The organism is Bacillus sp. FSL K6-0042 (assembly GCF_038006685.1).
GTDB lineage: Bacteria > Bacillota > Bacilli > Bacillales > Bacillaceae_G > Bacillus_A > Bacillus_A pseudomycoides.
Genome location: NZ_JBBOVS010000001.1, coordinates 2,987,672 through 3,045,342 on the forward strand (window position 1 = coordinate 2,987,672; position 57,671 = coordinate 3,045,342).

Consider the following 57,671-nt stretch of genomic DNA (forward strand, 5'->3'; position numbering starts at 1 on the left):
ACATTGTGCTTCCCAAGAACTGGAAGATAGAACGCAACATTCTCATCCTGATTCATCTTAAAGTACGTTCCTGTCGCCTGCAACGTTACAGATGTTGGATAATAATTATTCGCCCTTGCATCACCAAATGTAATTGTCTCCGCAGCTAGGTTCATGCTCGGAACACGATTTGTTAAAAGCGGTTCATCACCATTGTATACAAATACTCCACCATCCTGTAATCCTGTAACAATTTCAAGTTTCGCCTCAGCAATCGCATCGCGAGATCCTAAATCCAGCAAATGTGCTTCCCCAATATTTGTAATGATTGCAGCATTCGGGCGAGCTAACTTAGATAAAAATTCAATTTCACCTCGGCCCGACATTCCCATCTCTAATACCGCCATTTCTGTATTTTCTTCTAGGCTTAAAATAGTAAGCGGCAAACCGATATGGTTATTAAAGTTCCCCTCTGTTTTTTGAACCTTAAATTTGGTTGCAAGGAGGCTTGTCACAATATCTTTCGTAGACGTTTTACCGTTACTTCCTGTTACACCTATAACTTTTACATCTAACTGATCACGATAGCTCTTTGCTAATGTTTGCAGCGCTTCTAGTGTATCTTCTACAAAAATCACTGGTATATTCACAGGAGGATTTTTCACATTTTTTTTCCAAAGCGTAGCTACAGCTCCATTTTCAATTGCTTTTTCTACAAAAGAATGACCATCAAAGCGATCACCCTGAATCGGAATGTATAAGTTTCCTGTTGTAATTTTTCTTGTATCAATAGATACACCTTGTACAGTTTCATTAACGTATTTTTCCGCTAAACCTGCACCCATTACCATTTGCTCTACTTGTTTTAACGTTCGTTTCATCATACATACCACTCCTTACATAGAAGAAACACTATTCTCTTGAATAGTGCTTCCCCCTTTTTTGTTAGATTGTATATTTAATTTTTTGCTTTTCTTCGTGACGCTCAATTGCCAAACGAATCAATTCTTCAATTAACTTCGGATATGGCAAATCCGTGTGTTGCCATAGCAGCGGGAACATACTAAATGGCGTAAATCCTGGCATTGTATTTACTTCATTAATATATACTTCCCCATCTTTCGTTAAGAAGAAATCCGCTCTTGTTAATCCAGCACCATCTAAAGATTGGAATGCACGAATTGCATCTCTTTGAATCACCTTTGACTCTTCTTCTGTAATTTCAGCTGGAATAATTAATGCCGTATCGCCATCAATGTATTTTGATTTATAATCATAAAACTCTTTCTTCGGTACAATCTCACCGACAACAGAACATTTTGGCTCATCATTACCTAAAACGCCAACTTCCACTTCACGACCTACAATATTTTCTTCTACGATAATTTTGCGGTCAAATTGGAACGCTTCTTCAAATGCTTTTTCTAATTCTTCACGATCTTTACATTTATTGATACCAACACTTGACCCAAGGTTTGCTGGTTTGACAAAGCATGGGTAGCCTAATACTTCTTCTACCTTTTCATAAGCTGCTTGGCAATTTTTCTCCCATACACTGCGAATGAAAGATGCATACTTCGCTTGTTTCAATCCAGCTTCAGCAAAGATATTTTTCATAACAACTTTATCCATACCAGCAGCTGATGCTAATACACCGTTACCAACGTATGGAATATTCATTAACTCTAATAATCCTTGTACTGTTCCATCTTCACCATTCGGTCCATGTAACAGCGGGAAAATAACATCAATTGCCTCTTCTTGCTTAGAAGAAGAAGGTATAATTTCTGTACTTAATGATACTGGAGAAATTGCATTTTCCTCTCCATTCATTTGCAATGCTTGCACGCTCGTTACTTCACCTTCAATGCGTTCACCACGCATCCATTGGCCTTGCTCTGTAATATAAATTGGATGAATCTCGAATTTTTCTTGATTTAATGCTTTAATAGCAGCAAGAGCTGTTTGTAATGAAACTTGATGCTCTGCTGATTTCCCACCATATAATAAACCTAATTTAATTTTCGTCAATGAAATCACCCTAACCAATTGTTTTCATTTTTCTATTTTAGCACTTTTTATAAAAATAGGCAGTTCCTATTTGAAATAAAGTAAAACTTTTCTCAATAAGGGTCTTACCGCCTTCGAATAGCGCGATAAAATGAAACTTCCATAAAGTGAAACTTTAATCAGTGGGGATTTTCTTCATCCCCCACTGATTATTAGTTGAACGAATCGGGTTTTTACGGGCTATTACACACCCCACCTAACTTCTTTACTTTTGCTGAATTTTGAGGCGGGGGTCTTACTGCCCGCAAATAGTGGGATAAATGGCAGGACGGTTTCACCAATTACATTTTTACGAACAGCTATTGTAAATTCATATCCTTTTCTTGCACCAAATCTGTGTCATCCCCTGATCTAGTTATGTATCTAATATATATGAAGAAATGCTGTTTTTTGTGTATGTCACCTATTGATTAAGAAGATTGTTTCACCACATTTTCCCTTTGTCTTTGTTCTACAAGGTGATCTAAAGAAATATATACAAGACCGGCTATTACACACCCCACTCCTAAAATCGTAAACAATACATGCCCAAGCGATCGATCAAGTAGTAGTCCGCCAAGAAGCGGGCCGAACGCATTCCCTGTAATCCACTGCAAACTTGCCGCCCCCATATATGTTCCACGTAAATGCTCTGGTGCCAAATTTGCAACAAATGTCATTTGTACAGGAGACATAATCATTTCACCTAGCGTATATACCGCATAGACAACAAGTAATGTTATTAAAATAACCGTAGCCCCTGTTCCAAATTCACCAAACCACCTTGGAAGCCAACCGATGAATAACAGCCCGATTCCAAATAACCATGCCCCATATAACATCGTCTTTCCAACCGGTTTATCTGTTGCCCATTTTGAAATTTGGAATTGGAATAAGACAACTAACAAGCCGTTTAAAGCCATTAAATATGGATATGGGTTATTTTTCCCAAAGATTTCTTTCATTTCATTATCAAAATGAAGGGGGAGCATGCCTTCTGTTTGCGAGAAACCCATGGAAATAATAATACCAGTCAATAAATAAATCATAAGTACCTTATCTCTCAAAACAACTTTCCAAACAGATTCTGCTTCCTTTTTCGTATTCCCGTTCTCTTTCAATGCAGTTTTTGGCATCGTTTCTTGAATAAGCATTAACACAAGAAGTGCATAAAGCAGCATTGTAGAGGAAGCAATAATAAATACAAGGTTTTTCGAAAGTACAACTACAGAAGCACCCATAATCGGTCCGATTGCCGCGCCAATATTATGTCCCATTCGCAATAAACCGTATGCCTCCGTCCTCTTTTCAGGTGCTGTGACATCCGCTACCATCGCCGATGCTGCTGGATGAAATAATGAATTACTTAACCCTAAAAAAATAGACAAAATAGCATAAGGAATAAATCCTTCTATAAATAAAAAACCGAGCATCAACAATGCATTACTTGCCATCGAAAATATCATAATAGGTTTTCTACCATATATATCAGCAATTCGGCCACCTATAAGCGAACCAAAGCTTGCCGCAATAGGAGAAAGCGCCATAATAATCCCTACTTGTAATAAAGAATCTACTTTATCTTTTAAATACAATGCAAAAAATGGCATTAACATCATCATTGCAATTCCATTCAGTGTTTCTCCTATAAAACGAATCCACACATTACGGTCCATTGCTTGTAACTCACGCCACGTCTTTTTCATTTACAACACCCCTTTAATCAACCACTCCTTATCTTATATTAATTTTAGAAAAATGTAAATTTTCAAAATAAAAGATCCGTTCTATTCTATTTAGAACGGATCTTTTTCCTATAAATTCGCTACATTCTCCTCATCCTTTTTATTACTTAAAACACTATGCTTTCGACTATATAAGAAGTAAAACGCTATACCAATCACCATCCAAATGCCGAAACTCATCCATGCGGTTCCTGATAATTGAAGCATTAAATATACACAAAAGATAACCGTTAATGCAGGTAAAACTGGTACAAGTGGCACTTTAAAAACACGTGGTAAATCTGGGTGTGTTTTTCTCATTACGATAACCGCAACTGCTACAAGAGCAAATGCCGATAATGTTCCCATATTTACAAGGTGTGCTAATACATTTAAGTCGATAAGCCCCGAAATAAGTGCTGCGATAATTCCTGTCGTCCATGTATTTAAAAACGGTGTTTTAAATTTCGGATGAACTTTCGCAAGACGCTTCGGTAATAACCCATCGCGACTCATTGCATATGAAACACGAACCTGCCCATACATCATAACTAACATTACAGTTGTAATCCCTGTAATTGCTCCTACCGAAATAACACCTGCTAAACCATCTTGTCCAATAAACTGAAGTGCAAAAGCTACTGGATCAGAAATATTCAGCTGACCATAAGGTACAATTCCTGTCAAAATAAGTGAAACAACGATATAAAGAATCGTACAAATAAGTAATGATGCTATAATACCAATTGGTAAATCGCGTTGCGGACGTTTTACCTCCTCCGCTGCCGTTGATACAGCATCAAATCCAATGAATGCAAAGAATACCGTTGCAGCCCCAGCCATTACACCATCAAGACCAAATGGCATGAACGGCGTCCAATTTTCCGGCTTTACATAATTAAAACCAGCAAAGATAAAGAGTAATACAACTGCTAACTTAATAAAAACCATAATATTGTTTACGCGAGCACTTTCACGTACACCTCTAGATAAAAGGGCAGTCATAATTAAAATGATAATAACAGCTGGTAAATCGATAAGGCCACCCTTTCCTGTTCCAGGAGCAGAAGATAAAATGGTCGGAATATGAATCCCAAAACCTTTTAACAAGGATTGGAAATAAGCAGACCATCCATTGGCTACCGCAGATGTTGCTAATAAATATTCCAACATTAAATCCCATCCAATTAAAAATGCAAATACCTCTCCCATCGTTGCGTACGTATACGTGTAAACACTTCCCGAAACCGGAACAGAAGATGCAAATTCTGCATAACAGAATGCAGCAAAGGCACAAGCTAACGCAGCTATAGCAAATGATAAAATGATAGCTGGTCCAGAATGTTTCGCTGCCACAACACCCGTAAGAACAAAAATACCTGTCCCGACAATAGCTCCAATTCCAAGCATTGTTAAATCCAATGCTCCCAATGTTCTCGCTAATGTTTTCTGTTTACTTTCTTGCATTAGTTTTGCAATCGGCTTTTTTTGAAAAATTCGCTTCATAGCATGCACCTCTAAGTTTTAATTTTCTGAAAATTTTAATTATTTTTTATTTTACTCATAACGTGTTTTTTAGTCAACACTTTTGTCGAAATAAGCAGAAAAATATCTCATCAGCTAGCAGAATAAAATGCAATCCACACACAGTCATTTCCATTATTTAGCTTTAAAACTATATTAAATCGTAATTCCACATAAAAAGATAAATAATATACAAACAATACGTATAACTATATCCCTATATCTTTTTATAATTATTTTTGATATTCTATAAATTGTCGATTCCAACCAAAGAAAGAGGCATAATCATTTTATGAGCATGCCTCTTTCTTTTATCTCGCTATTTACGGGCAGTGAGCCTCCCTTGATGGAATTTTCACTTTATTTAGTATATGAACCTTCTTCAATCCAGCTATACATATACTTCTCATCTTCCGTTTCATGCGCTTGTTTCACAATACGGAGCGGACGGAACGTATCGATCATAACCGCTAATTCAATTGTTTCTTTTTTCCCTAAGCTTGCTTCTGTTTTCCCGGGATGCGGCCCATGTGGAATACCACTCGGATGGAGTGTAATTGAACCTTCTTCTACACCTTTTCTGCTCATAAAGTTCCCTTCTACATAATAAAGAACTTCATCACTATTTACGTTACTATGATAATACGGTGCTGGAATTGCTTCCGGATGATAATCATATAAACGCGGCACAAAAGAACAAATAACAAAGTTATGACCTTCAAAAGTTTGATGAACTGGCGGTGGCTGATGAATACGGCCTGTAATCGGTTCAAAATCTTCTACATTAAAGACCCAAGGATATAAATATCCATCCCATCCGACAACATCTAAAGGATGATGTCCCATAACATGTTTATGCATATAACCTCTCGACTTTGTCATGACAACAAACTCGCCTTTTTCATCATATGTCTCTAATTTTTCCGGCCCTCGAATGTCTCTTTCACAGAAAGGGCTATGTTCTAATAATTGACCATACTCATTACGATAACGACGCGGTGTTGTAATTTGGCTATTCGCTTCTACAACAAGAAACTTAGATTGTCCTTCATCTGGAATAACTCGGTAAATTGTTCCGATTGGAATCATTACATAATCACCTTTCCGGTAATGAATCGTTCCAAACATTGTCTCAATTTTCCCAGTTCCATAATGAACGAATAACATTTCATCTCCATCACCATTGCGATAAAAATAATCCATTTTTTCTGTCGGATTAACAACACCAATTAATAAATCTTCATTTCCTAATATAAAATTCCTCCCACTTACCGCATCTCCAGTTTTTCTATTCTCTTTCGTGCGAAAATGACGATGAGCAAGCGCCACATCTTCTTCATACTGTAACTGACAAGAATGCGCTAACGCAGCATGTCCTACTTCAGTTGGCATATAATGATGATACAAAATAGATTGTGTACCAGAGAAACCTTTCGTTCCCATCACCTGTTCACGATAAAGTGATCCATCTTCTTTACGAAATTGTACATGCCGTTTATGAGGAAGCTCCCCCATGTGACGATAATACATGCCCATCACCCGCTTTCGTTTCTTTTTTCACTGTGTTACGCAATGTACCTAGTCCAGTGATCGTAAGTTCTACAACGTCACCATCTTGTAACCACTTTTCTGTACCAAGTTCTAAAATACAACCAGTGCCAACCGTGCCAGAACCAATTACATCTCCTGGATATAACGTAACATCTTGCGAAGCACGTTCTATCATTTCTGCAAACGTATAGTAAATATCTCGGAAATTCCCTTTAGACAATAGCTCTCCGTTCACATGGGCAGTCATTTCTAAGTTATAACGTTCACCTGTGCGATAAACATCTAACTCCTCTTTTGTAACAAGATAAGCTCCTAATGAAGTAGCAAAGTCCTTTCCTTTTGCCGGACCAAGCCCTACTTTCATTTCCTCAGCTTGCAAATCTCTTGCGCTCCAGTCATTCATAATACAATAACCGAAAATATATTCTTCTGCTTGTTCACGCGAAATATTTCTTCCCTCTTTCCCAATAACACAAGCGATTTCTAACTCATAGTCAAGCTTTTGAGTTTGTTTCGGACAAGAAACTGTAACTTCTGGCCCGATGACAGCACGATGATTTGTAAAATAAAAAACCGGAATATCATACCACTCTGGAACAACATCTAATCCACGACGACCACGAGCCGTTTTAACATGTTGCTCAAATGCATAAAAGTCACGAACACTACCTGGGTTTGGGATGGCTGCACAAAGCTGCACATCTTCCAAAGCGTACATGCCACTTGTTGGTTTTCGAATACCATGGGCTATTTCTACATATTCATCTGCTTTCTCTAAAAAAGCAAGCATAGATGAAGGAAGAGTGCCATTACTTGCTATATTCATATCAATTACTTTGTCACCTTCCAGCCAACCAGCTCGCATCTCTCCTGAAGGAAGACGAAATGTAATCAATTTCATCAATTTTCCTCCTCACTATTTATACAAAATGAAACTTTAATCAGTGGGAGACACAGCCCCCACTGATAAGTAAATTTTTATAGATTTCCGCGTCGTTCTTGCTCTCTTTCAATTGATTCGAATAGAGCTTTAAAGTTTCCCTCTCCGAATCCTCGAGAACCTTTACGCTGAATAATTTCGATAAATAATGTTGGGCGATCTACAATTGGCTTTGTGAAAATTTGTAGCAAGTACCCTTCATCATCACGATCCACAAGAATCTTAAGCTCTTTTAGCTTATCAATTTCTTCATCGATTTTCCCAACGCGTGCTGTTAACTCTTCATAATACGTATCTGGTGTATCTAAAAATTCAACTCCGTTTGAACGAAGCGCTTCAACCGTTTTCACAATATCATTTGTCAACAATGCAAGATGCTGTACACCTGCACCGTTATAAAACTCTAAGTACTCTTGAATTTGTGATTTTCGCTTTCCATCTGCCGGTTCATTAATTGGAAACTTAATACGGCTTCCATTTGTCATAACTTTTGACATTAACGCGGAATACTCCGTGCTAATATCATCATCATCAAAATGAATCATTTGTTTAAAGCCCATAACGTTTTCGTAATAGCTAACCCACTCTTCCATTTTTTCAACGTTACCAACAACATGGTCTACAGCAACTAAGCCTGATTCGTCACTCGGAATATCAAAATCAATCTTCTCATAACCAGGCATAAATGTTCCTTTATAATTTTTACGCTCTACTAGCGTATGGATTGTGTCGCCATACGTACCGATTACTGCTTTTTTTAATGTTCCTTGTTCATCTGTTAACTCTTCAGGTGGAGCAATCGCAACCGCACCTCGTTTTACAGCCTCTGAGTATGCTTTCTCAACATCATCAACAAGTAAAGCTACGTCTTTCACTCCGTCACCATGGATCTTTACAAATTCTGCAATACGGCTATCACTATTTAAAGTCCCAGACACAACAAAACGCATGTTTTTTTGCACGAGAACATAAGATACTTTTTCACGATTCCCTGTTTCTAATCCCGAATAGGCAACAATTTTAAATCCAAACGCTCTTGCAAGGTAATAACTTGATTGCTTTGCATTTCCTACATAAAATTCTAAATGATCGACATCACGTACCGGAAAGAAATCCTCCATTTGTGCAGCTAACGTATCCATAGATTTTTGTTTCATAAATTCCTCATCCCCCTGTAAATAAATTGAATGTTACATACTTAGAACCATCCGAAAACGCTTCCATCTACCAATAAAAAAATTAGTTAGCAAGCTAACAAATTTCTGACTTTTAAAGTTTTCTATCTTTTCTGTCAAATACCTCTTTTTTTCTCCCATATAAAATTCGACTTTTTTCTATTTAAAACAACATAATCAAAGCTGGTAGTATGTCTCTTTGTTACCTCAAAAATAAAAAGACCCTAACATATTAAATATCTATAATACGTTAGGGCCTTTATTTTTTTAGGATAATTGTCTTAATAAGATATAGGTAATTCTGTTTCTCTATATTCATTATACTAATACATTTGTAAGGAATACAATGAGCGCTGTTAATACTGCTGCTCCACTCGCCGATACTAATAAATCCATTTTTGTTACTTGTAATACTTCTTTGTTTTCCATATTCCCCATTCTCCTTTCAGCTTTATTTTGCAATCTTCATTCTGCTCTATTACTTGTACAAAACTTCTATTATACTAAAACACTTGAAAGAAATACGATTAATGCTGTTAATACTGTTGCTGCTCCTGCTGATCCTAATAAGTCCATTTTTGTTAGTTGTAATACTTCTTTGTTTTCCATGTTTCCCATTCTCCCTTCAATTCATAACTTTATTTTTATTTGGTACTGTCCGTTCTACTGCTTGTACAAAGTTTCTATTATACTAAAACGTTAGAAAAAAGTACGATTAATGCTGTTAATATTGCTGCTCCGCTCGCTGATCCTAATAAATCCATCTTTGTTACTTGTAACACTTCTTTGTTTTCCATATTCTCCATTCTCCCTTCAGTTCATAACTTTTTTTATTTGATACGATCCGTTCTACTGCTTGTACAAAGTTTCTATTATACTAAAACGTTAGAAAGAAGTACGATTAATGCTGTTAATACTGCTGCTCCACCTGCTGATCCTAATAAATCCATTTTTGTTAGTTGTAATACTTGTTCTTTTTTCATATTTACGCTCTCCTTATCAATAGATATTTATATGTAACTTCTAAGAAATGATTAATTCATAGTTTTTATCTTATCGTTACATTAAGTTAACTCGTGTAACGTTTGTAACATTAATGTAACATAAGTTTTTTCATACTGCAATATGAATACGTAAAATTTATTACATTTTTTTTACGATATTATTAATATTTTTTATAAACCCCTTTATACAGCGGTTTCCAACACATACATACTTGTAACATTAATGTAATATTAGGTTACAAATCGAAATAAAACGTAGTAGAACGAGTACCTTTTCAATTTTGCTCCCTCATCATACTCTTTCGGAATCATTTTAAAGGTTTGTCTCATTAACATTTCCATAAAGCCCAAGATAAGTTTATATGTTTCCTCAAGATAACTATGTATAATAAAAAACAAAGAGGTGGTCAGTTTGAAATTAATCGCACTAGATATGGATGGTACACTACTATCATCTAAACTTGAAATCTCCAAGGAAAATTTACAAGCTATTCATGATGCTAAAGCAGCCGGTCATGTTGTAATGATTTGCTCTGGTCGTGCAAAAGAAGATGCTTTAAAACTATTGGAAGAGTATCAATTATCACTTCCAGTTGGAGCAAGTAATGGGGCAATTGTTTATGTTGACGGAAAAGTAATTAACGCACGTTGTTTACAAAATGATAAAGTATACAAGCTTGCTAAATTACTAGAATCTGAAGGATTTCCATATAAGTTGTACACAAATAAAGGAGTTTATTCTCCTTATAATTGGAATGAAAAAGTAATGCATGCATTCGAAGAAAATAAGCATGCACTTGATGTCACAATTGAAGAACTGGAACGAATTACAGAGAAGCAAAAAAAATCGAACTTAATTACTGATTTCCAAAAAATCGAAGATGTCGTAAATAATCCAGAGCTAGAAATCTCGAAATTCTTTATTTTGACGTTTGACGCAGAGCATCGCTCACAACTATCACAGTCTTTACAAGGAGATAAAGAAATTATGGTTACAGCATCAGCTCCGACAAATTTAGAAATTATGGACAAGCATGGTCATAAAGGAAATGGATTACAAGAAATGGCGTCTTATTTCAATATTCCAATTCAAGATACGATTGCCATTGGAGACAACTTTAACGATGTACCAATGCTAGAGGTAGCTGGCCTATCTGTTGCTATGGGGAATGCTGAAGAAGATGTAAAGAAATTATGTGATGTTGTTACATTAACAAATGACGAGCATGGTGTTGCTCGTGCAATTGAACAGTATGTACTAAAACAACCATCATCAAGCAAATAAAAAAGGACTCTTTCATATTTGAAAGAGTCCTTTTTCTTTTATACATGATGACAAGCAACGAGATGCCCTTCCCCAATATCACGAAATTCTGGTACAGCTTGCTTACAAATATCCGTCGCAAACGGGCAACGTGTATGAAAACGGCAGCCTGAAGGCGGATTCGCTGGACTTGGAATATCACCTTGCAAAATAATTCGTTCTCGCTTAACAGCGGGATCAGGAATTGGTACAGCTGATAACAGCGCCTTCGTATATGGATGAAGCGGATTTGCAAACAACTCGTCACGGGGAGCTGTTTCCACGATTGTCCCTAAATACATAATTCCAATTTTTGTACATAAGTGTTCGACAACACTTAAATCATGTGAAATAAATAAATAGGATAAACCTTTTTTCTCTTGTAATTCCCTAAACAAGTTTATAATTTGTGCTTGAATAGATACATCTAATGCTGCAACAGGTTCATCAGCAACAATAAATTCTGGATTTAATACCATCGCCCTTGCAATAACAATACGCTGGCGTTGTCCTCCCGAAAACTCATGCGGATAACGATCAATATGATATGGTGCTAAACCACATAGTTCTAATACTTCTAACACTTTTTCACGAACATTCTCTTTCGTAGCTAAGCCATGTGCTAGCATTGGTTCACCAAGCGCTTCTCCAATTCTCATCCTTGGATTCAATGAACTAAACGGGTCTTGGAATACAAGTTGCATATTAGGACGATACTTTCGTAATTCCTCTTTCGATAACGTATGAACATCTTGCCCTTTAAATTTCACTTCACCTTCTGTTTTTTGAACGAGACGAAGAATGGTTTTACCAATTGTCGTTTTTCCACTTCCAGATTCACCTACTAGACCAAACACTTCACCTTTATTAATCGTAAAGCTTACTCCGTCTACTGCTTTTACATGCCCAATCGTTCTACCAAATACGCCGCCCTTAATCGGAAAATGCGTTTTTAAATTCTTCACTTCTAATAAAGGTTCACTCATTGCTCAGCACGCTCCTCATATAACCAGCAAGCTACTTTATGATGATCTTCATGCACTCCAAGGCCTGGCGCCTCATTCTTACATATATCCATGCAATGTTCACAGCGACCGCTAAAGTAGCAAAATTCATCTAAACCAACTAAGTTTGGAACTTGCCCCGGAATCGAATAAAGTTTATCTGTTCGTTTCCCCATTACCGGCTTTGATTTTAATAATCCTTTTGTATATGGGTGTTTAGGATTTTGGAATAGCTCCAGTACAGGTGCTTCTTCAATGACTTTGCCACCATACATCACAACAACATAATCTGCCATTTCTGCTACAACACCTAAATCATGTGTAATTAATAAAATAGATGTTTTAAATTCTTCTTTTACCTGTCTTAATAAATCTAGTATTTGCGCCTGAATTGTAACATCTAGTGCTGTTGTGGGCTCATCAGCAATTAGTAATTTAGGGTTACAACTCAGTGCAATCGCAATCATGATCCGTTGCAGCATCCCACCGCTTAGCTCATGGGGATACGAATGAACAATTTCATCAGCACGTGCAATACCAACCTTACGAATTAATTCAATAGCTTTTTTATATGCTTCATTTTTACTAAGGAGCTCATGCTCTCTTAACGTCTCAACAATTTGTTCTCCAACAGTAAAAACTGGGTTAAGAGATGTCATTGGTTCTTGAAAAATCATCGCGATATCATTTCCTCTTAAACTTCGAAGTTCTTTCTCTTTCATCCCCAAAAGACTTTGGCCTTCATAAAGAATATCACCGCCAACAATGCCGCCAGATTCCGCAATAAGTCCCATAATAGATAAAGCCGTTACACTTTTCCCACAACCTGATTCTCCCACTACACAAACTGTTTCACCTTCTCGTACAGAAAAGCTAACATGATTCACAGCTTTCACTGTACCTTCTTCCGTATGAAAGTGTGTTTGTAAATCTTGTAGTTCTATTACTGCTTTACTCATGATTCCTCACCTACCGCTTCATTTTTGGATCTAATGCATCACGAAGTGCATCACCAAGTAAGTTAATTGATACAACTGTTATAAAAATCGCAAAACCAGGCGGTATCCATAACCATGGACGTTTTTGGAAATCAATTAATGAGTTTGCTGCACTAATCATATTCCCCCATGATGGCGTAGGTGGAACAACCCCAAGACCTAAATAACTTAATGCTGATTCACTTAAAATAGCTCCCGCTACACCTAACGTTGCCACAACAATTAATAAAGGGAATACATTCGGAATTAAATGATGTACAATCTTCCGGTAATCCTTTAATCCTAATACATCAGCAGCTTGCATAAATGATTGTTCTCGAAGTGTTAAAATTTGTCCTCGTACCAGACGTGCAAGCCCCGGCCATCCAATCAAACTTAACATGATCATAACAACATAAAGTCGATATTCAGATGGAAGTTTCCATTCTGATAAGATGGCACCCATAATGATAAGTAATGGTAATCCTGGAATAGACATTAACACGTCTGCAATACGCATAATAATATGATCTACAATACCACGATAAAAACCAGAGATAGCTCCTAATAATGCACCGAGTATGACGGATAGTACCATCGAAGCTAAACCAATTGTTAATGAAATTCGTCCCGCTTGCATTAATCGTGTTAAAATATCTCTTCCAAGCTGATCTGTACCAAGCCAATGAGAAAAATTGGGTGGCTTATTAATTTGTGTGACTTGAATCGTTCCAGAAACGTATGGTGAAAAAAATGGCCCAATAAAACAAAATACAAACATAAAAATTAGGATATAAAAACCAAACAACGCTAATTTATTTTTCTTAATTCTGGTAAATGCTTGATGCCAAGGTGAAGTCACATTTCCTTTTTTCTTTTTTTTCTTCTTTACTGTTACAACAGTCTCCATCTTTCTCCCTCCCTACTTTAATCGAATACGAGGATCGACAATCGCATAAACGATATCTGCCAAAAAGTTTGCGATAATTGTTAGGCAAGAGAGAAACATTGTAAATGCCATTAACACTGTGTAATCACGAAAACTCAACGCTTCTAATTGAATGCTTCCGATTCCTGGCCAATTAAAAATTTGTTCAATAATGATTGCACCAGAGAACAACCCTGGTAATTCAAATGCAAGTAATGTGATCGCTGGTAAAATCGCGTTTTTTAATGCATGTTTATAAATAACCACTCTTTCTTTCAACCCTTTTGCACGAGCAGTACGAATATAGTCTTGTCTTACAACTTCAAGCATTCCCGTTCTAAAATAACGAGTTAATGAGCCAACACCAAGGAGCGTTAAAATAAATACCGGTAAAATCATATGTCTTAGTACTTCTGATATGTAAGCAAAACCAGTCGAGTTACTTCCTATATCAATCATGCCACCAATAGGCAATATATTTAGATCAACAGCAAATACTTTAATTAAAAATAGACCGATAAAGAATGATGGGAACGACATCGCTGCAAAGACACCAATTGTTACAAGTCCATCAAACCATGAATGTTGCTTTGTCGCTGAAACAACACCAACAATAAGTGCAATTATCCAAGTGAAAAATAAAGCTGCAACAGCAACAATAAAGGTATTCCAAATAAATTTATTAAGTAATGATGTTACAGGCTCTTGATATTGCAACGAGAAACCAAAATCACCGTGTAACGCATTACCTAACCAATGAAAATACCGCTCAATAATCGGTTTATTTAATCCATACAATTCTCTTAATTCCTGTGCGCGTTCTGGTGTTAACTTTGGATTAGAATCAACATAATCCCCCGGCAAGAGAGCAAATAAGAAAAAAATAATGATAGATGTACCAAGCAATGTAGGAATCATTTGTAGAAACCTACGAATGATATATGTTTTCACTTTTTGTCTCCCCAATCATAGTTACTTAAAAATAGAAGAACATTTTTTCAAAACAGCACGACCTTACAGCTGTATGAAAAAATGTCTTCTACTTCTCCTTACTTATCCCTATTGTTCAATAGATAAAACAGGCAGGTTTGAACTAATACTATCGTATTTCTCTGGGTCAATTCCTTTCACACGTGCATTGTGTGCTGAAATACTTTTGCGATAATTTAATAGAATTACAGGTGGATCATCGCTTAATTCTTTATATAACTCTTTATAAATAGGTTTTCTTTTTTCAATGTCAACTGTTTCAATACCTTTTTTAATTAATTCATCCACTTTTGGGTTACTATAACCCGCTGAGTTATCTGGATGCGTAGATTCAAACTCACCTACAGTTTCACTCGGATCAGAAATAATTGGTGTCGCAACAGCTGCTAAATCATAATCAAACTTTCCAACCTTCGACACAAGAGTATTAAAGTCCATAATTTCCGGATTGAACTCCACACCTAATGCTTTATAGTTCTCTTTTGCAATTGGTATAAATACCTCTTCTTGCTTTCTTCCACTTGCTGCATAATAGCTTAACTTTAATTTCTGACCATCCTTTTCGCGAATACCATCAGATCCAACTTTCCAACCAGCTTCATCTAACAATTTTTTTGCTTTCTCTAAATTATATTCGTATTGATTTATACCCTTATCATCATATGCCCATGAAGTTGGTGAAATTGGTATATTTGCAACAGAAGCATTTCCTTGGAAGTTTGTATCTACATATTTTTTACGATCTAATCCGTAAATAAGTGCTTGACGTACTTTTTTATCTTTTAAATATGGCTTCTTATTATTAAAGTAAACGAATGAGTATGAGCTTACTGTTTCAATATTGAAGTTAGCAAAACCTAAACTCTTTAATTGTTCAATATTGTCATTATTAGCAGCAAATCCTTCATAATCCGTTTCTCCTGTTTGGAATAATTGGAAACTTGTATCTGGTGATGTAATTTTGTAAATAAAGTTTTTAACTTTTGGCTTTCCCGCATAATACTGCTCATTTGCTACAAATCGTACTTCTTGACCTGGAATATATTTTTCTAATTTATAAGGACCAGCAGCAACCGGGTTACCATATAACTCTTTTAAATAATTTAAGCTTGTGTTTTGCTTATAGTCTTTTCCATAATATGCTTTAGATAAGACAGGTCCTCCGAAGTTTACTAACGCTTGTGAGTTTACTTTTTCTGTCGTAATTTCAATTGTTTGTGGATCAACTACTTTAATCCCTTCAATAGATGTAGCTTTTCCTTCTTTATAATCTTTGCCACCCTTAATTGCATACTGTGAAATATCTGTTCCACCCTCATAAGCCTTATCATGTAGCAATGTTAATGTAAATGCTACATCATCTGCTGTTAACGGTGAACCATCACTAAATTTCAAATTTTTTCGTAAGTGGAACGTGTACTTTAATTGATCAGAAGATACATCCCATTTCTCTGCAAGCTCTGGAACTGGTTTCCCTTGCTTATCTGTTGATACAAGAGATGCAAATATAACTGATGTTACGTTACCGTCCCAACCATTCTCTTGGAAATAAGGTAAGAACACACCACCAGGCTTTGAAATTCCTACAATAAGTGTATCTTTTCTCTGTTTCGCTTTCTCAGGATTTTTTGATTTATCTGTCGCTGCAACCTTCTCTATTTTTAAATCTTTCACATCCTGCTGTTTTGCCGGCTCTGTCGAAGCCTTATCCTCTTGTCCCCCACAAGCCGATAACACAAGCGAACTACTCAGTAAAATAGAAAATACACCAGCCCATTTTTTTGTCTTTTTCTTCATTGTCCCCACCCTAACTTTTTTTAATAATTACACCTTATGAACTGCTTGCCTTATATATGCCTCCCACAGCAACATTTTTATAACCCATCGGAAAAGTCGGTTTTAAATACAAAAAAATAGATGTTTACGAGGGGTAACATTCTTATTCCGACTTTTCCGCTAGACTTTATGGTTATTAGCTTATATCGTCCGTTATATTTTGTCAATTCTTTCTATTTAAATATTTTAAGATTTTTATAAAAGCTATTGCTGGATCTTTAATTTAGGTAGACTTAACAATATACCATTATAATTATCTTCCTGTAATCCTTGTATTCTCGCATTATATGCAGAAACAACTTTACTATTATTTAAGAAAATAACTGGTGGATCTTCACTTAGTTCTTGATACAGTTTTTTATAAATTTCTTTTCATTTTTCAATGTCTAATACTTGTAATGCTTGAGCTGCCAATTCATCCACTTTTGGATTATGATATCCATCATAATTTCGCTTACTAGTTGAAACGAACTCTTCAATCGTTCCACTTGGGTCATCAATCATTGGCGTAGATACCATTGCTAAATCGTAATCTCCTTTCTGCAACAATATTCACTTTACCCATAAAAATAGTAAGAATTAGTTTTAAGATTATTCCTTCCTCCCAATTGTGTCCATCATCCCTTATTTTTCACTATGAAGAAACGATTAAAAAAATAATTCTATTATTCAGTGGACGAGCATAGAATACTAACAAACTACCAAAAAGGGGGGCGAAAATATGGACAAACTATTCCAATATGTCTTGCACTATGTTGCTTTAACACTCATGATAGTCGGGGCATTGCTACTATTTCCGTTCTTCCCAAGGTTCGTCCTCTTTTTAGCATTTCTCTTTATGCTCGGAATTGCGATTGCTATTTCTATAGGGGAAGACGATACACAAAGAGAAAGCAGAGTTCAGCGGGCGAAGCTGTAGACTCTGCTTTCTTTTTTCAATCATAACGTATTCTTGTTAAACCAATTATAAAGAATACACCAGTAAATAACATAAGTATACCAATATATCCTGCTATATCTGCCAATGTCCCGCCCCTTGCAATTAATTCGGTAAACCCGCGCATTGCCCAAGTTTGAGGAATAAAGTTTGCTACAGTTTGCATCCATTCTGGTTCTATTTCAATTGGCCAATACAGCCCACTAATCATGCAAGTTGAAATAACAACGATATTACCTAAAGCTGACTGCTGCTCCGTTGTTTTCACAATACTTGCTAATAATAGTGCTAAACCAATGACCGCTAGCAATAACACTGAGACAAGTATGATTATCCCTAGTAGATTTCCCCACTGTACATCGAACAAAACATTCGTTAATACCATTAAAGTTCCAAATTGAATCCATCCAATTAAAAAGAAGGAAAGTATATATCCCCCAAGTATTTGAGCCTTTGAAACAGGCGTTCCTAATAAACGATACCAAACGCCAAGTTGTCTTGCTTTTAAAATTGTTCCTGTCGCACTTAGCATCACAATCATTACAAAAAGAATGGAAAACCCTGCAGCTCGCCCTGTTACGTTATTCAGTTTTTTCTCCCCAGGTACAATGGATTCCTTTTGAAGTGAAACTGGTTCTACCTTTGTATGAATCATTTCATACATCTTCTCCCAAGCCATTCCCCCATTTTTCTCTGAATCCCTTGCTGCTGCTACTTCTATTTCCATCTTTTTCATTGTACTTTGTAATATCTGTTCTACAGAAGCTCCTCCGGTAAAATCAGCGCTTGATTGAAATTTAACCTTCTCTATCTTCCCGTCTACCATACTCTTTTGAAAGTTTTTTGGAATTGTCACAATACCCGAGGACTTCTTATTTTCGATTTTCTGTTTCGCTTCTTCATCTGTTACTTTCTCTATAGAAATTAAATCGCTTTTCTTTATTTCTTTATAATAGGAATTGGATAATGTAGACCCATCTTGGTCTATTAAACTAATATTTACTTTCTCGTTTCCACTTCCACCTAAAAGTCCGCCAAAAATAAGTGTAAAAATAATCGGCATTCCGAACATGAGTATATAGCTTTGTGGCTTAATTAAGATTTGTTTTAATTCTAACCAGCAAAGTGCCCAAACTTTCTTCATTATTTCTCCTCCTATCTCGTACGCAAACGGAAGGTTCCTATGATGACGGAAACAATACCCGCACTAGATAAACTTAAGATAACTGGAAGTAACGCATACCATGATGTACCCGACATAATGTTTAAAAAACTTGTAAGTGCCCATTTATTTGGGGCAATGTTAGCAATTGTTTGAAGAGTATCCGGAAATGCATAGATTGGTAACATAGATCCACCTAATATAGCTAACAACTGAATTCCAATGCCACCCATTAAATCCGCTGTTTTTTCTTCACGAATAAATGCCGCGATGAGCATAGATAAGCCAGAAACACAAATTGCATAAGCAATTCCTACTGCTACAATTTGTGAAACATCTTCACCCCAATTCACATGAAATGCGTAATAAGTAGCAACTACAAATACTCCAAATTGAATACAAGCAAATAGTAATGTACCTAAAAATTTACCTAATAATATGGCAAAAGAGCTTGTCGGTGTACTTGATAATCTTGCTAATGTTTCAGTTCGTTGCTCTGTCACAATAGATTTCGCGCCTACTGTTATGTTAAATAATAAAAACATGACTAACATTGCCGCAGCGTAATATTGCATCGCAGCAACTGTTTTTTTGCCGACTATTCCTTTTTCAATTCCATCCGTATTTGAAGTCGCCACTGTTTGTAAATCAGCCGTTACCTCTTTTGCAACCTGTTCAATATTTCCTAGCTGTGATTTTGCTAAGTCTGTTAGGACACTTTTAGTAGAGACAGCAACTGTTTGAGCACGTTCTGAAAAGGAACGAATAATTGATTCAGCGATTTTTGCTTGTATATCTTTTGATGGATCTGTAATCAGTTTTGGTTCTTTTAATTTTCCATCTTGTATATGTTCACTCCACCTATTTGGAATGATAATTCCAACATCAACTTTCTGTTTTTGTACCATATCCTCTAGCTCTTTTTGCGAGGTTACTACTTCTACTTTTACATCATCTTTTAGTTCCTTTGATTGCAATACATCTTTTTGAAATATATTTGCAAACTCATCTGTTCCTTCTTGATAATAACCAATTACCGTTTTAGGTAATCCTCCATTATCGAATATGTTACTTAGTGCTGATCCTAAAATAGCTGTTAATAGAAGTGGCATAAGTAACATCATCATAAATCCGCGCCGATCTATTAAACGAATTTTCAAATCTTTCCATGCAATAATAAAACTTTTCATGAGTTCCTAACCTCCTTAATCGCGAAGTGAACGCCCTGTTAACTGTAAAAAGAGAGCTTCTAGATTTGGCTCTTGTACTTCAAGCTTTAAAATTCGCACATGCTTTTCTACAACTTCCGAAACAACCGTACCAACAGCTTCTCCATTCTTCAATCCAATATCAAGTGTATTTGTATCCTCATCGATGATAATCCGTTCTACAGTGGGTATGTCTTTTATTTTCTGCAATAGCTCTTGGTTATAACGATTCAGTTGTAACTTCACCATAAAGCCATCAGCAAGACGATTACACAACTCAGTTTTCGTTCCTAATGCAATTACCTTTCCATGATCAACAATGGCAATTCGTTCACATAAATACTCCACTTCTTCCATGTAATGGCTCGTATAAATGACCGTCATGCCTTTCTCATTTAATCCTTTTACCGTCTCTAAAATGTGATTCCGTGATTGTGGATCAATTCCAACTGTCGGCTCATCCATAATTAATAACTCCGGTTCATGCATAAGTGCTGCACCAATGTTAATTCGGCGTTTCATTCCACCTGAAAATGTTTCAATTTTGTCCTTTGCGCGATCCTGTAAACCAACATATGCTAATACCTCATCTGCTCGTTTCTTTGCAATAGCTCCACTTAAACCATACATTTTCCCCCAAAAGATTAAATTTTCTTTCGCTGAAAGCGTAGGATATAAAGCAATATCTTGCGGGACAATACCGATCTTCCTTTTCGCATCTAATGGATATTCTTTTACAGATTTTCCCCCAACTTTTATATCACCGCCATCATATGGAATAAGCCCACAAATCATTGATATCGTCGTCGACTTTCCTGCACCGTTTGGACCAAGCAAACCAAATGTTTCTCCTTTCTTAACTTCAAAAGATACATTCTTTACAACTTCCTTCTTTCCAAACGACTTTGTAATATGATCTACGACTAACATGTCGATTCAGCCCCTTTGCATTAATCTACAATTTCATTGTAAAAAAACATCCTCTTTCTTCCATCACCCTTAAGATAGAAATGCAAAATAAAAAAGCAGCATAATTTGCTGCTTTTTTATTTTTCTCTATGCCAAAAGTCATGTGTATGTTGTAATACCGTATCTTACTGCATATATAGCTGCCTGTGTCCGATCCCTCAGCTCCAGCTTACTAATTAAATTAGAAACATGATTTTTTACAGTTCCCTCTGTAATAAACAATTTCTTAGCAATTTCTTTATTATTTAATCCAAGGCCTATTTCCCTTAATACATCTATTTCACGCTCTGTTAGTTGCTCCATTTGCTTTGGCTGACTTTTTTCTGATATTTCCACCGCTTTTGTTCTTTTTAGTTCCTTCACAATTTGAGCTGTTATATCCTGCGGAAGAACGGCTCCTCCTCCATGGACTGTCAATATTGCCTGCACAATTGCGTCCGTCTCCATATCTTTTAATAAATAACCGCTCGCTCCTTGTTCCAATGCTTCAAAAATAAGTTCACTATCATTAAATGTCGTCAGCATAAGAACCTTCATATCAGGAAACTTTTCCCTTATTAAACGAGTTCCTTCAACGCCATTTATACGAGGCATTCGAATATCCATCAAAATAATTTCAGGTTGTAATTGTTCTGCTATTCGAACTACTTCATCCCCATCATTTGCTGTGCCCACCACTTCAAGTTCTGAACGTAAATTTAATAGCATTGCTAAACCATCACGAATAAGTGATTGATCATCAACAATCATAATACGAATCATATCTTTCCCCCTATTACCCACGTCTTTTCCTTAAGTGGGAACTCAATCTGTAATCGAAATCCCTTCTCTTTTTCACTCTCAAATTGGATCATTCCACCATGTTCCCCTACACGTTCTTTCATATTCATTAACCCAAAACCAGGACTCAGTTCATTTACGCCAACACCATTATCCGTAATCGATAGCATAACTTTTTCATCTAAACACAATAAGCTAACTTTACATAAACTAGCTTTTCCATGGCGTTTTGCATTTGTTAATGACTCTTGCATAATACGCAACAAGGTAGGTTGTAATGACAACGGGATTATGATTGGATCCCCTTGTAAATGAAAGGTTACTTGTACTTTCGTTACCTTTGAAAATTCATTTAACATTCCTTTCATATTTTCTATTATGTTTCCTAGATCTTTTTCTTCCTTCAACGCACGGACTGAAGCCCTTACCTCTTGAAGAGATTTTCTAGCTAATTCATGACATGTATGTAAAACTTCTTCTGTTGCATCTGACTTTTGCTTCCATAAAGCCTCTGCAAGCTGCAATTGAACAAGTAAAGCCGTCATATTATGACCAACTGTATCATGAATTTCTCGGGCAATATCGTTCCTCTCTCGAACTGTAGTTAGTTCTTCTACTTCTTTCGCATAAAGCTGTAATTGTTCATGCGCTTCTTTTAGAGCTATATGTGATAACGTCAATTTTTCATATTGATCGTCGACGGTTTGGCGGGCCACTGTCAGCTTTTTAATTAAGTTCCCGGCTAAAGCACTGAAGACAACGAACATAAAGTTAATAGCATTGTTATCAAATTCTATCTTTCCAGTATATTGATACGTATATAGTAAAATAGCAAACCAGCATAAAAAGAAAAAACTCACGAAAAAATATACGACTATTTTCCGCCACGTATGAATAAATACCCCCACGGCATCAATCCCAAATATAATTAAATACAAACATGTCTCGGGAAATAAAAAGCCTAATAACGCTGTAACTATCCCATTTGAAAGGAATGCATAAAATTCACGCCTTCTTCCTTGATGTGGTTGGATAAGTAAAACATGATTTACAACATAAATGAAACATGCAATACCAACAAAGATTTGTAAATTTTCTGTTTCACGTGAAACATGATTTATATATACCATGCAAATCATAACAATCGTAATGAGACGTGCATACCCTAACATCAAATTCTCCTCGCATTTTTGAAATGTTGTTTTAAATCATACCAACATGTAAAAAAAATCGTTTTCACAATATAACATAAAGAAAATTATACCATTTTCATCTCGAATTAACGGATATTAATAGAAAAACAAGTCACCTCCACATCTCCTGAGAGGGCGACTTGTTTTTCTTTCATCTATTCCATCATACTATCTAATCGATTATATAATTCCGCCCGTAATCGTTCTTTTTCCGTTTTTCCTTTATATAACTGTTCCAGTATTTCAATGTTGCTTGTTTCTTCCATTGTACACTCCAACGCATATATATCTTCTTCTATATGCATAAGCTTATCTTCAATTTCTTCTACATCATTAGATTCCTTCTTCTTTACATTCATCACTTTTATTTTTGGAACTTCTTTTTGTTTCACTTCTTCCTTCTCTATTCTCTCTGTCCATTTCTGACGTGCCCAAGCATAATTCCCGGCAAATTCAAACAATGTGTGTTCATCAATCCAATATGTTTTTTCAAACAATTTATTTAAAAAATAACGATCATGTGAAACAGCAAGAATGGTTCCATTATATTGTTCAAGTGCTTCTTCCAGCACTTCCCTTGATTCGATATCAAGATGATTTGTAGGCTCATCTAACACAAGGAGGTTTACATCTTGATACATAAGCTGTGCCAAACGTAATCTCATTCGTTCACCACCGCTAAGCTGATTGACCTTTTTAAAAACGGCTGGACCATAAAATAAAAAGCGAGCTAATATATGGCGAGCTTCTCCTTCAGTTACAGCTACATGCTCCCGAAATGCTTCTAATACATCATATTTTACATTCTCATATGCATGCTGCGATAAATAACCGATTTTCACACTACTACCGATTCTGACCTCCCCAGCATCCGGTCTCATTTCCTCTAACAATAGCTTTAATAATGTTGTTTTTCCTGTACCGTTACGTCCAACAATAGCTGCTCGCTCTTGAAAACGAACATGTAAATTTACTCCTCGGAATAAAGTACGATCCGCAAAACCTTTGCCCACTTCCTTCATTACAACAACATCTTTGCCACTTCTCTCTTGTCCTTCAAACTGAAGTCCCATCTGCTTTCTTTCTAAAATTGGCTTCTTCAACTTTTCCATCCGTTCTAACGCGCGTTCCATATTTCTAGCACGTTTATGCAATCCTTCATTCGGGGGGTTCGCTTGATTTGCCCATTCCCTTAAACGTTTAATTGCTTCTTTCATTTTCTTTATTTTCTTTTGCTGTTCTTGATAAGATTGGAACTCTTGGAGTAATCTTTCTTCCTTTTCCTTCACAAACTGTGAGTAGTTCGTATGATATACATGCAGTTCTCCGTCTTCTAAATCAAAAATTTTCGTAACAACTTCATCAAGAAAATAACGATCATGTGAGATCACAACAACTGTTCCTGTATACTCTTTCAAAAATTGTTCGAGCCATTCTACTGCAAATAAATCTAAATGATTTGTCGGTTCATCTAATAGCAGTAAATCTGGTTTCTTGAGCAGCATATAAGCAAGACTTACTTTCGTCTGCTCCCCGCCGCTCAGCTCAGTGAAAACTCGAGAAAATAGCTCCGTTATTTGTAAACCATTTGCTACTTTCATGATGTTCGCTTCTATTTCATAACCACCTAAAAACGAAAATTGTTCTTGTACTGCGCCATACTTCTCCATTAACCTCTCTAAACTAGTTGGATCTTGTTCCTCCGCCATACTTTTCTCTAAATTTCGCATGTTTCTTTCTAATTCTTTCTCTTTTACAAAGGCAGAGCTCAATACATCATATACATTCGTTTCACCAGCAAACTTCGGAATTTGTGCTACATGACCAACACGTGTCCCTTTTTTCATATGAATTGCTCCAGCATCTACATTCTCTATTCCTGTTAATAACTGAAAAATTGTGGTTTTCCCGCTACCGTTTCTGCCAACTAATCCAATGCGTTCACCATTTTGGATTTCAAGCGATATATTTTCAAATATGATGTTTCCACCAAAAGATTTCGTTACATTGTTTACACTACAAATTGTCATTTTCCGTACTCCTTTCAACGTAAAAAACCATGGGGAAAGAAACTTTCCCCATGGTTTTTGGCATAGAAAAAGGAAGCAAAATAGCTCCCTTTTCACACGTCCTATAAAATGGGTGAAGAGATTTCTATCGTTCAATAGCTACTATGCAATTGCTAAAAAAGGGCATACGTATCCCGTTAGCAATCACATCATGAAAAATCGCACGACAAAAATAGATAAAATCTAAAAATTTTGCGCGTGCAGCTAAAGAACGTTTCATCTCATTCACTCCTTTCGTACGGAATTTAATACTTACTCCTTTATTATACTTCCCCACTTGATGTTTGAATAGTCATTTTTTGAAAATAATGAATATAGACTAAACATTTCAACAAATTACATCCAATCTTACAAAACTGTTATGTTCACGTAATGGAAAGCGATAGTACGAAATCGTGCCTCCTTATACAATAAAAATGTAAGCAAGAGGTAAACAAAAGGAGGAAACAGTCATGATGAAAGAAATCGTAAAAGCAGTCTTCGAGGTGTTAGTAAACGGACAAGCAGTTGTAAAAGAACTAAACCGACTATAAAAGGAGGAATAAAAATGATGAACATGGTAAAAATGATTCTCCACGCTTTAATTGATGCAAAAGCAGTTAGCCAAGAATTAAATGAACAATAAAAAGGGGAAAATGAATATGAAGAAAGCCATCTTTACAATTGTAGGTACATTCTTTGCCTTACATGCACTGAAAAATAGAAAAAAGAAACAAAATGAAAATACTCTATATTATCCATACACATTATTACAAAAAAAATAAAAGACAAGATACCCAAGTACAATTAGGATATCTTGTCTTTTGTTTTTTCTATTAAAAATTGTTGTTCTACAATCTTTTTATAATATGTATGATGCTTCATTAATTCATCGTGTATACCAATTCCTGTAATACTGCCATTCTCTATTACAAAAATGGTATCTGCTTGTACTACCGTTGATAAACGATGTGCAATAACAAATGTCGTTCTACTCGCAAATACATTTTCAATTGCTTTTTGTATTTTCGCTTCTGACTCCGAATCTAGACTTGCTGTTGCTTCATCTAATAATAAAAATTCTGTGTCACGTAACAAAGCACGCGCAATGGCAATTCGCTGCTTTTGACCACCCGATAATTGATTTCCACGCTCTCCAACTTCTGTTTCATATCCATCTGGAAACGCCATAATAAATTCATGTGCATTCGCAAGCTTCGCTGCACGAACGACTTCTTCTGGTGAAACATTACGATCCATACCATATGTAATATTGTCTGTAATTGTTCCAGACAATAAAGAAGCTGCCTGGGCAACATAACTAAAATGCTTTCGCCATGCTTCTATATTCATCTCACGATATGACTTTCCGTTTAAGAATATGTCCCCATCTGTTGGCTCATAAAATCGTTCCATCAATGAAAAGATTGTACTTTTCCCCGCACCACTTGGCCCTACAAGCGCTGTCGTTGTACCTTTTCTCACTGTAAATGAAATATCTTTTAAAATAGGATCCCTTTCATTATAATGAAATCTCACATTTTGAAACTCCAATTTTTCTGGTATATCAACTTTTTGCGGTAAAAAGGCGTGTTCTTCTTTTTCATGTAATATTTGAAAGAGACGACGTGTAGAGCCTTTTGCCTCTTGAAAACTTGTTACAAACTGGTTCATTTGTACAAACGGCATTAAAATTTGAAACAGGTATAAAATAAATGCTACTAATTCACCAGAAGAAATATACCCCCGATCAACTCGCCATACACCAAATCCAACAACACTCATTAACACCACTATTGTACACATTCCTAAAGCTGGCCCTAATATAGATTTGATTTTCGCTTGCTTCATCCCATATTGGAATAGACTTTGAAATTTATTTTTCCCCCTTTTATATTCAATCCTTTCAGCATTATACGACTTAATTAATTTGATTTCACCTAATGTTTGTGATAAAAATGCCGTTAACTCTGACATTTGTTCCTGCTCTCGATCAGATAAGTCCGCAAGTTTTTTTCCAAGTGGAAAAACAATCAATAAAGTAATAGGTACAGCTAGCAATAAAACAAGCGTCATCGGAACATCTAAAATAAATAAAATAATAATTGATACAACAATAGATAATGCGTTGGTAATAAGTTGTACAATTTCATCAGAAATTAGCGTCATAAGTACTGTTGTATCATTTGTTACCCGGCTTATCATCTCACCAGATTTATTTTTATCATAATAATTTACAGGAAGGTTTAATAATTTTCTCCATGCTTTCTCTCTTATTATCTGTACTATGCCTTCTCCAACTCGAGACAACATATACATAGAAGTCGCTTCACATAGAAACTCGAACAGTAATAATCCAGCTATTACTCCTAACGTTGAAAAGGAGAAGCCATTTGAAAATCCTTCCATTAAATCTTTAATCAATAGCGGGATACCTAACCCAGCTATTGTTGATAGCATCGAAAAAAACAAGCCTATCGCAAATGTTTTTTTTGGTGGATTAGCAGTCCGCCATATATCCAAAAATGATACACCCTTTTGCTCTTCCATCTTCTATCTCCTTCTTTTATCATTTCCTCCTTTTCCACTATACAGGATTTCCCTTTCCCTTTCACGAATATAGTAGACGGGAATTTCACATATATTTTTAAAGGGGCATATACGAATGGATACACAACAACTTTATTTTTTAAATGACATTGGAAAACAAAAACCAGAAAGTATTCGCAATAAAAGCACTGCTTGTCCTTTTTGCGATAGAGAAAATCTCACTGATATTTTAGAAACTGAAGACTCCATTATTTGGTTGAAAAATAAATTTCCAACATTAAAAGATACCTTTCAAACTGTTCTAATAGAAACCGGGAATTGTCATGATCATATTGCAACCTACACACCTGAACATATGCAAAAACTACTGCGTTTTTCTATAAAGTATTGGTTAGCTTTAGAAAAGAGCAACGAATTTACTTCTGTTATTTTATATAAAAATCACGGTCCATTTTCAGGCGGAAGTTTGCATCATGCACATATGCAAATTATCGGAATGAAATATGTAAACTACCTAGAAAACATAGCACCTGAAAACTTTCAAGGCGTAACCGTAAAAAAAGATGAACAAATTGAACTTAATATTTCTACACGGCCAATTATCGGTTTTACCGAATTTAACATTGTCATTGAAGACATAAAAACCATCGACACCATGGCACATTATATTCAGAAAACTGTGCGTTACATACTAACGGACTTTCATAAAGGTTGTAGCAGCTATAATTTATTCTTCTATCACCTTGATGAAAAAATTATTTGTAAAGTTGTTCCTCGTTTTGTTGTTTCACCATTATATGTCGGGTATAAAATCCCTCAAGTTTCTACAAAGTTGGAAGATGTGAAACAGCAGCTGGCAAATTATTTTACAGTTTCATTATAAGAGGTGAAACCAAATGAATTATATCGTTAGAAAAGCAGCTTTACATGACATACAACCATTAATTAATTTACGCGTTACCTTACTCAAAGAGGTTGATGAATTACATTCACAAGAAGAAGAAAACGGCCTAAAACGAATATGGCTTCATCCTTCCAAAGATGGTGAGTTACTATATAAAAAGATGGGATTTACTTATAAAGAAAATAAAATGGAACTTTTTTATAAAAAAATAGAGTAGGTGCTTAGCATCTACTCTTTCATTGTTCCTTTATTTCGATAGTACACGTTCTCTAGCCCAACGTTATACTTCATATTTTGATCTGTCCACTCAGGTCCTAAATTACCTGGCCATCCAGACGTATTTGCTATATATTTTAGTAACGCTAAATCTGTTAAACCTTTTTGCACACCTCTTTTATACCCTTTCATTAAATGAGGCATCGCAATTTGGGCATTTGTCCGCGGGTCCTTCAATTGCTCGTCCGTTAAGTGATCAGGAGCAAGTCCCCCACCTCGGTGTAACTGAAACAATCCAAAAGAAGTGCCATTGTCTCCAACACTTCGTGGGTTCAAACGACTTTCATGCTCGGCAATTGTAAGAGGTATCCATTCTGGAAGATTTACTTTCTTTGCTTCTTCAGTAATAATTTGTTTCATCTGTTTTGCTTCCTCTGAGTCAACATAACTTGTTTGATTCGTCAATCTTTCCATTCCTTCAGACTCTCCTTGGAAATACAAATACATTCCAAGAACAACTAAAAATCCTACAAAGAATTTTTTCACTACCTCTACCTCTTTCTCTGCTGAAATTTGTCCCCTTTCAGCCCTTCCTTACAATTACCTGCAATCTATCACTCTGTTACTCTTAAATGATATCAAACGAAGCTCTATCTTAACATCGTGCTTTAGACTGATTTTCTGAAAATCAATAGTAAAATATTATAAAAAATGTAACATAATCCGCTTCAGATTAAGGGTAATAAAAAACAAGAAGGAATCTCCTTCTTGTTTTTTCATCTATATTATTTAACAATTAAATTTGTAATTATGTCAAAAAGTCCAACACATACGACAGCAACAGTAAAGTAGCTACAGAAATCTTTTATTGGAAACTTAACTACTTCTTTTTTTTGCATCCCATTCTTCTCCCTTCTGATTACCTTCCCTAACTTTTTATCTTTTTTTATTATGCAGAAAATATGACAAATAAGCTATCGAATTAACTTACGAAAACCTTACAATATTGTAAGGTTTAAAAAAATAGCCTCATCTCATAAAGAGATAATGGCTACGCAATAGTTGGTTTTAAAACATTCATCACTATTTCAGACAGAAAGTTGTATGTTCAAACTTCCTACTTGTATTGTAATAGAATTCGCAAATGACAACTATCGAATTACCTTACATGTACCTTACAATGTTGTCATGAACAATATCACTTTTAACAAATTAGATGCAATCGAACTTGCTAGCAGTGCGGCTATTCTTACGGATTTCAATTCTGCTGCTACAGTTATCCTCGTATAAACTTATGTCCGCTTTCTTGTTATACAGTTAAAATCCCCTAAATTCCATACTCTCTGCATTGTTAAAACTTATTTTATATAGTAAACGTATATTTAAATACTAACACCGAAAAATTTCTTCTTTAAATGATTTATATGTAATAAAAAACACTGTAACATACTCAGTATGTTACAGTGTTTTACAATATTTTATCTTGTCACCAATAGCTTACTTCTCGCCTGCACAGGAATATTTTGAGCCTCAATCTCTACCAATGATTCACCGTAACGTCCTTTTGCGGTAATTTTCAATGACTCATTTCGTTTTAACATGTGCTTCACTGTTTTCTTTATCGTCTGTGCCCTACCTTTTTCATCATATGCAACAAACTCATATTCATACCATTCATCACCAATATGTTGACCGACATCATTCACAATCGTGTAATATTCTTTCGTTTTATAAAATGGATTATATTTATCAATTACTGGCCCAAACTTTGTTGGTAGCAATAATATAATGGCAGCTACCATCGTAATTCCAGTAATAATTACTCTCTTTTTTACTCTTCCCCACTCCAAGATAGACTCCTCCTCCACACAATATGTGTAGTTTTCTATACACTTATTTTAAAGAGAAGGACTCAATTCCGCCATTGAATCCCATTACATTTCCCTTACATTTTTGTAAGAATTTGAATGAGATTTTATATCATTTTTAACAATTTGTGAATTCTCCAAAACTGTGATAAACATCACACCCTCCACTTTCCAAAGATTCTATAATACGAGTATACAAGTTTGTTAAACATTTCACATTTAAGAGGGGAAATAAATATGAAAAAGCGTTTAGTTATGATCGGGAATGGTATGGCTGGTATACGCTGCATTGAAGAAATTTTAAAACTAGATCCAGCACTTTATGATATTACTATTTTTGGTGATGAACCTCATCCAAACTATAACCGCATTATGCTATCTCACGTCTTACAAGGAAAAACAAATATCCAGAATATCATTATGAATGAATACAGTTGGTACGAGGAAAATGATATTACGCTTTATACAAATGAAAAGGTAATAAATATTGATCGGGAAGAACAAGTCATCGTTACAGAAAAGAACCGTATTGTCATATATGACAAGCTCATTATCGCAACAGGGTCCAGCGCTTTTATCTTACCTGTTGAAGGCTCACAACTTCCAGGTGTAACAGGCTTTCGTACAATTGAAGATACACAATTTATGCTGGATGTTGCTAAGCAATATAAAAAGGCTGTCGTCATTGGCGGGGGATTACTCGGTTTAGAAGCCGCACGGGGGCTTATTGACTTAGGAATGGATGTTCACGTTGTTCATTTAATCCCTTACTTAATGGAGCAACAACTCGATGCCAAAGCCGCTTCATTACTGCGTGAAGACTTAGAATCACAAGGTATGAAGTTTCTTATGGAAAAGAAAACAGTGAAAATTCTTGGTACTGACCGTGTTGAAGGTATCCAATTTGAAGATGGGGATGTTGTACCATGCGATTTAATTGTAATGGCTGTTGGGATACGTCCAAATACACATTTAGCAAAAGATGCTGGTTTAATTGTAAACCGTGGCATAGTTACAAATGACTATATGCAAACAGATGATGAATCAGTCTATGCGGTTGGTGAATGTGCAGAGCATGACGGTATTGCCTATGGTCTTGTTGCTCCATTATATGAACAAGGGACCGTACTGGCAAAGCATATAACGAATTCACAAACAGATGGATATGCAGGTAGCATCGTCGGTACACAACTTAAAGTGGCAGGATGCGATTTATTCTCTGCTGGACAAATTTATGAAGATGATGGAACAAAAGCAATCTCAATCTTTAATGAATGTACGCGTTCCTATAAAAAAGTATTAATTCGTGACAATAAAGTCGTTGGCGTTGTTTTATATGGAGATACGGCTGACGGTACACGTCTCTTTAGTATGTTAAAAAAGGAAGAAGATATACAAGAATACACACCAGCTTCTCTTCTTCATAGAGCTGGTGAAGAAAGTGGCCTTGACGTTGCCAGTATGAGTGCTGACGACACTGTTTGTGGATGTAATGGTGTTACAAAAGGAGCAATTGTTCATGCCATTTTAGAACAAGATTTAACAACTTTTGAAGAAGTAAAAGGATGTACAAAAGCTGCTGGTTCATGCGGAAAATGTCGTCCTATTGTCGAACAAATTTTATCCCATACACTTGGTGATAGCTTTGATGCATCTGCTCAAAATGTAGGTATGTGCGGATGTACAACTTTATCCCGTGACGAAGTTGTCACAGCAATTCATGAGAAAGGTTTAAAATCGCCAAAAGAAGTACGAAACGTCCTTGGTTTCGCACATGAAGACGGCTGCTCCAAATGCCGCCCTGCATTAAATTACTATTTACGTATGGCACGTCCAGAAGAATATGCAGATGATAAATCATCCCGCTTCGTTAATGAAAGAATGAACGGTAATATTCAGCATGATGGCACATTTTCCGTTATTCCTCGCATGTACGGCGGTGTTACTACTGCAGATGATTTAATGAAAATTGCTGAAGTTGCGAAAAAATACGATGTGCCGCTCGTTAAAATAACAGGTGCAAGTCGAATCGGCTTATATGGTGTTAAGAAAGAGGATTTACCAAAGGTTTGGGCTGACCTCGATATGACTTCTGGTTATGCCTATTCGAAATCCCTTCGCAATGTAAAATCATGCGTCGGCTCTCGTTTCTGCCGCTTCGGTACAAAAGATTCATTAGGCCTTGGTATGTTACTTGAACAATCGTTAGAAATGGTAGATACACCGCACAAAATGAAAATGGGTGTAACCGGTTGCCCACGTAACTGTGCGGAAGCATTAACGAAAGACTTCGGTGTCGTTTGTGTTGAAAATGGATTCCAACTTTATATTGGTGGTAACGGTGGTACAGAAGTTCGTGAAGCTGATCTTGTAATGATTGTCCCTACAGAAGAAGATGTACTTCGCATCGCTACAGCTTATGTACAATATTACCGCGAAACCGGTATTTACGGTGAACGAACAGCCCCTTGGGTAGAACGAATGGGATTAGATCATATAAAAGAAATGCTGCAAGATGAAAACATGGTCACTACGCTAAATGAACGTTTCCAGAAAGCCCGTAACACATATGAAGAAGCTTGGGGACAAGCGCTAGAAACTAAATCATTAAAAGCCATGTATGAAGTAGAAACTGTAAAATAAGGAGTGATCTACATGTTGCAAACAAAAGAAAAAATAAAAATAATGCATGCAGAAGACCTTCCTGTGCAAATCGGTAAGGAAGTGCGAATTAAGGATATATCCATCGCCTTATTTCGTCTTTCAAATGGTGATATTCACGCTGTAGAAAATCGGTGTCCTCATAAAAATGGACCTTTAGCTGAAGGGATTGTTTCTGGAGAATTCGTCTTCTGTCCATTGCATGACTGGAAAATTTCATTAATAACAGGTGAAGTTCAAAAGCCTGATGATGGTTGTATTCAAACATATGAAGTAGAAGTTATTGATGGTGATATTTATATATACATGTAGCTTGTACAAGGAAGCCCCTTTTGGGTTTCCTTTCAAGTAAAAATAGATGAGGTGTAGGGATGAACGGATACGTATATTTAGTTGGCGCTGGGCCTGGTGATGAAGGACTGATTACAAAAAAAGCAATAGATTGCTTAAAGAAAGCTGATGTTGTTTTATATGATCGCTTATTGAATCAAAATTTACTTCGCTATACGAAGCCAACATGTGAACTCGTTTACTGCGGGAAAATGCCAACGAATCATATTATGCGACAAGAAATGATTAACGCTCATTTAGTTCAGTTTGCAAAAGAAGGTAAAACAGTCGTCCGCTTAAAAGGCGGAGATCCATCTATTTTCGGCCGCGTTGGTGAAGAAGCAGCCGCTTTAGCAACAGAAAACATTTTATACGAGATTGTTCCAGGGATTACATCTAGTATTGCCGCTAGTGCGTATGCCGGCATCCCTCTTACCCATCGTAATTACAGTAATAGTGTAACTTTGTTAACCGGTCATACAAAAGGCGCAATTAGCGACCAAGTAAATTACAGCGCCCTCTTAAACAGCGATACAATTGCTTTTTACATGGGCGTTAAAAACTTGCCGGTAATTTGCGAAAATTTATTACAAACAGGAAGAAAAAAAGATACACCAGTAGCAGTTATTGAATGGGGTACAACTGGAAAACAACGAGTTGTTACAGGTACACTCTCCACAATCGTGGATGATGTAAAAAAAGAACAAATTTCAAATCCATCGATGACAATTGTTGGTGAAGTGGTGTCCTTACGAAAACAAATTGCTTGGAAAGAACACAAGCCACTACATGGAAAAAAAGTTTTATTTGCCTCTGCAACAAACAAAACAAGTATACTAGCGCAAAAGTTACAAGCAGCTGGCGCAGAAATACATCAAATACCAACTTTCAAAAAGCAAGAATATATGCTAACAGCTGAACAACTCTCTGAAGTATTTGAAGCTAATCGCCTTGTTTTCTGCTCAGCTGAAAGTGTAGCACTCTTATTCCAATCCTGTGCGCAGCATCAAAAAGATATTCGCTCCTTAAAAGCAACATTGCAGTATATGAATGCCGCTACACAGAAGGCACTTATGCAGTATGGGCTTTTAAGCTTACCTGCAACACTTTCCAACGAAACAACCGTTTATTTAGGTCGAAATATTAACCGCATTGCCATCATTCAGGAAAAAATAGGTGCTGGCTCTTATATCATGACACACGAATATAAAATTGATCATCGTTTTGATGAAGTTCATTCACGTACACTGACTGAATTCGCATGGGATAGCATTGTATTTGAAGGACGTGCTGCAATCGATACGTTTATCACAGAAGTAAACCGCCTTGGTTTCACAGATATTCTGAATTTACCATTCTCCTATATCGATGAACCAACTTTACAATATGCCAATAAAGTTGGACTTCATCACATTGATTATCAATTACAAACTATCATCAATGAGAAAAGGGTGATTACACAATGAAAGGCATCGTTTATATTGGACACGGTAGCAGATTACAAGAAGGCAATAAACAGTTCATTCACTTTGTTCAGTCTGTTATAAACGAGCGAAGTGAAAATATCCAAAAAATTGGATTTCTCGAACTAACAACACCGACTGTTCAAGATGCGATTGTAGAAGCAATCACTGAAGGTGCAACTGAGATTTTAATTGTCCCTGTTTTATTATTTGCAGCGGCCCATTATAAACGTGATGTTCCTTTTGAAATTGAGAAAATAAAAAAGCACTATCCACACATTACATTTTCAGTTATACCACCTTTTAGTACACATCCGCTTATGATCGAACTTGTCATAAAACGAATACGTGAAGCTATGCCAATGCCAAATAGTGAAATCTTACTTGTTGGCCGTGGTAGCAGTGATTCTCAGCCTATACATGAATTAAGACAAATTGGGGCAGCTGCCCAGCAAAGACTCTGCTTGCCGGTTTCCTGCTCCTTTTTAACAAAAGGAACACCTTCTTTTACTGATGAACTCAATGAAAAGTCATCACACGCAAGGCATGTATATGTCATGCCTTATCTTCTCTTCACTGGGTTATTACTTCAGAAAATAAATCGGCATACAAAAAAATATGCTAACGTTACAACTTGTAATTGTCTTCAATTTGATTCCTACATGAAATCTGCTTTATTAGAGCGAATGGAGGAATATGTACATGTATAACATTTATCCAATTATGTGTAATCTCCAGGGCAAAACGGTTGTGATCATCGGTGGTGGAAAAATTGCATATCGAAAGGCAGCTGGTTTAAAGAATACAGGAGCTCGTGTCACGATTGTGAGCCCGTATATTTGTGAAGAAATGGAGAATCTCACCTATATTACATGGAAGGAAAAAATGTTTACAGAAGAAGATATTAAAGATGCTCATCTCATCTATGCTGCTACAAATCATCATGATGTAAATATGATGGTCAAACAAGCTGTACATGATTTTCAATGGGTTAATATCGTAAGTGATGGCACAGAGTCATCCTTTCATACACCTGCAATCATTCGAAATGACGAATATGTTATAAGCATATCAACTTCTGGTAAAAATCCATCCTTTGCAAAACGAATAAAAGAAAAACTAATGAAGATCCTTCCCAAAATTATAAAATAAAAAAAGATGAACGAATCCCCTCGTTCATCTTTTTAGCTTGCTTTAAAACCACCGCCAAGTACATCTCGTACATCGTGAATAACAACAAATGCATCTTCATCTACATTACTGATTACTTGTTTTAATTTTACAAGCTCTTGCTTATTAATTACGACATATAGTACTTCTTTATTTTTTCCAGTATAACCACCGCGGCCTTCTAAAACAGTAACACCCCGTGTCATATGTTTCGTAATCGTTTCACGAATTAAATCTGGTTGACTAGATATAATCGTAACTGCTGTTTTCGTATTAATTCCTTCTACAATGAAGTCGATTACTTTTGCTCCAATAAATACTGCAACGAGCGTATACATTGCTTTTTCTTGCCCAATAATGAATACCGACCCTACAATTACAACAATATCAATAATAAGAACACCTTTTCCAACGCTCCATCCTAAATATTGATTCGCTAACTGAGCTAAAATTGCTGATCCTCCAGACGTACCTCCCGCTCGGAACATACAGCCTAATCCAATACCGACAAACACTCCAGCAAATAAAGCTGCTAATAACGTATCCGCCTATTAGTAGCAACAAATATCCCCTGTTGATATGAGAAGAAAAAGTTATCCTTCTCATATACCCCTATCACAAGAGACAAGATTTGTTCATCAGGCTCTACATACTTTTTCACATTCAATAATAGTTCATTCATTAATACTCCTCCAAATTCTATTCACTGTCGTAACACTTGAAAAGAATCCATAGATTACTACATAACCGGTATAATTCAGTTATAAAGTATGAAACGCGTTTCCAGTCAAAAAAATCCGCTATGTAATGACACATAACGGACACACCTGCTAGCTTTGCAATATCTCTAATATTTGTCATGCGCTCACCTCTTTCTGTAACGGACGAATTTCATAATCCCTTATCAAATTTTTATATCCTTACATAGATGTTCAGTTTCCTTACAAAAGTGTAATCCTCCTGTAAGCTAATTCGATAGTGACTTCTCTCCATATTTCGTACAATTAGGTCAGAAAGTAACAACAACCATTCGAAAAGGAGCGGATACGCATGATGAACAATATAGAAATAAATAAACTCGTAAATACAATGAGCATGGTGTTATCCGCTCTTGTCGATGCAAAATCAGTTGCTCATTCATTAAATAAGTAAGGAGAGAGTATGATGAACAATATTACTTTTAACAAATTAGATTTTATCGGATTAGCTAGCGGCTCAGCTCTTCTTACAGCTTTCATTTATGCTGCTACGCTTCTATAAATTTGTGTCCCCTTCCCCTTTATATAAACAGTAATAGAAAAGACGACCGTCTATGCCCGGTCGTCTTTTCCTATTTTTTATTTTGTTGTAATGTCTCTGTTAATTCTTCAAACATTGTATTTAATTGATCCGTCATCATTTTCATAGCTGTTTTTCGATCCACTGTCTCTCCCGCTTCAACTTGAATCGGATTACCAAAAATTAATTTTGCTCTTTTTCCCTTAATTAATTCTTTTACACTTGATGGCCCAACATAAGCTGCCGGTACTAAAGGAACATTAGAACGCATTGCAATCGTAACAGCTCCTGCTTTTAAAGAAACATCCTCTGTCGATCTCGTTCCACTTGGAAAAATCCCTACTACTTTCCCATCTTTTAATAAACGGGATGGAATTTTCAATGTACTTGGCCCTGGATTTGCGCGATCTACCGGAAAAGCATTTACATTCTTAAAGAACCAATTTGTAAATTTACTTTCAAACAGTTCCTTTTTGGCCATATAATGGATTTCCGTTGGGTACATCCCAGCTGCCAGCATTAAAACATCCATAAAACTCGTATGCGTACAAGCAATAACATACGGCCCACCTTCCGGTAATTTTTCTTTTCCTTGAACCTCCACTTTTCCAAGCGTTTTAAATATATATTTCAACAAAAATGTAATTAGCTTATACATTCGTTTCGTTCCTTTCTCAATATCCAAAGTTTTATTATATCCTTACAACAATTATAACACTAAGTTTTAGTAGTTGGTAATAAAATTAAGTGACAATTTTCAAAAATTAATTCTTACAAAGGTGTAATCTTGCTGTAAGCTAATTCGATAGTTACTCCTGGCCGTATTTCATATAATTAAGACAGAAACAAGGGCAACAACAATTCGGAAAGGGGCGGATACGCATGATGAACAAAATGAAAACAAATAAATTTGTAAATACAATGAGTATGGTGTTATCCGCTCTTGTCGATGCAAAAGCAGTTGCTACTACATTAAACAAATAAGGAGAGATAACTATGAACAACATTACTTTTAACAAATTAGACTTTATCGGACTTGCAAGCGGTGCAGCTCTTCTTACAGCATTTATTTACGCACTTGCTCAAGGTCTTGTCCTATAAACTTGTTTCCCCTAACCCCTTTATATAGAGAAAAAGCTGCTCGTCCATAGACAAGCAGCTTTTTCAATTTGTTTCATATATAATTTGACCTGTTTTACTTATATCGTACCCACCAATTGCTCGTAGCTCATTTTGAAATTCTGTCGATTGCAGTATTTCTTTTACTGCTTCAATAAGTTGTTCATTTTCTTTATTTTTTAAGATTACTAAGTCATATTGTTCTTTCATAAGTGGAATAAAATCTACATTCACAATTTGTGCTACCTTTTCTGTTCCTATGCCGACATCAGCTTTCCTATTAGCAATTTGAGAGGCAACACCAAGATGATTAGACTCTTCCCAATTATATCCTCGAATATTTGCTTTATCTACATTTTGAATTCTCACCTGTTCATCTACTAGTACACGAATTCCCGATCCTTTTTCACGATTCACAAATTGAATCGATGAACGACTCAAGTCAGCCCACTTTTGTATTCCTTTTGGATTTCCTTCTTGGACATAAAACCCAACATTTCTCGCTAATAAGTTCATCACAATACATGGCTGTCCAACTAAAATTCGTTTTACATATGGAATGTTATATTCTCCTGTATCTCCATCAAACAAATGTAAACTAACGATACTTCCTTCTCCTTGAGACATTTTAATTAAACTCATTAAACTCCCCTGATAAGCCCGGAGCATACTAGAGCCTGTTAAAAATCTTTCAAGATGTTTCGCTAGCATATCTAATGTTAACTCTTGTCCACTAATTACACAGGAAGATTCTCTATTCTTCTCCTCTAGTTTCATAGACGCAGTTTGTACTTTCCCTGTTTTCATTTGCTGAATATATTGTTCTAAGTCCACTGCATCGATACGCATTTGTCTACCAACTCTGTAGGAAGGTAGTTCACCCTTTTTAATTAAATCATACACTGTTAACTTTGAGACTTTTAATCGATTTGCTACTTCTTCCGTTGTGTAGGAATGATGATCCATAGACGATTCCTCACTTTCTCTTTTCATTGTAACAAAGAAAGAAAATTTCTCCTATTTTTTCAAAAAGTGATTTATTTCACACTATATTTAGTTATATCTATTTATAATTAAATATAATTAGTTATAATTAATATAGTGAAAAGAAAGGGGATTATATTTATGAACAGATTTACATTACGGTACATTGGGGTATTCATGCTTTCTTTCCTTCTTATATTTAGCTCGGCTTGCACAAGTGGAGAAAAAAAAGAAAAAACGACTGCTAAAGAAGAAAAGACAGTTGAACTTACGATATCTGCAGCTGCAAGTTTACAAGATGCTTTCAAAGAAATTGAAAAACAATATAAACAGAAAGAACCAAACATAAAGCTTTCCTTTAACTTTGGTGGTTCTGGTGCACTTCAGCAGCAAATTGAACAAGGGGCTCCTGCTGATATATTCTTCTCTGCAGCAGAAGATAAATTTCAAACACTTGTAAAAAAAGGATTTATTAATGAAAAAGAGGGGAAAAATCTTCTTGGAAATGAACTTGTTTTAGTCGTTCCAAAGGAAAGTCCCATTAAAACATTTCAAGAGTTAAAAGAAGAAAAAGTGAAGAAACTAGCAATTGGTACACCTGAATCTGTACCAGCCGGAAAATATGCAAAGGCTTCACTTACGCATGAAAATCTATGGAATGACCTCCAAAATAAAATTGTATTTACAAAAGACGTCCGTCAAGTGTTAACATATGTAGAAACAGGAAATGTAGATGCTGGAATTGTATACAAAACAGATGCTCTCATTTCAGACAAAGTAAAAATTGCAAATGCAGCACCAACTAATTCTCATGAACCTATCCACTATCCAGCAGGGGTTATAAAAGAATCCAAGCATAAGAAAGAGGCGACTTCATTCTATGAATATTTACAGTCAAAAGAGGCACAATCTATCTTTAAAAAATATGGATTTACAATTCTATCTTAACTACCATGGCATTTGATACACTTTGGCCGCCTATTTTTCTTTCCTTACGAGTAGCTGCACTCGCCACCATTATTGTTATGATTTTCGGCACAATTATTGGACGAGTATTAGCTCGCTCCTCGTGGCGCTATAAAGTGTTATTAGAAACCATTTTTCTATTACCGATGGTGCTCCCGCCAACTGTTATTGGGTTCTTTCTCATTATTATTTTTGGGAATAACAGCCCAGTTGGTAAGTGGATTGAATCATTATTTCAACACTCTATTATGTTTACATCATGGGCGGCTGTCATCGCTTCAACAATCGTTTCATTCCCACTTATGTATCAATCGGCCAAGACAGGTTTTTCTATTGCAAACGAGCAAATTGAAGACGGTGCCCGTGATCTTGGGGCCAGTGAATACCAAGTCTTCTTACATGTCACATTGCCGCTTGCATTCCCCGCACTACTTAGCGGAATGATCTTAAGCTTTGTACGTGCACTTGGTGAATTTGGAGCAACTCTTATGTTTGCCGGAAACATTCCAGGAAAAACACAAACGATTCCTACAGCCATTTATATGGCAATTGATGCAAGTAACATGCAGCTTGCTTGGACACTAGTTATCATAACTGTTGGTATGTCCCTCATTTTCTTACTATGCATTCAACTAATTAATAAAAAAATTACTTCTTTAAAGTAGCTTTCGACAAAAAGCTGCTTTTTTATTTCCCGAAAAATAAATTATTTTGTAGAATGAAATACTTTATTTTCACCTTACAAATTTGTAATCTTACTGTAAGCTAATTCGATAGTTACTATTACCTGTATTTCATATAATTAAGTCATAAAGTAAAGCAGATGGGAATTAGATTGTCCCCCCCTCTTCCCATTAGTTAAAAAAGCTAAGTAACTTTATTTCCCCCCCTTAAAAAAGACCTCTAATTGAGGTCTTTTTTTATTTTGATAAAATAAAAATTCGACCAAATTTTACTGATTTTTGAGATAAGGTCTTACTGTTCTTAAATAGCGAGTCAAATAACAGAATTTTAATTTTTATAGAAATATACATTCTGTTTGAATTTACTTTCTAAAATAGGTACTTTCCTGTTATTATATTTAGGTATTTGAAAAAAATGAAGAAATGAAACCGCATTTATATCGTAAATTCTTCATCATGTTTTAATGATCGGTAATCTTCCACTTTCTAAGTGGGAAATTACCGATCGTTAAAACGAAATTATATTGATATAGAAAAGTGAAGGGAGTCTTGTAATGGACATTTTATTAGCGCTTCTTCCTGCAATTGCATGGGGAAATGTCTTATTAGTAAGCGTAAAAATGGGCGGCGGTGCATATAGTCAAACGTTAGGTATGACAATCGGTGCTTTATTCTTCGCAACAATTATGTATGTATTTACTCAACCGGCTTTAACTATGACAATCTTAATCGTCGGTTTTATTTCAGGTTTATTCTGGGCTTTAGGACAGGCAAACCAATTAAAAACTGTTGAAAAACTAGGTGTTTCAACAACTGTAACAATTTCAACTGGGATGCAACTTGTTACGACTTCTATCTTTGGCGTTATCGCTTTCCATGAGTGGACTACTACTACGACGATTATTATGGGAACGATTGCAATCCTTTTAATTGTAGTCGGTGTTGTCTTCACTTCACTAGATGATAAAGAAAATACTCAGCCTCCAGGACAATTGAAGAAAGGGCTTTTCACTTTAATTGTTTCTACTTTCGGCTACCTTGTATATGTAATTATTATTCGTTGGTACAATATCGATGGTTGGTCTGCTATTTTACCACAAGCAGTCGGTATGTTCGTTGGTGCTGTTGTACTGACATCTAAACATAAACCATTTAACAAATATGCAATTCGTAATGCTTTATCTGGTCTACTTTGGGGAACAGGTAACTTATTCTTACTTCTTTCTTTACCAAAGGTTGGAGTGGCAACAAGTTTCCCACTATCCCAAACTGGAATCGTTATCTCAACATTTGGTGCGATCGTCTTTTTAGGTGAAAAGAAAACGAAACGTCAAATGGTATTTATTGCACTAGGTAGTATATTAATTATCGGTGGTGCTGTTTTACTTGGTATGACAAAATCGTAATCACACACCCCCTGAAGCATGTATGCTTCAGGGGGTTTTCTATTCACTAATCCTATTTCCCTCTACACTATCTATTCTTTAAACTTTAATGCCATTCTTACCAAACTCATCAATAACTATACTACTATAAAAGTTAATATGGCGTATATTAACCTCTATAACATATTTGTATAAGTCTTTTCTTTTTACAAAGATCTCTTAAAGATGTTATCGTTTTTTATACCATATTCTAGGCAGAAAGGAATAAAGGATATATGCCCAAGAAACATAGAATTTTATTTATTGGTGCTGGCCGTATGGCAGAAGCAATCTTTGCCGGACTTCTCAAAACAAGTAACGAACATATAGAAGAAATTATTGTATCCAATCGAAGTAACATAGAGAAGCTTGAGCAACTAGAGAAAAAATATGACATCTCAATTACAAATGATTGGAAGCAATACATTAAAAATGTGGATACCATTGTTTTAGCAATGCCACCAGCTGCACATGAACAATTATTGGCGGAGTTATCGCCTTTTCTAACTCATCAATTTATCGTGACAGTTGCTGCCGGAATTGGTCCATCTTATTTAGAAGAAAAACTTCCCCAAGGTACACCCGTTGCCTGGATTATGCCAAATACAGCTGCAACAATTGGAAAGTCTATTTCTCTATATACAATGGGGCATTTTGTAAATGAAGAGCAGCAAGAAACTTTACAACTACTCTTAAAGGGAATTGGCACAGCGCAGTTTTGCACAGAAGAAGAAGTTCATCAGCTTACCGCTGTAACTGGAAGTGCACCTGCCTTTCTTTATCACTTTGCTGAAGGCTTAATTGAAGCAACGAAAAGCTATGGAATCGATGAAGCAACAGCAAAACATCTTGTCATTCAAATGATTGCTGGCTCTGCTGCTATGCTCGAGCAAGAACAAAATCCCGCTATACTTCGAGAACAAGTGACAACACCAGGTGGTTCAACTGCCGAAGGTTTAAAAGTTCTATATGAGAATAATTTTTCGAAGGTTATTTATCAAGCAATTGAAGCAACAAATAAAAAAGCTAGGGGGAATTAAGATGACATTAACATGCTTACAAGATTGCACAACATTACATAACGGTGTAAAAATGCCTTGGTTTGGCTTAGGTGTTTTTAAAGTTGAAGATGGTACAGAAGTAATAGATTCTGTAAAAGCAGCCATTAAAAACGGATACCGTAGCATCGATACAGCTGCAGTATACAAAAATGAAGAAGGTGTTGGAGAAGCAATTCGTGAATGCGGAGTTCCTCGTGAAGAATTATTTATCACATCAAAAGTATGGAATAGCGATCAAGGTTATGAGTCAACATTACAAGCGTTCGAAACAACATTACAAAAATTAGGATTGAAATACTTAGATTTATACTTAGTGCATTGGCCTGTAAAAGGAAAATATACTGAAACATGGAAAGCATTAGAGCAACTCTATAAAGATGGACGCGTTCGTGCGATTGGTGTGAGTAATTTCCATATCCATCATCTACAAGATGTATTAGAAATTGCCGAAATTAAGCCTATGATTAACCAAGTTGAGTACCATCCACGCTTAACACAAGAAGAACTTCATACTTTTTGTAAAGAACATAGCATTCAACTTGAAGCTTGGTCACCATTAATGCAAGGTCAACTACTTGAACACCCAGCATTACAGGAAATTGCTACAAAATATAACAAATCCACAGCACAAATCATTTTGCGCTGGGATCTGCAAAACGAAGTTGTAACTATTCCTAAGTCAATTAAAGAACACCGTATTATTGAAAATGCAAACATCTTTGATTTTAACTTAAGTGCTGAAGACATGAAAGCAATTCAAGCATTAAATGAAGATCACCGCGTTGGTCCAGACCCTGATAATTTTGATTTTTAAAAAGAAAGAACACTGTGTAATTGCACAGTGTTCTTTCTACGTCAACAAAAAAACTGAATGTTACAACTATATTGCGTTTGATTGACAGTTCTTTTATCAAGGTGTAAGATTTTGAATAATCAAAGAAACAAAAAAATTAATATAAATTACTATGTTTACTCATTGTATCAAGAGAGGTGGAGGGACTGGCCCTTTGAAACCTCGGCAACAGGTTCACTTTGAATACTGTGCCACTTCCTGCAAGCATTATGCTTGAAAGATAGAATGAGGGACTTCGTTTATATACAGGTACATGCCTTGTAAACAAAAATCCCTCTTTCTCGATAAGAAAAGAGGGATTTTTTCTTTCCCTCAAAGTTGTTCATTAACTATTTTTTTAATACCCAAACAATTTAGGGAGGAATTTCACATGAAAAAGAAATTTGTACCTGCTGTCGCATCTGTTTTAGGAGCAAGTATTTTATTAACAGGATGCGGTAGCTATAAAGACGATGTAAGCGGAGCAAAAGCAAAAGATAAAGCACCTGATAAACAAGTATTGAACTTAGCTGCTGGTACAGAAATCCGCACAATGGATACTGCACGCGCTACAGATACTGACTCTGGCCAAGTAATGAGAAACGTATTTGAAGGTCTATATAACCTTGGTGAAGGAAACAAACCTGTGCCTGGTGTTGCAAAGTCTCATGAAGTGAGTCCCGATAAAACAAAATATACATTCCATTTACGTGATTCCAAATGGAAAAGATTTTCGTGAGGAGAATGGCAATTTAACGAAAGAAAATACAAAAGATGCTCAAAAATTCTGGAAGCAAGCAAAACAAGAATTAGGTTCTGATAAAATTTCAATTGAATTATTAACAAGCGATAATGACCTTCCGAAAAAAACTGGTGAATATTTAAAAGAACAACTAGAGAAAAATCTAGAAGGCTTAACAATTAACTTGAAGCCTCAACCACGTAAACAACAAGTCACATTATTGCTACAAGGAAATTATGATATTGCTGTTGATGGCTGGAGCCCCGATTTTGCTGACCCAATTACATTCTTAGAATTATTTACAACTGATAACTCATACAACTTAGATCACTATTCTAATAAAGAATTTGATGATTTGATCCAAAAAGTAAAAACTGACTTAGCTGGTGATGAAAAAGCACGCTGGGAAGCTTTAAAACAGGCAGAAAAAATCTTATTTAAAGATGCTGTTATCTCTCCTCTCTATCAAAATGGAACAACATACTTAGAACGTTCTTATGTAAAAGGAATAGTTGAAGTTGATTTTGCAGGACCACTTAACTTCAAATGGGCAAAGGTTGAGAATTAATCTCGCCTTATAGAAGTTAATTTTAACGAAAGCTTCGATTACAAGAGAAAAAGGGCATCCTCCAATAATCTGTACCCTTTGTAAAGGACATTTTTAAAAAAAGTTATGCAACATCAAAAAGATGATTTCTGTATTCAACAGGAGTCATCTTTTTTAAATTCCATTGATATCTATAATGATTGTAATACGTCATGTAGTTCTTAATTTCATTTTTTAATTGTGCAAAAGACTCACAAGGTTTTATATATGCTTCATCTTTAAAATGACCAAAAAATGATTCTTGTGGGGCGTTATCCCAACAGTTTCCTCTTCTTGACATGGATTGTCCTAATCTATATTTCTTGACCAACTTTTGATAAATAGGACTTGTATAGTGAGAGCCTTGATCAGAATGAATAAATGCTCCTTCGGCTAACTTTACCTTTCTATTCTTCTTTAGCTTTACAAGTGTATCTATGGCTAAATCTAACGTAATTCGACTAGAAACGTGGTAAGCCAAAATTTCATTGGTTGATCCATCCTTAATAGTCGATAAATACGCTTTCTTTCCTTTTCCGTAAAATAAATAAGTGATATCGGTAAGTAATACTTTTCCCGGGATGTTTTGTTTGAATTCTCGCTTTAATAAGTTTGGGACCACTCTATGTTCTTGCGTCGCTTTCATCATTTTTTTATAAGGATTCGCTTTCCGAATCTGGCAAACAATCTTGTATTTTTTCATAATTCTTCGTATACGCTTCAAATTGTAAACAATATGAAATTGCCCCTCCAATGTCATTTTTATTTGACGGGCTCCTTTTTGACGTCCTTTAAAATGAAAAGCTTTTAATATGATTCTCTTCACTTTCTCGTCTTTTTTATCCATTTGTTTTCGTTGTTCTCTAGCTTTCAAAGAGAAATAGTTATAATATCCAGAACGTGAAACGCCAGCTATCTTACATAAGTGACTCACCATATTTCTTAGGTTATATTTTACGATAACAGAACGAATCAAGATATATTTTTTACTAGGTAGTAACGTTATTTCCTTTTCATCCTCCCTTCCATAAGTTTGATCTTTTTTAACAGCTCATTTTCAGCTTTTAGTAAGTTCCGTTCAGCTTCTAAACGCGCATACTTTTCCTCTAAAGTAAGTTCTCTCTCTAAAGATCTCCCTAGGTTTTCTTTACGTGTATCACGTAATCCTAATACACCATTTTTTCTATAAGCGGCACACCATCTATCTCTTGACGACGTAACACGCTTCATTCCGATCATATCTATATCAAAACCATATTTTTCAAAAATGTCTCGTGGTAACTTTCCTTTTCTATTTTCTTCAATAAATATGCGCTTAAAGTCGTCTGTATAAGTAATTCCTTTCTCACTCATAGATTTTACGTATGGATTCTTTGATAGCGTTTGAACCTCTTTTTCTGTAAATAGCTTTTTCGTCATTGTGAAATTTCTCCGATTCTAATTTTTCTCCTATTATACAAGAAATACCCTATAGAATAGACTTTTTTTAAGTGTCTATTCTATAGGGTACATTTTACAAAAGGATGCCCTTTTTCTTTATGCTTCTTTTACTAAATGTCTCTTTCCCTTTAATACAGATAATATCCCTACAGCGATTAAAGCTAAAATTTGTGTAATAACAATTATAAATAATAGAGAGATAATATTTTCTTTTAAATTTCCACCACCAAATATTATTGTATAATAACCATTTGCAGTGTACGTTGCGGGAAATAATTTATTTCGAGCACATACATAATTACATGAAATTGGGAAAAACTTGTATGGAAGGAACGATACACTAAGGAGGAATATATTATGAGAATTTTACTTTCAGTTTTATTAGCACTTATGCTAGTACCTGCGCTAACAGGTTGTACTGCACCAAAAAAGGAAACTCCAACTTCTGATAAGAAAACAACGGACGAAGCTAAAAATGAAGCACCTCAAGACTTAAAACTTAACTTTAACGAATTTCACTTAAATGCAGACTACCAAGATACGAAAAAAGATTATGAAGCGGAGTACAAAAATAAAGGTGCAGACAAAAAGATGGAAGGAAAGATTGAGGATCATAAGACAGATGTAAAACTAACGAGTGACAAAGCTATTGCCAAACTAAGTCCACTTCTACAAAAGTTAACATTTGATAAAAATACACCTGATCAAGAAGTAATTGATCAAGCGGTAGACGTATTCCAACTTGATAAAGACTACCAAAAATTCGACTTAGAAGTTGTGTTCTCAGATGGAACGAAGAAAGAGTATAAGAAGGAAGTAAAATAAAGAAGTAGGCAAATGCCTACTTCTTTATTTTTTGCTTACTTTTTCGCATGTCGTAAGCTTGGCTCAGAACCAATCATATATTCTAAACCAGATACAGATAATTTTTGCAAATAAGAATCTGTCGGGAACATAATCGGAATTAAAGGATATTCTGTAAACATAGTATCTTCTTCTTTCATACCTTCTTCTAACAACGCTTTTGCAGCAGTTAGATTATATTTGAAATAATTCCTTTTTTTGTTTTACACTAAGGTAAAGGACAAATAAAATCCTCTCTATGTAGAAAGGAGAGCTACGATGGATCCATTACTTATGGCAGTTATAGGATTACCATTAACAATCGTAATATTAGTTATCATAGGCTTCTATAAATTGTTTATAAAAAAGAAAAATATAACTTCCTTTTATACTCCATTCGATAACATTACTGGGCAAACAATTTCAGAATTTCATGAAGGGCAAAAAGTCTTAGTAGCTGAAGATGAAGATGGGGACGGGAAAAAGAAAAAATAACCTTGCGCATTGCAAGGTTATTTTTGTGCTTCTTTTTGAAAGCGTTTATAGTACGTTGAAGCTGTTGAAAAATGAACTTCTATATCACGAATTAACGCCGAATCTTCATCTTTCGCTAATTTCTCTAACTTTTTCATTGCTTGTTCTGTCTCATTTAAGAAGCCAACATATAGCTCATGTTCTTGCTCTTTTGACTTCGGTACACGAATTTCTTTGCGTATATGATCGATATCCGTTAACATACTCGTGGTTACTTTTTGTACATCTTCTTTAAACTTAGGATATACTAGTGCCTTCCCCCCTTTTTCCTTCGCTTCTTCCCATAATTTTACCGCTTCATTTAACTCTTTGTTCATTTTCTCATCATACTTATTATGCACATCACGATATACTCTCATATCTTCTTTCTGCTCTGCCGATTGTTCTACTTTTTCTTTCGGTTCTTTTGTATCCTTATTTCCATTACACCCTGCTAAAAGAAGCATTCCTCCAAGCAAGACAATACTCCACACTTTCTTCATCTCTTACTCTCCTTTTGTCTACATCTACTACTTATCTCCACTTGCTATTATAACGAGAACCATTCAAACTTTACACTTATGACCGTACTTTTATACACATATCACCATTTTTGTCACAGTATCGTCACTTTATACGCCCAGAATCTTCACAGCTCTTCTTCTGCACCTTACAAAACTGTAAGCACACATCTGGAACATAGCATGCTAGACTTACATATGAATAAAACATTCCTACCTAAGGTTGCATTATCCATTTATTTAGAAAAAAGGAGACCAACAATATATATGTACAACAAAATGATGTTTATGGAAGAAGAACTTTCCGTTCTTATTCGTAAAAGATCACTCCATATCAAAAATACAGAAAGTCTTCGCCGCGTATTAAAGAAGAAAACCGCCCCACTTAGACTTGCCCGTTACTTAAAACAAGTGCATACAGACAAATACAACACCGCCCTAAACATATCTGATGAATCACTAACAATTGAAATCATCGGGCATGTCTATATCGGAAACTTTGCAGATATTTTAAAAGCTATTCCTCGTATACCAAAAATTGCTCCGATAATCGTAGAAAGAGCTTATAGAATTACGGACCATACAGATATTATTGACTGCGGTGAAAAAGAGGTTGATTCAAATCGATGGGTTTGGGATAAATTAGCTATTTTATACGATGTAATCATGAATAATATGTATGAGCTGCTCCAAAAAAATAACAAAAAGAGCTAATTCAAAATATACTTTGAATTAGCTCTTTTTTAGTATTCTTATGCCTCTATATCCTGCTTTTCCCGAAGTACAAACTGTCTTTCACTGCGCTTTGCCATAAAGATGTAACATAAAACCGCTCCCACTTCACATAGGGCAATCACAATTCCCATAGGAAGTGCTGTGTTACTACCTCCAATCCCAACTAAAGGCGCAACAAGTGCTCCAGAAATGAACTGTAGTAGACCAAGTAAAGCTGATGCTGTTCCTGCAGCTTGTTTTTGATTTCTCATTGCTAGTGAAAAACCTGTTGTCGATACAACCCCAACACTTGATACAACAAGAAATAACGAACATAAAACACCAATCAACCCTGCTCCTAGTACAATCATAAGAAGTAAAGAAAGACCACCAACAGCTGCAATTCCAACGCCCATTACAAATAATGTTGTCTCATTTACTTTCCCCGCTAAACGTCCAGTAATTTGGCTAGCAATAATAATCCCAATACCATTAATCGCAAAGAATAAACTAAATGCTTGCGGTGATGCCCCGTATATATTTTGCAACACAAACGGAGAGCCCGAAATATAAGCAAACATCGCTGCTGACACTAAGCCCTGCGACAAAGCATACCCCATAAATAAGCGATCTTTCAGCAAATTCCCATATGTCGCTAATGTTCCTGCTAAACCACCTGTTTCTCTCTCCTCAAGAGGCAATGTCTCACGCAATACAAAAATAGCGGATACTAACATAAATACACTTATCACTCCAAGAACGATAAAGACCCCGCGCCATGATGTAAACTGTAACAATTGTCCCCCAATAATTGGAGCCAAAATAGGCGCTGCTCCGTTTACTAACATAAGCAGTGAGAAAAACTTTGTCATCTCCGAACCTGAGTACATATCACGTACCATAGCACGTGATATAACAATACCTGCTGAGCCTGAAGCCCCTTGTAAGAAACGTAAAAGAACTAAACTCCAAATAGATGGTGCAACGGCACACAATAAAGAAGATGCAACATAGATAATAAGAGCAATAATAAGCGGTTTGCGCCGTCCATAAATATCACTAATTGAACCAACAAATAATTGTCCAACCGAAAGCCCTAGTAAGCAAGCTGTTAAAGTAAGCTGAGCAAGAGAAGCATTCGTTTGTAAATCATCCGTTAATTTTGGTAACGAGGGCAAGTACATATCAATGGACAATGGCCCAATTGCTGTGAGTGTTCCTAATACAAGAATCATCCATAACCTGTTTACTCTTACAGGTTTATATACATCGTGATTACTTTCATTCACTTACATCATTCACCCTTTCCATTATAAAATCCGAATCGTAACAATTATAGTTACACCTCTAAAGATACGTCAAGTATATCGTACTTTCCTTTGTAACGAAATGAAAAAATCCTCAACTGAATACTCACATTCGACGGAGACGGATCTTCTCTATCTATGATATGTAACTTCATTCAGATTCCCAATACTAGATTTAGAAGCCCTTCATCATATTATAGTATCTCAGATGAACTCCACCTCAATATTTTTAATACATGATTTAATAACCCTGCTCCAAAGGCTAATGATTTCAATACTTCGATTTCTTCCACTAGGACAGTAATAAGTACATAACAGTTACTTTCAATATCAAAATTGGTTATTATACTAGCAAATTCGTCCTTTCTTCGGATAGTTTGATAGTATCATTTTTCCAAGAAAACGAATTTTTTTATGCATCTATTTTTGAATATGTATGAATTTTACAACACCCTCAAAATAAAAAGTTGACTGTATAGGTCAACTTTTTTTAGTTCTATGCTCGTCACTCAATCACTGTTCCTTTTCACTTCTATTTACATTCCACTTTACTAACAATTATATGAAACTACTCATATAAAATTATTTTAACAGTAATTTATTAGACTTTTATGATACTTGTTTGTTTTTTCCTCTTCCCTTGTTACAATAGTACTTTGGTTAATATGAAACTAACAAACTACTAAAAGGAGTATTATTAAAAAATGTTTAAAAAAACTGCATCAATTATCTTAGCATCAAGCATACTTTTTATTCCTATAAAAGGGATGGCTGAAACTGTATCAACTTACAATACAGCAATTAAAACAAATGAAACTGTAAAAAAAGGATGGTTACAAAACAATAATAATTGGTATTTCTTAAATTCAAGCGGAGTCATGCAAACAGGATGGCTTTTTGATAGCGGGGCTTGGTATTATTTAAACACTAGTGGCGCCATGAAAACAGGGTGGCTTTTTGATAACGGAGCTTGGTATTACCTAAACTCTAATGGCGCTATGAAAACAGGGTGGCTTTTTGATAACGGAGCTTGGTATTACCTAAACTCTAATGGCGCTATGAAAACAGGGTGGCTTTTTGATAACGGAGCTTGGTATTACTTAAACTCTAATGGCGCCATGAAAACAGGGTGGCTTTTTGATAACGGAGCTTGGTATTACCTAAACTCTAATGGCGCTATGAAAACAGGGTGGCTCTTTAATAATGGAGCTTGGTATTATCTAAACTCTAATGGTACCATGAAAACAGGATGGCTTCTCGACGGTAACCAGTGGTACTACATAAATTCAAATGGGACGATGAAAACGGGTTGGCTACAAGAAGGGAGTACATGGTACTATTTACAGCTAAATGGTGTTATGCAAACTGGATTCGCTTCTATTGACGGAACAACGTATTATTTCAATAACAGCGGTACTTGGATTCCTGAAAATAATATTACTGCTACGTCATATATAAACCTTGATTTAACATATGCTTCAAATGTTACTGGTAAAGAAATTGATGCTGACATTAAAAAGTACCAACCAGATAGCCCATTAATTGGACATGGAAACGACTTTGTTGCAGCTCAAGCTCAGTATGGTGTTAACGCACTTTCTTTAGCGGCACATGCTATTTTAGAATCCGGATATGGTAAATCTGAAATCGCATATCGCAAACATAATCTATTTGGTTTGCGCGCTTATGATCAGGATCCGTTTAAATATGCAAAATATTTACCAACTTTCGGTGATAGCATTTCCTATAATGCCAATTATGTAAGAGATAAATATTTAGAGGAAAATGGATCATATTACTATGGCCCAACATTGCAAGGTATGAATGTTATGTATTCAACAGATCAAGAATGGTCTACCAAAATCGCAAAAATTATGGAGCGTATTAAACCCTTCCAAAAGCAAGATTATTTATATGCAAAAAAATTACCTAAAAACCCAAATACCTTAAATGTTGACGCACTCTCAAGTAATATCCCATATAAAACATATCCACAGGGAACGAAAGCAACTGCTAAACTAGCTGCCTTCTATTACGTTGTACCCTATTCATTTGATGGAGTAATTAAAAGTCAGTCCGTTACAGAAAACAACCAAGGTACATTAGCATTAGGCACATCAGTATTCGTTCATCGCGAAGATCCCAACGGATGGGTCGAATTCTCATTTACAATAAACGGAAATAAATACTGGATATTGAAAACTAAATTAAACATGTAAACAGCACAGCCCTTTTAGACGAAAACTAAAAGGGCTGTATTTATAAAAGCTAAGAGTACATTTAAAGAGGCCAGATTTTTGATATAGTACCTGCAATAGATATATTTCCTAGTACGAAAATTATTGGTTGTTATGCTCTCACCGAGATATTCCTTTTGGCTAGTAGAGTGGAAAATGTATTTTTTAGGAACCAAAAAGAGGAAATATAAGGTGCTCGTTTTGGTTTTGATGCGAAAAATGTTAATTTTAAATATGATGATTTACATTTAAACGACTGTATTACCAACGACCTGTTCCTATGCCGCGACCTTCTTTAATTCAGATGTTCTTTTTCTTTTGGACATAAAAACACCCCTTTAGATAATCGTATCTAAAGGGGTAAAGCTTCGCATCTTTTTTAAAAACGTCACGACTTTATTCAAAACATCGGGACTTTATTTCAAACTGACAATAAAATTATGAACCTCCCAATCTCCTACTCAACAGTAACAGATTTAGCTAAGTTACGTGGCTTATCAACATCACACTCGCGGTGAAGCGCTGCGTAGTATGAGATAAGTTGTAATGGAATAACTGCTACAAGCGGTGCTAATGCTTCGTGTACAGCTGGTAGTACGAAGCTGTCGCCTTCCATTTCTAAGCCTTTCATTGAGATGATACATGGGTTTGCTCCGCGTGCTACTACTTCTTTTACGTTACCGCGAATTCCAAGGTTTACGTGCTCTTGCGTAGCAAGTGCGATAACTGGTGTACCTTGTTCAATTAACGCGATTGTACCGTGTTTTAATTCTCCGCCAGCAAATCCTTCTGCTTGGATGTAAGAAATTTCTTTTAGCTTTAACGCACCTTCTAATCCTACGAAGAAGTCTACGCTGCGTCCAATGAAGAAGCAGTTGCGTGTTGTTGCTAAAAATTGTTTTGCAAGTGCATCCATTTCTTCTTTTTGATCACAAAGTACTACCATTGCGTTAGCTACAAGACCTAGTTCGTGTGTTAAATCAAAATCAAGAACTTCACCTTTTGCTTTCGCAATGTCAGCTGCTAAGATTGAAAGCACTGCAAGTTGTGCTGTGTAAGCTTTCGTAGAAGCGACTGCGATTTCTGGTCCTGCATATAGAGGCAGTGTATAGTCAGCTTCACGAGAAAGCGTAGAACCTGGTACGTTTGTAATTGTTAATGCTTTATGACCCATTTCATTTGTTTGTACAAGTACTGCACGACTATCTGCCGTTTCACCACTTTGTGAAATGTAAATGAAGAATGGTCTTTCTGTTAATAATGGCATATTGTAAGAGAATTCACTTGCTACGTGTACTTCTACAGGTATTTTCGCAAATTTCTCGATGAATTGCTTTCCAACAAGACCAGCATGGTAACTTGTTCCACATGCAATAATATAAATACGATCGCTATCTAAAATTGCATTACGAATGTCTTCATCTAATTCAATTTCGCCATCTTCATTTTGATACTTTTGAATGATATTACGGATTACAAGTGGTTGCTCATCAATTTCTTTTAACATGAAATGAGGATATGTTCCTTTTTCAATATCACTTGCATCTAATTCCGCTGTAAACGGTGCACGCTCAATCGTTTCACCTTGTAAGTTTTTAATTGTAATGCTTTCTTGTGTTACGATCACCATCTCTTTATCCATTAACTCGATAAATTGATCTGTAACTTGTAACATTGCCATTGCATCGCTTGCAACAACATTAAAGTTGTCACCAACACCTACTAATAGCGGGCTTTTGTTTTTAGCAACATAAATCATGTTTGGATTTTCAGCATCAAGTAAGCCAATTGCATAAGAACCATGTAAAATGGATAACGTTTGACGGAATGCATCTTCTACACTTAACCCTGTGCTTACTTGCTGTTCCATAAGCTGTACGATAACTTCTGTATCAGTCTCACTTACAAACGTTACATCTTGAAGATATTCTTTTTTCACTAATTCATAGTTTTCAATTACACCATTATGAACTAGTGTAAAGCGTTTTGACGTACTTTGATGCGGATGTGCATTTACTTTACTTGGAACACCATGTGTTGCCCAGCGTGTATGACCGATTCCCACGCTTGCAGCTACATTTTCATCCACGACTTCACGAAGTTTTGCAATACGGCCTTTTTCTTTGTATACAACAACACCGTTCTCTGCCTGTACTGCAATACCCGCTGAATCATATCCACGGTACTCTAGCTTTTCTAAGCCTTTTAATAAGATTTCTTTTGCATCTTGATCTCCAATAAATCCTACAATTCCACACATGTTTAGTCGCCGTTACAAATACTTACATTGCTTTGCGAACATGTAACGACATAGTCCGATCCCATTATTTACATATAAAAAACGGATTACATATTGCTAGCCCTGTAAGTCTGTAACGGCTTTCACCTTCCTCTCGATTGGGTTTCAGTCCGTATATACTTATACAGCTAGTATTCATCCGTTCTTTTTCCCTCATCACACTTTTATCTTTGTCCATTGAGTCACCTCAACGCTTTAAATAAAAGCTTTCGGTTGTGATAAACAACCGGGAGTCATCCGCCGAAATCTCGATAAAACTCCTCCTCGTCAACTACATAACTTGTAGTTCTGGCGCTTTCATAATTCATATATTAATTTCGAGAAAAAGAACAAGACCATCTTATAACAAACAGCATAAACCGTCAATGAAAATTTTTCATTGTCTATAAAACATATGAAAAAGGAGCACAAAACGTGCTCCTTTTTCATATGAAATTGGCGAATTATTCAGCGCCAACCTCAGCTTTCACAACTTCTACAATACGATGTACATATCCATCACAAAGTTCTTGTGTTGGTGCTTCTGCCATAACTCGAATAAGTGGCTCTGTTCCAGAAGGACGAACAAGGATACGTCCATCTCCGTTCATTTCTTCTTCTACCACACGGATGATTTCTTTAATTCTCTCATTTTCTAATGCCAATTTCTTATCTGTTACACGAACGTTCACCAATAATTGTGGGAACTTTATCATTTCACCTGCAAGCTCAGACAATGGTTTCTTCGTCATTTTCATAATATTTACAAGCTGAAGCGCACTTAACATTCCATCTCCAGTTGTAATGTAATCAAGTAAGATAATATGACCAGATTGTTCACCACCAAGGTTATAACCACCGCGCTTCATTTCTTCCATTACATAGCGATCACCAACTGCTGTTTTATTACTTGTAATACCATTTGCTTCAAGTGCTTTGTAGAAACCTAAGTTACTCATAACTGTTGAAACAACCGTGTTATGTTTTAATTGACCAGTTTCTTTCATGTACTTCGCACAGATGTACATAATTTGATCCCCATCAACAATGTTTCCCTTTTCATCTACTGCAATTAAACGGTCTCCATCACCATCAAAGGCAAGTCCAATATCTGCACCTTTTTCTTTTACTAATTCTGCTAAACCTTCTGGATGTGTAGAACCAACACCGTCATTAATGTTCATGCCGTTTGGTGAAGTACCCATTGTAGAAATATCAGCTTCTAAATCTGCAAATAAATATGGTGCTAAAGAAGATGTTGCACCATGCGCACAATCTAAAGCAATATGTAAACCTGAGAAATCTTCTTCTACAGTTTGTTTAATGTATTGTAAGTATTTTTGTCCACCTTCGAAGTAGTCATTTACTTGTCCAAGCTCTGTTCCTGTCGGACGTGGTAATTCATCTACCTCTTTATCTAATAAAGCCTCAATTTCAGCTTCTTGCTCATCAGTTAGTTTAAACCCATCTGAACCGAAGAATTTAATTCCATTATCTTGTACTGGGTTATGGGATGCTGAAATCATAACACCTGCTTGTGCATCTAATGCTTTTGTTAAGTAAGCAACCCCAGGAGTTGAAATAACGCCAAGGCGCATAACTTCTGCTCCAGTTGATAATAATCCTGCTACTAACGCACCTTCTAGCATATGACCAGATACACGTGTGTCACGACCAATAATCACTTTTGGACGATCTGT

Annotated in this window: 56 protein-coding genes, 6 pseudogenes and 1 riboswitch (2 of these 63 running past the window's edge); of the genes and pseudogenes, 23 read left to right on the forward strand and 39 right to left on the reverse strand. The window is 35.8% G+C overall.

What is annotated here, in order from left to right; all coding sequences use genetic code 11:
- The 11 genes from MHH45_RS15215 to MHH45_RS15265 all read right to left on the reverse strand — a co-directional run.
- Window positions 1-863, reverse strand: partial view of a UDP-N-acetylmuramoyl-tripeptide--D-alanyl-D-alanine ligase gene (locus MHH45_RS15215; RefSeq protein WP_088094340.1) — the 5' portion only. The gene continues 514 nt to the left of window position 1, outside the view; only the first 863 of its 1,377 coding nucleotides appear in the window; its start codon is at window positions 861-863; its stop codon lies beyond the left edge, outside the window.
- Between the two features lie 61 nt (window positions 864-924).
- Window positions 925-2,010, reverse strand: coding sequence for a D-alanine--D-alanine ligase (locus MHH45_RS15220; protein ID WP_016117029.1), 1,086 nt, complete (start codon window positions 2,008-2,010; stop codon window positions 925-927).
- A 449-nt stretch (window positions 2,011-2,459) separates the two neighbouring features.
- Window positions 2,460-3,734: an MDR family MFS transporter gene (locus tag MHH45_RS15225; protein WP_016117028.1), complete on the reverse strand. Its 1,275-nt coding sequence runs from the start codon at window positions 3,732-3,734 to the stop codon at window positions 2,460-2,462.
- Between the two features lie 108 nt (window positions 3,735-3,842).
- Entirely contained in the window at window positions 3,843-5,258 is a 1,416-nt protein-coding gene (locus tag MHH45_RS15230; RefSeq protein ID WP_016117027.1) for an amino acid permease, read from the reverse strand.
- 378 nt (window positions 5,259-5,636) lie between these two features.
- The gene (locus MHH45_RS15235; protein WP_033671677.1) at window positions 5,637-6,806 is read right to left on the reverse strand and encodes a homogentisate 1,2-dioxygenase; all 1,170 of its coding nucleotides are present in this window, start codon (window positions 6,804-6,806) and stop codon (window positions 5,637-5,639) included.
- Window positions 6,772-7,728 carry a fumarylacetoacetate hydrolase family protein gene (locus tag MHH45_RS15240; protein WP_016117025.1) on the reverse strand — a complete coding sequence of 319 codons (957 nt, stop codon included), beginning with the start codon at window positions 7,726-7,728 and terminating at the stop codon, window positions 6,772-6,774. Before MHH45_RS15240 ends, MHH45_RS15235 begins: the two co-directional genes overlap by 35 nt.
- Before the next feature lie 77 nt (window positions 7,729-7,805).
- Window positions 7,806-8,924, reverse strand: a complete 1,119-nt coding sequence (gene hppD, locus MHH45_RS15245; RefSeq protein WP_016117024.1) for a 4-hydroxyphenylpyruvate dioxygenase — start codon at window positions 8,922-8,924, stop codon at window positions 7,806-7,808.
- Window positions 8,925-9,260: 336 nt separating this feature from the next.
- Window positions 9,261-9,371 carry a DUF3948 family protein gene (locus tag MHH45_RS15250; protein WP_016117023.1) on the reverse strand — a complete coding sequence of 37 codons (111 nt, stop codon included), beginning with the start codon at window positions 9,369-9,371 and terminating at the stop codon, window positions 9,261-9,263.
- Window positions 9,372-9,440: 69 nt separating this feature from the next.
- Window positions 9,441-9,551 carry a DUF3948 family protein gene (locus tag MHH45_RS15255; protein WP_016117022.1) on the reverse strand — a complete coding sequence of 37 codons (111 nt, stop codon included), beginning with the start codon at window positions 9,549-9,551 and terminating at the stop codon, window positions 9,441-9,443.
- A 77-nt stretch (window positions 9,552-9,628) separates the two neighbouring features.
- Window positions 9,629-9,739, reverse strand: a complete 111-nt coding sequence (locus MHH45_RS15260; RefSeq protein ID WP_016117021.1) for a DUF3948 family protein — start codon at window positions 9,737-9,739, stop codon at window positions 9,629-9,631.
- A 75-nt stretch (window positions 9,740-9,814) separates the two neighbouring features.
- Window positions 9,815-9,925: a DUF3948 family protein gene (locus MHH45_RS15265; protein ID WP_016117020.1), complete on the reverse strand. Its 111-nt coding sequence runs from the start codon at window positions 9,923-9,925 to the stop codon at window positions 9,815-9,817.
- 433 nt (window positions 9,926-10,358) lie between these two features.
- Between MHH45_RS15265 and MHH45_RS15270 the strand changes: the two genes are divergently transcribed.
- Complete coding sequence (locus tag MHH45_RS15270; RefSeq protein ID WP_088094339.1) at window positions 10,359-11,231, forward strand: Cof-type HAD-IIB family hydrolase; 873 nt, start codon at window positions 10,359-10,361, stop codon at window positions 11,229-11,231.
- 38 nt (window positions 11,232-11,269) lie between these two features.
- Here MHH45_RS15270 and MHH45_RS15275 read toward each other — a convergent pair whose 3' ends face one another.
- The 6 genes and pseudogenes from MHH45_RS15275 to MHH45_RS15300 all read right to left on the reverse strand — a co-directional run.
- Window positions 11,270-12,235, reverse strand: coding sequence for an ABC transporter ATP-binding protein (locus tag MHH45_RS15275; RefSeq protein WP_016117018.1), 966 nt, complete (start codon window positions 12,233-12,235; stop codon window positions 11,270-11,272).
- Window positions 12,232-13,212: an ABC transporter ATP-binding protein gene (locus MHH45_RS15280; RefSeq protein ID WP_016117017.1), complete on the reverse strand. Its 981-nt coding sequence runs from the start codon at window positions 13,210-13,212 to the stop codon at window positions 12,232-12,234. Before MHH45_RS15280 ends, MHH45_RS15275 begins: the two co-directional genes overlap by 4 nt.
- A 10-nt stretch (window positions 13,213-13,222) precedes the next feature.
- A complete protein-coding gene (gene opp4C / locus MHH45_RS15285) occupies window positions 13,223-14,140 on the reverse strand; it encodes an oligopeptide ABC transporter permease (RefSeq protein WP_016117016.1) in 918 nt (305 codons plus the stop codon).
- Window positions 14,141-14,152: 12 nt separating this feature from the next.
- Window positions 14,153-15,109, reverse strand: a complete 957-nt coding sequence (locus MHH45_RS15290; RefSeq protein ID WP_140386090.1) for an ABC transporter permease — start codon at window positions 15,107-15,109, stop codon at window positions 14,153-14,155.
- A 108-nt stretch (window positions 15,110-15,217) separates the two neighbouring features.
- Window positions 15,218-16,945 (reverse strand): ABC transporter substrate-binding protein, encoded by a 1,728-nt coding sequence (locus tag MHH45_RS15295; RefSeq protein ID WP_016117014.1) that lies wholly within the window; start codon window positions 16,943-16,945, stop codon window positions 15,218-15,220.
- Window positions 16,946-17,188: 243 nt separating this feature from the next.
- A pseudogene (locus tag MHH45_RS15300) lies at window positions 17,189-17,524 on the reverse strand (ABC transporter substrate-binding protein); the annotation flags it as partial.
- Window positions 17,525-17,705: 181 nt separating this feature from the next.
- Here MHH45_RS15300 and MHH45_RS15305 point away from each other — a divergent pair.
- Window positions 17,706-17,903 (forward strand): hypothetical protein, encoded by a 198-nt coding sequence (locus tag MHH45_RS15305; protein WP_016117012.1) that lies wholly within the window; start codon window positions 17,706-17,708, stop codon window positions 17,901-17,903.
- Window positions 17,904-17,919: 16 nt separating this feature from the next.
- Here the strand turns inward: MHH45_RS15305 and MHH45_RS15310 are convergent, their stop codons facing one another.
- The 7 genes from MHH45_RS15310 to MHH45_RS15340 all read right to left on the reverse strand — a co-directional run bounded on the left by MHH45_RS15310 (window position 17,920) and on the right by MHH45_RS15340 (window position 25,522).
- A complete protein-coding gene (locus MHH45_RS15310; protein WP_088094338.1) occupies window positions 17,920-19,065 on the reverse strand; it encodes an ABC transporter permease in 1,146 nt (381 codons plus the stop codon).
- 11 nt (window positions 19,066-19,076) lie between these two features.
- Window positions 19,077-20,273, reverse strand: a complete 1,197-nt coding sequence (locus tag MHH45_RS15315; RefSeq protein ID WP_016117010.1) for an ABC transporter permease — start codon at window positions 20,271-20,273, stop codon at window positions 19,077-19,079.
- Between the two features lie 15 nt (window positions 20,274-20,288).
- Window positions 20,289-21,221 carry an ABC transporter ATP-binding protein gene (locus MHH45_RS15320; protein ID WP_016117009.1) on the reverse strand — a complete coding sequence of 311 codons (933 nt, stop codon included), beginning with the start codon at window positions 21,219-21,221 and terminating at the stop codon, window positions 20,289-20,291.
- Between the two features lie 138 nt (window positions 21,222-21,359).
- Window positions 21,360-22,022, reverse strand: coding sequence for a response regulator (locus MHH45_RS15325; protein ID WP_016117008.1), 663 nt, complete (start codon window positions 22,020-22,022; stop codon window positions 21,360-21,362).
- A complete protein-coding gene (locus tag MHH45_RS15330; RefSeq protein ID WP_016117007.1) occupies window positions 22,019-23,212 on the reverse strand; it encodes a sensor histidine kinase in 1,194 nt (397 codons plus the stop codon). Before MHH45_RS15330 ends, MHH45_RS15325 begins: the two co-directional genes overlap by 4 nt.
- A gap of 176 nt (window positions 23,213-23,388) precedes the next feature.
- A complete protein-coding gene (gene abc-f, locus MHH45_RS15335; protein ID WP_088094337.1) occupies window positions 23,389-25,263 on the reverse strand; it encodes a ribosomal protection-like ABC-F family protein in 1,875 nt (624 codons plus the stop codon).
- Between the two features lie 124 nt (window positions 25,264-25,387).
- Window positions 25,388-25,522, reverse strand: a complete 135-nt coding sequence (locus tag MHH45_RS15340; protein WP_016132219.1) for an RAxF-45 family protein — start codon at window positions 25,520-25,522, stop codon at window positions 25,388-25,390.
- Between the two features lie 415 nt (window positions 25,523-25,937).
- Between MHH45_RS15340 and MHH45_RS15345 the strand changes: the two genes are divergently transcribed.
- A complete protein-coding gene (locus MHH45_RS15345) occupies window positions 25,938-26,066 on the forward strand; it encodes a hypothetical protein (protein WP_016117005.1) in 129 nt (42 codons plus the stop codon).
- Between the two features lie 22 nt (window positions 26,067-26,088).
- Here the strand turns inward: MHH45_RS15345 and MHH45_RS15350 are convergent, their stop codons facing one another.
- Window positions 26,089-27,831, reverse strand: coding sequence for an ABC transporter ATP-binding protein (locus MHH45_RS15350; RefSeq protein WP_088094336.1), 1,743 nt, complete (start codon window positions 27,829-27,831; stop codon window positions 26,089-26,091).
- Between the two features lie 115 nt (window positions 27,832-27,946).
- On the opposite strand from MHH45_RS15350, the gene MHH45_RS15355 reads away from it, so the two are divergent.
- A complete protein-coding gene (locus MHH45_RS15355; RefSeq protein WP_088094335.1) occupies window positions 27,947-28,714 on the forward strand; it encodes a DUF4931 domain-containing protein in 768 nt (255 codons plus the stop codon).
- Between the two features lie 13 nt (window positions 28,715-28,727).
- Window positions 28,728-28,952 (forward strand): hypothetical protein, encoded by a 225-nt coding sequence (locus MHH45_RS15360; protein ID WP_016117002.1) that lies wholly within the window; start codon window positions 28,728-28,730, stop codon window positions 28,950-28,952.
- Between the two features lie 11 nt (window positions 28,953-28,963).
- Here MHH45_RS15360 and MHH45_RS15365 read toward each other — a convergent pair whose 3' ends face one another.
- Window positions 28,964-29,497, reverse strand: coding sequence for a transglycosylase SLT domain-containing protein (locus tag MHH45_RS15365; protein WP_006093133.1), 534 nt, complete (start codon window positions 29,495-29,497; stop codon window positions 28,964-28,966).
- A 558-nt stretch (window positions 29,498-30,055) separates the two neighbouring features.
- Between MHH45_RS15365 and MHH45_RS15370 the strand changes: the two genes are divergently transcribed.
- Window positions 30,056-30,241, forward strand: a complete 186-nt coding sequence (locus MHH45_RS15370) for a hypothetical protein (protein WP_139350072.1) — start codon at window positions 30,056-30,058, stop codon at window positions 30,239-30,241.
- A gap of 188 nt (window positions 30,242-30,429) precedes the next feature.
- Here the strand turns inward: MHH45_RS15370 and MHH45_RS15375 are convergent, their stop codons facing one another.
- Entirely contained in the window at window positions 30,430-30,801 is a 372-nt protein-coding gene (locus MHH45_RS15375; protein ID WP_016117000.1) for a YxeA family protein, read from the reverse strand.
- A 255-nt stretch (window positions 30,802-31,056) separates the two neighbouring features.
- Between MHH45_RS15375 and nirB the strand changes: the two genes are divergently transcribed.
- The 5 genes from nirB to MHH45_RS15400 are packed head-to-tail and all read left to right on the forward strand — an operon-like array spanning window position 31,057 to window position 36,425.
- A complete protein-coding gene (nirB, locus tag MHH45_RS15380) occupies window positions 31,057-33,462 on the forward strand; it encodes a nitrite reductase large subunit NirB (protein ID WP_088094334.1) in 2,406 nt (801 codons plus the stop codon).
- Between the two features lie 12 nt (window positions 33,463-33,474).
- A complete protein-coding gene (nirD, locus tag MHH45_RS15385) occupies window positions 33,475-33,792 on the forward strand; it encodes a nitrite reductase small subunit NirD (protein WP_016116998.1) in 318 nt (105 codons plus the stop codon).
- 59 nt (window positions 33,793-33,851) lie between these two features.
- Window positions 33,852-35,276, forward strand: a complete 1,425-nt coding sequence (locus tag MHH45_RS15390; protein WP_016116997.1) for a uroporphyrin-III C-methyltransferase — start codon at window positions 33,852-33,854, stop codon at window positions 35,274-35,276.
- Window positions 35,273-35,983, forward strand: coding sequence for a sirohydrochlorin chelatase (locus MHH45_RS15395; RefSeq protein ID WP_016116996.1), 711 nt, complete (start codon window positions 35,273-35,275; stop codon window positions 35,981-35,983). Before MHH45_RS15390 ends, MHH45_RS15395 begins: the two co-directional genes overlap by 4 nt.
- A complete protein-coding gene (locus tag MHH45_RS15400) occupies window positions 35,976-36,425 on the forward strand; it encodes a precorrin-2 dehydrogenase (protein ID WP_088094333.1) in 450 nt (149 codons plus the stop codon). Before MHH45_RS15395 ends, MHH45_RS15400 begins: the two co-directional genes overlap by 8 nt.
- Window positions 36,426-36,457: 32 nt before the next feature.
- On the opposite strand, the pseudogene MHH45_RS15405 reads toward MHH45_RS15400, so the two are convergent.
- The 3 genes and pseudogenes from MHH45_RS15405 to MHH45_RS15415 form a co-directional block, all read right to left on the reverse strand.
- A pseudogene (locus tag MHH45_RS15405) lies at window positions 36,458-36,991 on the reverse strand (YitT family protein); the annotation flags it as partial.
- Window positions 36,979-37,125, reverse strand: a pseudogene (locus MHH45_RS15410) (PH domain-containing protein); the annotation flags it as partial. The pseudogenes MHH45_RS15410 and MHH45_RS15405, both read right to left, overlap by 13 nt.
- 17 nt (window positions 37,126-37,142) lie before the next feature.
- On the reverse strand, window positions 37,143-37,304 hold the full coding sequence (locus MHH45_RS15415; RefSeq protein ID WP_016116992.1) for a hypothetical protein: 162 nt from the start codon (window positions 37,302-37,304) through the stop codon (window positions 37,143-37,145).
- A gap of 303 nt (window positions 37,305-37,607) precedes the next feature.
- On the opposite strand from MHH45_RS15415, the gene MHH45_RS15420 reads away from it, so the two are divergent.
- Window positions 37,608-37,703, forward strand: a complete 96-nt coding sequence (locus MHH45_RS15420) for a DUF3948 family protein (protein WP_018767156.1) — start codon at window positions 37,608-37,610, stop codon at window positions 37,701-37,703.
- Between the two features lie 70 nt (window positions 37,704-37,773).
- Here MHH45_RS15420 and MHH45_RS15425 read toward each other — a convergent pair whose 3' ends face one another.
- Complete coding sequence (locus tag MHH45_RS15425) at window positions 37,774-38,379, reverse strand: lysophospholipid acyltransferase family protein (RefSeq protein WP_033671679.1); 606 nt, start codon at window positions 38,377-38,379, stop codon at window positions 37,774-37,776.
- 338 nt (window positions 38,380-38,717) lie between these two features.
- Between MHH45_RS15425 and MHH45_RS15430 the strand changes: the two genes are divergently transcribed.
- On the forward strand, window positions 38,718-38,822 hold the full coding sequence (locus MHH45_RS15430) for a DUF3948 family protein (RefSeq protein WP_016116987.1): 105 nt from the start codon (window positions 38,718-38,720) through the stop codon (window positions 38,820-38,822).
- 63 nt (window positions 38,823-38,885) lie between these two features.
- Here MHH45_RS15430 and MHH45_RS15435 read toward each other — a convergent pair whose 3' ends face one another.
- Complete coding sequence (locus MHH45_RS15435) at window positions 38,886-39,833, reverse strand: substrate-binding domain-containing protein (protein ID WP_033671675.1); 948 nt, start codon at window positions 39,831-39,833, stop codon at window positions 38,886-38,888.
- 132 nt (window positions 39,834-39,965) lie between these two features.
- Here MHH45_RS15435 and modA point away from each other — a divergent pair, with 132 nt between their 5' ends.
- The 6 genes and pseudogenes from modA (at window position 39,966) to MHH45_RS15465 (ending at window position 46,100) form a co-directional block, all read left to right on the forward strand.
- On the forward strand, window positions 39,966-40,772 hold the full coding sequence (modA, locus tag MHH45_RS15440; RefSeq protein ID WP_016116985.1) for a molybdate ABC transporter substrate-binding protein: 807 nt from the start codon (window positions 39,966-39,968) through the stop codon (window positions 40,770-40,772).
- 5 nt (window positions 40,773-40,777) lie between these two features.
- Window positions 40,778-41,455 (forward strand): molybdate ABC transporter permease subunit, encoded by a 678-nt coding sequence (modB, locus tag MHH45_RS15445; protein ID WP_016116984.1) that lies wholly within the window; start codon window positions 40,778-40,780, stop codon window positions 41,453-41,455.
- 572 nt (window positions 41,456-42,027) lie between these two features.
- On the forward strand, window positions 42,028-42,879 hold the full coding sequence (locus MHH45_RS15450) for a GRP family sugar transporter (RefSeq protein WP_016116983.1): 852 nt from the start codon (window positions 42,028-42,030) through the stop codon (window positions 42,877-42,879).
- Window positions 42,880-43,133: 254 nt separating this feature from the next.
- Complete coding sequence (gene proC, locus MHH45_RS15455) at window positions 43,134-43,937, forward strand: pyrroline-5-carboxylate reductase (protein ID WP_016132206.1); 804 nt, start codon at window positions 43,134-43,136, stop codon at window positions 43,935-43,937.
- A gap of 1 nt (window position 43,938) precedes the next feature.
- On the forward strand, window positions 43,939-44,772 hold the full coding sequence (locus tag MHH45_RS15460) for an aldo/keto reductase (protein ID WP_016116981.1): 834 nt from the start codon (window positions 43,939-43,941) through the stop codon (window positions 44,770-44,772).
- Window positions 44,773-44,933: 161 nt separating this feature from the next.
- A riboswitch (SAM riboswitch) is annotated at window positions 44,934-45,038 on the forward strand.
- A 143-nt stretch (window positions 45,039-45,181) separates the two neighbouring features.
- A pseudogene (locus tag MHH45_RS15465) lies at window positions 45,182-46,100 on the forward strand (ABC transporter substrate-binding protein).
- A gap of 103 nt (window positions 46,101-46,203) precedes the next feature.
- Here the strand turns inward: MHH45_RS15465 and MHH45_RS15470 are convergent.
- A protein-coding gene (locus MHH45_RS15470; RefSeq protein ID WP_340862129.1) for an IS3 family transposase occupies window positions 46,204-47,537 on the reverse strand; the annotation gives its coding sequence in 2 pieces (ribosomal slippage) (window positions 46,204-47,150 and window positions 47,150-47,537; 1,335 coding nt in all).
- 378 nt (window positions 47,538-47,915) lie between these two features.
- Between MHH45_RS15470 and MHH45_RS15475 the strand changes: the two genes are divergently transcribed.
- Window positions 47,916-48,383, forward strand: coding sequence for a YusW family protein (locus MHH45_RS15475; RefSeq protein ID WP_016116978.1), 468 nt, complete (start codon window positions 47,916-47,918; stop codon window positions 48,381-48,383).
- A 35-nt stretch (window positions 48,384-48,418) separates the two neighbouring features.
- Here MHH45_RS15475 and MHH45_RS15480 read toward each other — a convergent pair.
- A pseudogene (locus tag MHH45_RS15480) lies at window positions 48,419-48,559 on the reverse strand (peptide-binding protein); the annotation flags it as partial.
- A gap of 121 nt (window positions 48,560-48,680) precedes the next feature.
- Here MHH45_RS15480 and MHH45_RS15485 point away from each other — a divergent pair.
- A complete protein-coding gene (locus MHH45_RS15485; protein WP_016116977.1) occupies window positions 48,681-48,896 on the forward strand; it encodes a DUF3951 domain-containing protein in 216 nt (71 codons plus the stop codon).
- Window positions 48,897-48,913: 17 nt separating this feature from the next.
- Here the strand turns inward: MHH45_RS15485 and MHH45_RS15490 are convergent, their stop codons facing one another.
- Window positions 48,914-49,417, reverse strand: a complete 504-nt coding sequence (locus MHH45_RS15490) for a lipoprotein (RefSeq protein ID WP_016116976.1) — start codon at window positions 49,415-49,417, stop codon at window positions 48,914-48,916.
- A gap of 285 nt (window positions 49,418-49,702) precedes the next feature.
- Between MHH45_RS15490 and MHH45_RS15495 the strand changes: the two genes are divergently transcribed.
- The gene (locus tag MHH45_RS15495; protein WP_033671668.1) at window positions 49,703-50,149 is read left to right on the forward strand and encodes a hypothetical protein; all 447 of its coding nucleotides are present in this window, start codon (window positions 49,703-49,705) and stop codon (window positions 50,147-50,149) included.
- A gap of 38 nt (window positions 50,150-50,187) precedes the next feature.
- Here the strand turns inward: MHH45_RS15495 and MHH45_RS15500 are convergent, their stop codons facing one another.
- On the reverse strand, window positions 50,188-51,384 hold the full coding sequence (locus MHH45_RS15500; RefSeq protein WP_016116974.1) for a multidrug effflux MFS transporter: 1,197 nt from the start codon (window positions 51,382-51,384) through the stop codon (window positions 50,188-50,190).
- Between the two features lie 776 nt (window positions 51,385-52,160).
- On the opposite strand from MHH45_RS15500, the gene MHH45_RS15505 reads away from it, so the two are divergent.
- On the forward strand, window positions 52,161-53,675 hold the full coding sequence (locus tag MHH45_RS15505; protein ID WP_275856588.1) for a glucosaminidase domain-containing protein: 1,515 nt from the start codon (window positions 52,161-52,163) through the stop codon (window positions 53,673-53,675).
- Window positions 53,676-54,150: 475 nt separating this feature from the next.
- Here MHH45_RS15505 and glmS read toward each other — a convergent pair whose 3' ends face one another.
- The 3 genes and pseudogenes from glmS to glmM form a co-directional block, all read right to left on the reverse strand.
- Window positions 54,151-55,953, reverse strand: a complete 1,803-nt coding sequence (glmS, locus tag MHH45_RS15510; RefSeq protein WP_016116971.1) for a glutamine--fructose-6-phosphate transaminase (isomerizing) — start codon at window positions 55,951-55,953, stop codon at window positions 54,151-54,153.
- A gap of 12 nt (window positions 55,954-55,965) precedes the next feature.
- Window positions 55,966-56,149, reverse strand: a pseudogene (locus MHH45_RS15515) (hypothetical protein).
- Window positions 56,150-56,435: 286 nt separating this feature from the next.
- Window positions 56,436-57,671 carry the 3' portion of a phosphoglucosamine mutase gene (gene glmM, locus MHH45_RS15520; protein ID WP_016116970.1) on the reverse strand. Its footprint extends 111 nt past the window's final position, so the window shows 1,236 of its 1,347 coding nt (coding positions 112-1,347); its start codon lies beyond the right edge, outside the window; it ends in the stop codon at window positions 56,436-56,438.

Excerpts from the sequence above, each read along its gene's own strand:
- MHH45_RS15450 (WP_016116983.1), top strand. The coding sequence starts at position 42,028 with ATGGACATTTTATTAGCGCTTCTTCCTGCAATTGCATGGGGAAATGTC.
- MHH45_RS15225 (WP_016117028.1), bottom strand. The coding sequence starts at position 3,734 with ATGAAAAAGACGTGGCGTGAGTTACAAGCAATGGACCGTAATGTGTGG.
- nirB (WP_088094334.1), top strand. The coding sequence starts at position 31,057 with ATGAAAAAGCGTTTAGTTATGATCGGGAATGGTATGGCTGGTATACGC.
- MHH45_RS15355 (WP_088094335.1), top strand. The coding sequence starts at position 27,947 with ATGGATACACAACAACTTTATTTTTTAAATGACATTGGAAAACAAAAA.
- hppD (WP_016117024.1), bottom strand. The coding sequence starts at position 8,924 with ATGAAACAAAAATCTATGGATACGTTAGCTGCACAAATGGAGGATTTC.
- MHH45_RS15430 (WP_016116987.1), top strand. The coding sequence starts at position 38,718 with ATGAACAACATTACTTTTAACAAATTAGACTTTATCGGACTTGCAAGC.
- MHH45_RS15340 (WP_016132219.1), bottom strand. The coding sequence starts at position 25,522 with ATGAAACGTTCTTTAGCTGCACGCGCAAAATTTTTAGATTTTATCTAT.
- MHH45_RS15435 (WP_033671675.1), bottom strand. The coding sequence starts at position 39,833 with ATGAAAAGAGAAAGTGAGGAATCGTCTATGGATCATCATTCCTACACA.
- MHH45_RS15250 (WP_016117023.1), bottom strand. The coding sequence starts at position 9,371 with ATGGAAAACAAAGAAGTATTACAAGTAACAAAAATGGATTTATTAGTA.
- MHH45_RS15275 (WP_016117018.1), bottom strand. The coding sequence starts at position 12,235 with ATGAGTGAACCTTTATTAGAAGTGAAGAATTTAAAAACGCATTTTCCG.
- MHH45_RS15370 (WP_139350072.1), top strand. The coding sequence starts at position 30,056 with ATGTTCAAACTTCCTACTTGTATTGTAATAGAATTCGCAAATGACAAC.
- MHH45_RS15485 (WP_016116977.1), top strand. The coding sequence starts at position 48,681 with ATGGATCCATTACTTATGGCAGTTATAGGATTACCATTAACAATCGTA.
- modA (WP_016116985.1), top strand. The coding sequence starts at position 39,966 with ATGAACAGATTTACATTACGGTACATTGGGGTATTCATGCTTTCTTTC.
- abc-f (WP_088094337.1), bottom strand. The coding sequence starts at position 25,263 with ATGACAATTTGTAGTGTAAACAATGTAACGAAATCTTTTGGTGGAAAC.
- MHH45_RS15460 (WP_016116981.1), top strand. The coding sequence starts at position 43,939 with ATGACATTAACATGCTTACAAGATTGCACAACATTACATAACGGTGTA.
- MHH45_RS15265 (WP_016117020.1), bottom strand. The coding sequence starts at position 9,925 with ATGAAAAAAGAACAAGTATTACAACTAACAAAAATGGATTTATTAGGA.
- proC (WP_016132206.1), top strand. The coding sequence starts at position 43,134 with ATGCCCAAGAAACATAGAATTTTATTTATTGGTGCTGGCCGTATGGCA.
- MHH45_RS15390 (WP_016116997.1), top strand. The coding sequence starts at position 33,852 with ATGAACGGATACGTATATTTAGTTGGCGCTGGGCCTGGTGATGAAGGA.
- opp4C (WP_016117016.1), bottom strand. The coding sequence starts at position 14,140 with ATGGAGACTGTTGTAACAGTAAAGAAGAAAAAAAAGAAAAAAGGAAAT.
- MHH45_RS15240 (WP_016117025.1), bottom strand. The coding sequence starts at position 7,728 with ATGAAATTGATTACATTTCGTCTTCCTTCAGGAGAGATGCGAGCTGGT.
- MHH45_RS15235 (WP_033671677.1), bottom strand. The coding sequence starts at position 6,806 with ATGTATTATCGTCACATGGGGGAGCTTCCTCATAAACGGCATGTACAA.
- MHH45_RS15505 (WP_275856588.1), top strand. The coding sequence starts at position 52,161 with ATGTTTAAAAAAACTGCATCAATTATCTTAGCATCAAGCATACTTTTT.
- MHH45_RS15315 (WP_016117010.1), bottom strand. The coding sequence starts at position 20,273 with ATGAAAAGTTTTATTATTGCATGGAAAGATTTGAAAATTCGTTTAATA.
- MHH45_RS15255 (WP_016117022.1), bottom strand. The coding sequence starts at position 9,551 with ATGGAAAACAAAGAAGTATTACAACTAACAAAAATGGACTTATTAGGA.
- MHH45_RS15330 (WP_016117007.1), bottom strand. The coding sequence starts at position 23,212 with ATGTTAGGGTATGCACGTCTCATTACGATTGTTATGATTTGCATGGTA.
- modB (WP_016116984.1), top strand. The coding sequence starts at position 40,778 with ATGGCATTTGATACACTTTGGCCGCCTATTTTTCTTTCCTTACGAGTA.
- MHH45_RS15475 (WP_016116978.1), top strand. The coding sequence starts at position 47,916 with ATGAGAATTTTACTTTCAGTTTTATTAGCACTTATGCTAGTACCTGCG.
- nirD (WP_016116998.1), top strand. The coding sequence starts at position 33,475 with ATGTTGCAAACAAAAGAAAAAATAAAAATAATGCATGCAGAAGACCTT.
- MHH45_RS15310 (WP_088094338.1), bottom strand. The coding sequence starts at position 19,065 with ATGAAGAAAGTTTGGGCACTTTGCTGGTTAGAATTAAAACAAATCTTA.
- MHH45_RS15345 (WP_016117005.1), top strand. The coding sequence starts at position 25,938 with ATGAATATGAAGAAAGCCATCTTTACAATTGTAGGTACATTCTTTGCC.
- MHH45_RS15425 (WP_033671679.1), bottom strand. The coding sequence starts at position 38,379 with ATGTATAAGCTAATTACATTTTTGTTGAAATATATATTTAAAACGCTT.
- MHH45_RS15305 (WP_016117012.1), top strand. The coding sequence starts at position 17,706 with ATGGACAAACTATTCCAATATGTCTTGCACTATGTTGCTTTAACACTC.
- MHH45_RS15350 (WP_088094336.1), bottom strand. The coding sequence starts at position 27,831 with ATGGAAGAGCAAAAGGGTGTATCATTTTTGGATATATGGCGGACTGCT.
- MHH45_RS15495 (WP_033671668.1), top strand. The coding sequence starts at position 49,703 with ATGTACAACAAAATGATGTTTATGGAAGAAGAACTTTCCGTTCTTATT.
- MHH45_RS15415 (WP_016116992.1), bottom strand. The coding sequence starts at position 37,304 with ATGACAAATATTAGAGATATTGCAAAGCTAGCAGGTGTGTCCGTTATG.
- MHH45_RS15360 (WP_016117002.1), top strand. The coding sequence starts at position 28,728 with ATGAATTATATCGTTAGAAAAGCAGCTTTACATGACATACAACCATTA.
- MHH45_RS15260 (WP_016117021.1), bottom strand. The coding sequence starts at position 9,739 with ATGGAAAACAAAGAAGTGTTACAAGTAACAAAGATGGATTTATTAGGA.
- MHH45_RS15325 (WP_016117008.1), bottom strand. The coding sequence starts at position 22,022 with ATGATTCGTATTATGATTGTTGATGATCAATCACTTATTCGTGATGGT.
- MHH45_RS15500 (WP_016116974.1), bottom strand. The coding sequence starts at position 51,384 with ATGATTCTTGTATTAGGAACACTCACAGCAATTGGGCCATTGTCCATT.
- glmS (WP_016116971.1), bottom strand. The coding sequence starts at position 55,953 with ATGTGTGGAATTGTAGGATTTATTGGAGATCAAGATGCAAAAGAAATC.
- MHH45_RS15420 (WP_018767156.1), top strand. The coding sequence starts at position 37,608 with ATGAACAATATTACTTTTAACAAATTAGATTTTATCGGATTAGCTAGC.
- MHH45_RS15400 (WP_088094333.1), top strand. The coding sequence starts at position 35,976 with ATGTATAACATTTATCCAATTATGTGTAATCTCCAGGGCAAAACGGTT.
- MHH45_RS15490 (WP_016116976.1), bottom strand. The coding sequence starts at position 49,417 with ATGAAGAAAGTGTGGAGTATTGTCTTGCTTGGAGGAATGCTTCTTTTA.
- MHH45_RS15230 (WP_016117027.1), bottom strand. The coding sequence starts at position 5,258 with ATGAAGCGAATTTTTCAAAAAAAGCCGATTGCAAAACTAATGCAAGAA.
- MHH45_RS15295 (WP_016117014.1), bottom strand. The coding sequence starts at position 16,945 with ATGAAGAAAAAGACAAAAAAATGGGCTGGTGTATTTTCTATTTTACTG.
- MHH45_RS15395 (WP_016116996.1), top strand. The coding sequence starts at position 35,273 with ATGAAAGGCATCGTTTATATTGGACACGGTAGCAGATTACAAGAAGGC.
- MHH45_RS15320 (WP_016117009.1), bottom strand. The coding sequence starts at position 21,221 with ATGTTAGTCGTAGATCATATTACAAAGTCGTTTGGAAAGAAGGAAGTT.
- MHH45_RS15280 (WP_016117017.1), bottom strand. The coding sequence starts at position 13,212 with ATGAGTAAAGCAGTAATAGAACTACAAGATTTACAAACACACTTTCAT.